We start from the raw sequence: 55,778 nt of genomic DNA, 5'->3' as shown, positions 1-55,778 counted from the left end.
TGCGGTCACCCAAGCAGGTCACTTGGAAGACTGGTTCGGGCCCATGTCCGACATTCGACAACCTTCATGTGAACCAGTCATAAAACACCTCGATCTGGCTTGTAGCGACCAAAGCTTGGAGCGGAAAGACCCGCCAAGGAGTTGCGACCTCCATGTCATTGAGGCGAACTAACAATTGATCTCGTACAGCCGGCTTCACCTCCTGCCGCCAGTTCAGTACCTGGCCCCAGGTTGAACTCCCGTTCAAGTGCAAAGGAAACCGTGCGGTCTGAACTGAAGCGCTATAGGCCGTTGGAAAGAGCCGCCTGTATGCCTGCAGGTTGTAGAGCCAGGAAACGCCGCGCACGGTTGTAACGCTGGGCTCAGTGCGCTGAACATGCGAAATCAGATCTTGCAGGTCGGCCCTCCTCGCACTGAAATTCTCAATAGCCAGCGGACTGGAATTGATTCCATCCGGCGCAACAAAGTGGATGCGCAAGGTACCGCATGCATCGGGCGGATCGTAAGAGAAACAGCCGAACGACCGTGTGACTTCGACGTAGGAAAGAGATCGTTGGAACCCGGCACATAAAGCGACTTGCTCGGCATGGTCATCGACCGCGCTTTTTACCCTGTCCAGAAAGAGATCCCACCTACTCGCGCCAGTGTCCCCCCACAGATTCAGCCTGCGTCGCAAGTTGGTACAGCGGTCAATGGCGACGTCGAACGGCACTGCTGCTTTCACCGCGTAGCACTTGGCAAATTTCAATTGAAGGGAGAAATAGTCCTCAAGCATGGATATGACGTTAGCACCGTCTTGCTAACTTCCGTTGCCGTGTGGCAGAGACTGCAGGGAGGTGAACGGCATTGCGGGGGGCTGTGCGTGAGACATGGCGCGGTCCTGCGGTGGGAGTGGCGTTGGGTGATGGGTAGGGAGGGCTATAGCGCATCCAGCCGCGTGCGCAGGTCAGCGGCATGGTCGCGCAGCGCATCGAGTTGCGGACCCTGCATTTTGGAGTTGCCTGTACACCATGCCCAGCCGGAAGCTCTGGCTCAACGTGGCATCGGCCGGGCTTGCTGCTGTCGCACGCCACCCAGCGCAGCGGGCCGGTGTTGATGAAGGCGCCCTCCCACGGCATGGCCACGGGGGCAGCGTAGCGCAGCATCACGGCCCAGCTGCCACGCATGCGCGCGCTGGCGGCCACGGCAGCGCCAGCGGGCGCTACGGGGGGGCGAGCAACGGTACGGCCTGCGGGGCAGGCACCGCCAACATCACAGCGTCGTAACGCTCGTGGAGTGGGCCGTGCTCTGCGGAGGTGATGGTCCAGCCGCTGTACGGTGGTTTGCCACTGCGCCTGCGCACGGTCGCCCAGGCTCTGCACCAGCCACGCGGCGGGCGACGTCATGCGCGGTGTACCCACAAACCGCTCCAGCGGAGTGTGCGGCATGGTCCATATGCTGCCGTCAAAACTGGCCAGGCGGGCATCCCACACTGCGGCCACGCCCGCCCGCTGCCAGTGGGCCACCTCCGCACGAAAGGCGGGATCGCGGGCGGTGACATATTGCGCGCCGTGGTCGCACTGGCAGGCACCGTGCTCGTCTTCAGCGCGACGGGTGCTCATGCGGCCGGAAGGCCCACGGCTTTTGTCAAACACATGCACCATGTGGCCTGCCTGCAGCAGCGCCTGCGCACACGACAGACCTGTCAGGCCTGCGCTAATGACGGCAATGGTTTGTGGCGCAGGGAGTTTCATGATTTTGGGTCGGTGCGTCCGTGGGTCACCCAGATCAGCGCCTGGGTGTCGATGCCCAGGACGTTGGCACGGGCGATGAGCTGCTCGCGCACGGCGGGGGCCAGTTGTTTGGTGCGCGACAAGATCCAGCAGTAGCTGAGGTCGGGCCCCGCCACCAGCGCCCATTGGTAGTCCGCATCCAGCGCGGCCACGTGGTAGCTGCCGTAGAACGGACCAAAGAACGACACCTTGAGCGACGCGGTGTTCGCATCGCCGGTGAACTTCGCCTTGCCTTCCGCCTGGCGCCAGCCATTCTTGCCGGTGTCAAAGCCCCGGTTGAGCACACGCACGCTGTCGTCCCCCTGACGCTGGTAGGTGGCGCTCACGTCCGTCATGCCGCGTTCAAACGAATGGTCGAGCCGGGCGACTTCGTACCAGCAGCCTTCGTAGCGGGCCAGGTCGAACGGGGTGAAGGGTGTGATGCCGGGGGGTGGGCTGGCGGATGAGCAGCCAGTGAGGGCCAACACCATGGCAACCATCACCAGCAACACGGACCGGTGGGCTCAGGGGAACAATCGGGGCATAAATTACCAATCAGTCGCAAAACAAACCAAATGGCAACTCGAAGGGATTTCCGTGCGGTGTCGGATGGCCTCTGGCACGTCTGGCCCATACCGTGCCCCGTAAACTTGCACCATGGCTCTTCAAATCACTGTGTATTCCAAGTCCGCCTGCCCGCAATGCGAGTCGGCCAAGATGCTCCTCAAGTCGCGCTCGCTGCCGTATGAGGAAATCAAGATCGATGACGAGGCCGAGCGCCTGGCCTTTTATGCCAAGTGCGGGCCCTCAGTGCGGCAGATGCCGCAGATCTTTATCAATGACCAGCGCGTAGGTGGACTGGCCGGGTTGCAGGCAGCGTTGGCGCAAATCGCCCCGCAGAGCCCAGCTTAACGGCCTGAACTACCGGTACTGCGCGGCGGTGATGAACTCGCTGAAGGTCTCACACCACACGATCACGGTGTTGAACTTCGTAAGGTCCACGCCCTGCGGCACCGGGACGATGAAGTTGTTGAACGTCTTCACATCCCCCACGCGCAGCATCTGGGGCTTGAGGCGCTTGAATTCGGCCTCGGTCTCGACAAACTCGGGCGACAGGTAGAGCTTGTAGTCCGGCCCCGGGGCCAGCTTGCCCAGCAGGCTGACGGCCTGCGGGCCGAGGGACACGGCGCCCTCGCCCCAGTGCAGGGCGTCGCTGTCTTTCAGGTCACGGCGGAAGGTGGCCGTCCATGGGGCGGTGGGCAGGCTGGATTGGATCTCCTGCTGCGTGGGCGCATCCGGCGCTATCAAGATCGGCAGCACATACACACCCAGCGCAAACCCTCAAAGCCAGGGCAAGCAGGTGCGAGGCGATGAGCAGCAGGGGTTTCATGGCGAGGGGTTGCGTGGTGTGGGCCCAATGTACCGCGCAGCGCCCTCGCCTTCAACGCTGCGCGACTCCCCGCTCCATCCGTTCAGGATGCGCGTGCCAGAAACCCGTCTACCAGCGCGTAATGCGCCGGCACATTGAGCGCGGGTGCATGGCCGCAGCCGGGCACCTCCACCACCTGCGCCAGCCCGCGCGCGCCGGGGCCCCGCGTGAGCATCTCGGCGGTGGTCTCGCGCAGCACCAGGTCGGATCCCGCACCGCGCAGGCACAGCACGGGGATCTCCAGCGCGTCGTAGTGGTCCCAGATCAGATAGTCGTTGGTGTGGTGCGTGAACTGCTGCACCATGGCCGGGTCGTAGTGCGGCGTCACGCGGCCGTCGGGCAGGCGCCGGGTCGAGGTCTCGGTCAGGCGACTCCACTGCGCATCGCTGAGCCAGCCGTAGGGCTGGTACACCTGCCGGAAGAAGGCTTCCAACTCCATCACGGTGTCAAACGAGGGCGGGTGGCCCGCATAGGCCTTGATGCGCTCGAGCGCGGCATCCGCCAGGCGGGGCGCGTTGTCGTTGAGCAGCAGGCTGGCGATGCGCTCCTTGAGCTGCGGCTGGAACAGGCCCGATGCGCACACCGTGCCGATCGCCCCACCCATCGACGTGCCCACCCAGTGCGCCTTCTCGATGCCCAGCTGGTCGAACAGGCCGGCCGCGATGCGCGCGTAGAACGACAGGCGGTACTCGTCCTGCGGTGCCCGCGCCCACTGGCTCAGGCCCCGGCCGATGGTGTCGGGGCAGATCACGCGGTAGCGCGGGGCGAGGTGCGCGGCGAGTTCGTCCATGTCGCGCCCGGTGCGCGCCAGGCCGTGCCATGCCACCACCACGGGGGCATCGCGCGCGCCCCACTCCATGTAGTGGATTTCATAGCCGGCGCAGGTGGCGTAGCGCGAGATGGGGGACATGGTGGCAACCTTTGGGAACAACAGATGGAAAACAGGTGGCGGCCGGCTACTTCATGAGGCGGCCATTGCTGCCAATGACGGTGACCTCGACATAGCGCGAGCCGATGCGGTTGGTGGGCGAATAGCCCAGCGTGATGCCGCCCAGGTCATAGCTCTGCATCGACTCCAGCGCCTTGACGACCTTGGTGCGCGTGGGCAGGGGCCCGGCGCGGCGCAGGGCTTCGACCAGTACCTTGGCGCCCAGGAACTGCTCGAAGCTGGTGTAGTTGACCTCGGCATCGGGTGCGTATTTCTTGAGCAGCGACTGGTACTCGCGCACCACCGGCAGCTGAGGCCGGTAGGGGTACGGCACCACCTGGCTGATGCCCAGGCCGTGGGCGTTTTTCAGGCCCGCCAGCTTGACCAGTTCGGTCGGGTCCACCACGGAGATGTTGTACAGCTGCGCGCCGCCGCCCTGCTCGCGGTAGCGCTGGATGAACGCGGCCGCGGGCTTGTTGACGGCGATCATGATGACGGCATGCACGTCGGCCGCCTTGATGGCCTTCACGGCATCGTCCACCTTGTCGGTGTTGCGTTCATAGCCGGCCGCCACCACGAGCTTGAGGTTGCGCTTGGCCAGCGCCGCCTCCACGCCCGCCAGGCCCGCCTTGCCAAAACCGTCGTCCTGGTACATCACGGCCACGCGGTTCATGCCCAGCGTGGTGAGCTGCTGGACCATGTGTTCAGTCTCGTCCGCATACCCGGCGCGCACATGGAAGATCCACGGGTTGAAAGGGTTGCGCAGGGATTCGCCCCCCGTGTAGGGCGCCACCAGCGCGGCGCCGCCCTGCTCCAGCACGCCGTCGGCCAGCAGCTGGGTGATGTTGGCCGTGCCCGCGAAACCGTACAGCGCCACCACCTCGGGCCTGGCCAGCATCTCGCGGGTCAGCTTCACGGTGTCGTCCACCTTGTAGGCATCGTCCACCACCGCCTGGCGGATGGAGGCGCCATGCACGCCGCCCTGGGCGTTGATCCAGTCGAAGTAGATCTTGCCGCCCAGCACCATCTGCGCGCCGGTGCTGGCCAGCACGCCCGACAAGGGCGCCACCTGACCCAACACGATCTCGGCGGCACGCGCGGGCGCGGTGCCGCCAGCGGCACCAAGGGCCAGCACAACGGGTACCGCCAGCGCCGACGCCATGCGGCGGCCCCAGGTCTTCATCACAGCGTTCATACATCCATCCTTTGCGCCAGAAACACATGGCCCCGGCGCCACGCCCACCGCGGGCGCGGCACACGGGGTGATTCCCTCTTTCGCCAGCCGGGGGCCCGCGTCAGTCGGGGATGGAGATGGCGCCTGCCGCAATGGCAATGGCATTGGCCGCAGCGGGCACGGTGGCCAGTGGCGGCACATTGGCGGCGGTGATGGCCGGCGCGCTGCCGGGTGTGCCGCCCCGGGGCACGGTGCGCACCACCTGGCTGGCGGGCAAGGCCTTGCCATTGGCCAGGTGCTCGTACACGGCATCGAGCGCGTGGTTCAGGTACACGTGCAGCGGTACGTAGCGCGTGTCGTAGCCCGGCAGCACCGTGGGCAGGCCGATGAAGCTGTCGAAATGCTGGGCGTTGGCCACTTCCACATAGCTGAGCCGGCTGGCTGCGCCCTCGATCTTCTTGTTCAACGCGGCATAGGGGCGCGAGGTGTGGCTCACGGGCAGCAGCGCATCGGCCCGGCCGTGCACGATGACGGCGGGCTTGCCCCGCAGGTTGCCGTTGCGGCGGGTTTCATCCACGCCGGCCTGCAGCTTCCTGGCCGCTGCGTCGGTGCCGGTGACCAGGTTGCGCAGGCACAGCGCGCCCGCCGTGTTCCAGTCGGCCACGCCCGCGTCCGAGAACGACAGGAAGTCGCGCGCCGGGCCCAGCTTGCCCAGGTTGTTCACGAGGTTGATGCCACCGGAAGGCGGCACGCCGTTGCCGGTGGCGAACATGCCCGGCAACGCTGCGGCCGCCAGGGGCACCACCGCGCCCGTGGTCGCCGTGGCCGCGTAGCTGAAGCCGCACAGGTGGTCCTTCACGCTGCTGCGCGACAGGCTGTTGGCAAAGGTCACCGCCACGGCCGGGGCCACTTCGAACGCGGCCAGCGAGGCATGCAGGTCGTTCGACTCGGGCTCCCAGCCATAGGCGCGCAGCTTTTGCAGCGCCTCTTCGGCCTGCGCTGCGGTGGTGGAGGCCGACAGCAGCCCCGCCGTCTTGAGCGCCGCGCAGCGGTTGGGCGCGATGGGCAGCGCCGCGCTGGCAAACCCGGCCGCGAACGCCGCGGCGAAGGGGCTGGCGCTGACCGACGGCGCCAGCGATGCACAGGCCTGGTACAGGTTGGCGTAGGTGGTGAAGTCCACCAGCGTCTTGCCCGTGACCGCCACCTCGGTGCTGCCACGGCGCACCGTGACGCCAGGGTTGGCGGGCAGCTCCAGCGCGGGCTCGGACACGGCCACGCCGCTGATCAGGCCCTGCGTGTCCTGCTCGGCGGCGGCGATCGCCGCGCCGCCACCGTTGGAAATGCTGGACGCAATCACGATGGTGTTGCGGGGCGTGAGCGTCTTCAGGCGCTGGCCGGCCGCGTTGGTCTCGCCGTGGCGCTGGTTGAGGACGTAGTAGCCGAACTCCACCGCCTGCAGCGTCGTGGTGCCCCAGTCCTTCTCGGCGTTCTGGCCTGAATGGGCATGCTTGAAGGCGAAGCGGTCGGGGGTGGCCTTGTTGAAGGCCGCGAGCTCCGATGCCGTGAGCCCGGCATTGAAGGCCGCATCCTTGCCCGCCGCGGTGGCGGTGGTCCGGGTGCCGTCGATGAGCGGCACGGTGTCGTTCTGCAGGTCGTGCGGCGCACCGCCCGTGCCCTTGTCCGAATACGCTACGGCGCAGCCGCGCTTGAGGCCCCACTCGCCCGTGGAGATGCCGCCATACACGCCGCGCGAGCCCGACGTGGTCGCGGTGATCATGCAGGGCTTCCTGGGATCGAAGCTGGCAGGCACCTGCACCATCAGGGTGACGTTCTTGCGGCCCGTGCCGTCGTCGGCGAACGCGATGTACTCGGTGCCCGCCACCTTGCCCTCGCCCGCCGTGACCTTGCCCTGCGCGTCCACGTTGGGGCCGTACAGCAGGCCGTAGCCGCCCGCGGCGGTCATGTCGAGCATGGCGCGGTAGTTGGTGTGGATGGCCGTGCGGCGCAACTCGGCGGCGGTGGGCTTGAGCGGGTCGGCATAGGCGGGCGGCAGCGCCGCCGCCATGCCGGTGGCGCCGAGGCCCGCGGTCAACAGGTCGTTGCTGCTGCCGTCATAGGCAGTCTCGGCAATGGCGCCCAGGTATGCGGGCTTTGCATTGAGGGGGACGTGCTCGCCATCCCCACCGCCACAGGCGGCGAGAACGGCGGCTGCCACCGCGGCGGGAACGAACGGACGAAACCCTGTCTTCATGCTCATCATGTGCTTGTCTCCTGGTATTTTTCTTCGCGTTGCTTCTTGCACAGCTGACCCACGCCCCTTCCGCACCAGCCCGCGTGCGGGAAGGGGCCGCCTACCCCGCCTTGCGCGCAGCTGCCGCGCGCAGGCGCCCCACCACACCGGTAGGGAAGTAATACACCGACAGAACGAACAGCACGCCCAGCCACAGCAGCCAGCGGTCCGGCGAGAGCAGCGCAGACAGCCAGGGCAGGCCCGAGGTGGCCTCGTGCCCCAGGCGCAGCAGGTCCTGCAGGTAGCTTTGCGCCACCAGGAAGAGCACGGCGCCGATGGCCGATCCGTAGATGGTGCCCATGCCGCCGATCACCACGATGAGCAGGCAGTCCATCATGATTTCGAAGCTGAGCGAGGTGTCGGGTCCGTTGTAGCGCAGCCAGAGCGCGAGCATCGCGCCCGCCATGGTGGCGAACAGCGCCGACAGCACGCTCGACGTGGTGCGGTACACCACCACGCGGTAGCCGATGGCCTCGGCGCGGAACTCGTTCTCGCGGATGGCCTGCAGCACGCGGCCGAACGGTGAATTGACGATGCGCAGCAGCGCCAGCACCAGCGCCAGCGCCGCGACGAACAGCAGGTAGTAGCAGATCAGGCGGCCGTCGATGGCCACGCCCAGGAAGGGCTCTTCAAAGGGCTCGAAACTGGGCGACAGGATCTCGGGCACCTTGAAGGTCAGGCCGTCTTCGCCGCCGGTGATGTCCGACAGCTGCGAGGCCAGCGTCTGGAACGCCGCGGCAACGGCCAGCGTGATCATCGCGAAGAAGATGGCGCGCACGCGCAGCGAGAACAAGCCCACTGCCAGCGACAGCAGCAGCGACAGCAGCAGCGCGCCGCCAATGCCCACGCCCAGCGCCGTCCAGGTCGGCCCCAGGCGGGTGGTGGCCACCGCGATGCCGTAGGCCCCGATGCCGAAGAACATGGTGTGCGCGAAGCTCACGATGCCGGTGTAGCCCAGCAGCAGATCGAAGCTGGCCACCAGCACCACGAAGATCAGCACCTTGGCTGCCACCGACAGCGCCTTGACGCCCGGGAACAGGAAGGGTGCAAACGCCAGCCCGATGAGGATGGCCACCAGGATCACCGCGAGCACCTTGCTGCGCGGGTAGTCGTTGGAAAGAAGTCGGTTCAGCATGTCTTGGGACTCCTCTTCAACGGTTCGCGACCGGGTACACACCCTGCGGGCGCCACAGCAGAATGGCCACCATCAGCGCGATGTTGGAGAACAGCGCCACCTTGGGCACCAGGAAGCCGGTGTAGTTGGCCATGAGCCCCACCAGCAGCGCGCCGATGAGGGCGCCGCCCGTGGACCCGAGGCCGCCGATGATGATCACGATGAAGATCAGCACGTTGACCTGCGCGCCCATCTGCGGCACCACGTTCTGCTGGTACAGGCCCCACATCACGCCACCCAGGCCCGCCAGGGCCGAACCCACGACGAACACGCCGATGAACAGGCGGCGGATGCGGTAGCCCAGGCTCTCGACCATCTCGCGGTCCTGCACGCCGGCGCGGATGAGCAGGCCGACCTTGGTGCGCGACAGCGTCCAGGCCAGCACGGCGAACACCAGCAGCCCCACGGCCACGGCCACCAGGCGGTATTTCTCGATGGCTGCATCGCCAATGAGCAGCGAGCCACGCATGCCCTCGGGCAGCGGCAGCGGGATCTGCGCGGGGCCCCAGATGACCTTGATGAGTTCTTCACCAATGATCATGCCGCCCATGGTGATGAGGATCTGCTTGAGGTGCTGGCCGTACACGGGCCGCACGATGAAACGCTCGAACGCCAGGCCCACCGCGCCCGCCACGGCCATGGCCACCAGCATGGCGGGCAGCACGGCCAGCAGGTTGCGCCACAGCTCGGCGCTTTGCGTCCAGTCGCCCATGGTGCCCAGCACGCTGGTGGCCACGAAGGCGCCCAGCGCGATGAACACGCCGTGGCCAAAGTTGAGCACGTCCATGAGGCCGAACACCAGCGTGAGGCCCGAGGCGATGATGAACACGATCATGCCCATGGCCAGCCCCGCCACCGTGAGCGTGAGCCAGGTGCTGGGCGAGCCGATGAAGGGCAGCACCAGCAGTGCCAGCGCGGGCACCAGGGCCAGGGGCTTCCAGTCGAAGTCGCGGGTAATGCTCATGCCCGGTCTCCTTGCGCGGCAAGCGCCACGCGCTTGAATGCTATATTTTTAATAGCTTTTGGCGCTTTGCCATCCAGCGCCAGCGGCCAAAATAGCTTGAAATTTTTTGTGAAATTCATAGTGCCAACCCCAGCAGCGACCGCTGCAGTGCCTCGTCCTGCGCCAGCGCGGCCATGCTGCCCGCATGCACCACCTGGCCGTTGTCCATCACGGCCACGGTGTCGCCGAGCCGCTTCGCGAAGTTGATGTTCTGCTCCACCAGCAGGATGGTCACGCCGCTCTTCTTGAGCTGGTCGAACGCATCGATCATGTTGTTGATGATGGCGGGGGCGAGGCCCTTGCTGGGCTCGTCCACGATGAGCAGGTCGCGCGGCTCGACGATGGCGCGGCTCACGGCCACCATCTGCTTTTGCCCGCCGCTGAGCTTGCCGGCCGGGTGGTTCCAGAATTTCTCCACGGCAGGGAAGAGCTTGAAGATCCATTCGAGCCGCGCCGTGTCCATCTGCGCTGCGTTCTTGGCGCCGCGCGCGGCCAGCAGCATGTTCTCCTTCACGGTCAGGTCCGCGAAGATGCCCATGTTCTCGGGCACGTAGGCGATGTTCATGCCCGCGATCTGCGGGGTGTTCAGCGCCGTGATGTCCTTGCCCCCGAAGTGGACCGAGCCCTGGGACGCATGCCACAGGCCCATGATGGTGCGCAGCGTGGTCGTCTTGCCCGCGCCGTTGCGGCCCAGCAGCATGGTGAGCTGGCCCTTGGGCACGGCCAGGTCGACGCCGTGCAGGATGTGGTACGCGCCGATGTGGGTGTGCACGCCCTTGAGTTCGAGCAGGTTGCCCGTGTTGTTCGTGGTGGTGGTCATGCAGCCGCCTCCTTCGTCACGCCCAGGTAGGCCTCTTGCACCACGGGCGAGGCGATCACTTCTGCCGGCGGGCCGTCGGCCACCAGCGTGCCGTTGGTCAGCACGATGATGCGGTCGGCCAGCTCGCGCACCACGTCCATCTTGTGCTCCACCAGCAGGATGATCTTGGTCTTGTCTTTTTTCAGCTCGCGGATCAGGTTCAGGATCACGGGCGCCTCGTCGTGGCTCATGCCGGCCGTGGGCTCGTCGAACATGTAGACCTGCGGCTCCAGCGCCATGAGCAGCGCCACTTCGAGCTTGCGCTGGTCGCCGTGCGGCAGGCTGGCCACGGGGGTGTCGCGGCGCTCGTGCATGGCCACCGTGTGCAGGATGGCCTGCGCCCGTTCGGTCAGCGCGCGGTGGTCGCTCCAGATGCTCCACAGGTTCAGGCCCCGGCGGTGCTTGCCCTCCTGCGTGGCCTGCACGGCCAGGCGCACGTTCTCCAGCACGCTGAGGTTCGGGAACAGGTTGGTGAGCTGAAACGCCCGGCCCAGGCCCGCATGCGTGCGCGCCGAGACCGACTGGCCCGTGAGGTCCTGCCCGCCCAGCGTGACGCTGCCCGCCGTGGCGCGCAGTTGCCCCGAGATGAGGTTGAAGTACGTGGTCTTGCCCGCACCGTTGGGGCCCACGATGGCGGTCAGCGTGCCGGGCTCGAAGGAGCAGGTCACGGCGTTGACCGCCACGTGGCCGCCGAAGCGGATGGTCAAGTCCTTGGTGGCCAAGGTGCTCATGGGTGATGTTTCACTTTCACGGTCGTCGTCATTTCATTCAAAGAGGCCGGCAACCCAGCCCTGCGGCGGGATGCCAAGACCTGCACTGCGTTTTCATCGCCAAACAGTCTCCGCAACTGGCGCGGGCGAAACCAGCAACCGCCGCGCAAGGGCCGCCCAAACTGCAAAGCGGCGTTTCTCCTGCGTGCGCTGGCCCCCCCTTCCCGAATGGCGCAGCCATCCGAGAGAAGGGGGAAGACGCGAAGCGGCTCAGGGGGTTGTACATGCTTCAGCAGGTACCGATCACGTAGTACCCGGGGCTGGTCTGCTTGAGCGTGGTGGTCACGAACACGTTCCACCAGCCCATGCCCTGGTTGGAGCCCAGGGCATACGCGAAGCCCGCATAGGCGTACGCCCGGCCCGCGAGGGTGTGCGTATAGTTGCTGGCCGTGGTGCAGGTGCCCGTGCCGCCACCCGGCGCCGCCAGCGTGGTGCCGGATGCCGCCGCGGACACGGCGCCTTCGGCGCCGTTGGCATCGGCGGCACGCACGGTCCAGCTGTAGGTGGTGGAAGCGGCCAGGCCGGTGTCGCTGTAGTTCGTGGCGGTCACGGGCAGCGCGTTGACCTTGTTGGCGTTGCGGTACACGTTGTAGCTGGCAGCGCCCGAGACGGCGTTCCAGGCAATCGCCATGCCGCTGGCGGTGGCGCCCGAGGTGCTCACGCCCGTGGGGGCAGGCAGGTCCACCGGCGGGTTGGTGGTGCCGCCGCTGGAGACCCGGTCCACCATGGCCTTGATGGCCGCCATCTGCGGGCCGGACTTCTTGGCGTAGTTGGCGTTGTCGTAGCCCCACCAGTCAAAGCAGCTGTTGGTGGCGGCCGTGCTGGTCTGTGGGTACAGCATCACCATGTTGTTGGTGTCGGCCCAGCGGTTGTACCCCGTGTTGCGCACGTACTGCTGCTGCACATCGCTGATGTTCTGCTTGCAGCCATGCAGCACCACGTGCAGCTTGCAGGTGGCGCTGCCGCCCGCCTGGCAGGCCTGCGGCACATAGGCCCAGCCCGTGGCGGCCATGCCGTGGTTGGAGATGAATTCGCTCTGGTTGAACTCGATGAAGTTGCCGGTGGGCAGCGCCGCGTTGTTGCGTGCATTGAGCGGGCCGTACAGGTGCTGCAGCATGGCACCGGCCAGGTCGAAGTTGCAGTTGCTGATGTAGGGCGCGGCCTTGGTGGTGCAACCGTTGCCGTAGTCGTCGGTGACCATGGCGTGCTCGGCAGCGATGTCCTTCTTGTAGACCACGTTGGCGGCCGGCACGAAGCTGTTGTAGTAGGTGCGCAGGGCATCCATCACGCCGGTCTTGACCGCACTGTCGAGCGTGCCCGAGAACAGGTAGACCTTCGAGTTCTGCAGGTTGGCCACGGGGTCGATGGCGCCTTGGCTGGCCCAGGTGTTGGTGGTGCTGACCAGCGTGCTGGTGGGAATGCCCGCCGGGCTGGCCATGCAGCGCCCCGTGGCATTGACGACCGAGCCCTCGGCGCAATTGAACGGCCCGCCCGCGACCACGCCCACGCCCTTGGCAAACGTGGCCGAATACGCCACGTGCAGCTGCACGGCCATGAAGCCGCCAGCCGACAGGCCCGACACGGTGGTCTGCGTCTTGTCGATCTTGAGCGCGGGCAGGTTGACGGCGGCCATCGCGCCGCCCGCTGCGCACATTGAAATTACAGCCCCTGCTGCAGCCGCCCGGATGAAATTGAAAGCCATGTTGTCTTGTCTCCAAATAATTTTGAGAAAAACCGACCCTGCCCCCGTGTGATCCGGGGGTTCATGCATCAATTCACTGGAAAAAGAGGGGCGGCCGCCCCTGCGGGATGAACCCCGAAGGAGCAGGATGGTTGTCCTGTCCGTCGGGCCTCGCTAACGCATCGAAAAAACCGGCCTATCGCTTGTTGCGGATCGGCACGTTCATTTCTTCAGGCTTGATCTCGCGCACCAGCTCGGGCACGCCCCAGGCGAAGGCCGGGTCCACCTTGATCTTGAAGTGGTACATGCTCTGCATGGCCTGGTGGTCTTCCTTGCGGAAGGTCATCTTGCCCTTGGGGGTCTCGAAGCTCATGCCCTCCATGGTCTTGATGAGCTTGTTGGTGTTGGTGTCGCCGTTCGTGGCCTTGAGGGCGGTGACCAGCGCCATGGCGGAGCTGAAGCCGCCGGCGGTGAAGAAGTCCGGCGGGGTCTTGAACTCCTTGTAGTGCGCGGCCACCATGGCTTCGTTCACGGGGTTCTTGGGGATGCCGAAGTAGTAGTACGTGGCGCCTTCCATGCCAGGGAAGTTCTTGTACGCGGCCATGGCGGGCAGGATGTTGCCGCCCGTGGCGATCTCGATGTTGTAGCGCTTCAAGTCCATGTCGGCGATCTTGAAGGGGTTGCCCGCGCCGGCCCAGATGATGAAGATGACCTTGCGGCCGGGCACGTCCTTGAGCTTGTCGATCAGGCGCTGGGCACCGGCAGTGAAGTCGGTGGTGGTCGTGGGCAGGTACTCCTCGTGCACGAGCTTGGCGTTCTTGAGCGCGTCCTTGAAGGCCTTCACGCCGTCGCGGCCGAAGGCATAGTCCTGCGCCAGCGTGGCCACCGTGACGCCGGCCTTGTCGACGGCCACGGCGTTGGAGATGGCATCCTGGCTGCTGTTGCGGCCGGTGCGGAAGATGTACTTGTTCCACTTGTCGCCGGTGATGGCGTCGGCCACGGCGGGCTCCACCAGCAGGATCTTCTTGTATTCCTCGGCCACGGGCAGCAGCGCCAGGGCCACGCCCGAGGACGTGGGGCCGACGGCGATGTCGGCCTTGTCGTCCGAATAGGCCGAGGCCAGCAGGCTCTTGCCCAGGTCAGGCTTGCCCTGGTCGTCCTTTTCAATCACGACGAGCTTCTTGCCATTGACGGTCATGCTGCCGCCGGTGGCGTAGTTCAGGCCCATCAGCAGGCCGGTCTGGGTCTGCTTGCCATAGGCCTCCAGCGGGCCGGTCTTGCTGTAGATGTGGGCGATGCGGATTTCCCCGGCCTGGCCGAAAGCGGGGGTGGAAAGCGTGGCGGCGGTGACGGCAGCGGTGGCCAGGGCGACCAGGGTGCGACGATGCATGGCGATGTCTCCTTGTTGTGATACCTGAACATTGCACAGTTCATGCCAGCATGCAAGTTGTTGATTTGTATGAAAACCCTGCTGACGCCTGCGGGACATAGTCTGATTTTTGAACAATTCAATTGTAGAAATATCAGACATGTGTCTGATATTTATTCAGGGTTTTCCAGACGTCCATACAGCGTGGCCCGCGAGATGCCCAGTTGCCGTGCGGTGGCGAGCTTGTTGCCGCCATGGGCTTTCAGGGTCGCCGCGATGGCGCGCCGCTCCAGCTCGGCCACCTGCTCGGCCAGCGGACGCAGGTAGCGGCTTTCGTCCTGGGCATCGGCCATGGAAGCCGTGTCCAGCACCGGCGCGGGAGCGGCCGGCTCCACGCCGGCCTCGCGCAGGACACGTTCGAGCTGGGCGGCGTCGATGGACGGCGAGTCGCTGCGCATCACGGCCTGCTCCAGCACGTTGCGCAGTTCGCGGATGTTGCCGCGCCAGGGCTGGCCCGCCAGCAGCGCCATGGCATCGGGCAGCAGCTCGGGCGGGGCCGTGCTGTTGCGCAGCGCCAGGTCTTCACCCAGCGCCTCCACCAGGGCCGGGATGTCGGTGCGCCGCACGCGCAGCGGCGGCACGCGCACGGGCAGCACGTGCAGGCGGTAGAACAGGTCCTCGCGGAACTTGCCCTCGCGCACCAGCGCGGCCAGGTCGCGCGAGGTGGCGGCCAGGATGCGCACGTTGAAGGGCACGAGCTTGTTGGAGCCCAGCGGCTCGATCTCGCCCTCTTGCAGGGCCCGCAGCAGCTTGGCCTGCAGGCTTTGCGGCATGTCGCCGATTTCGTCGAGGAAGAGCGTGCCGCCATCGGCCAGCTTGAACTTGCCGTCGCGCCCCTTGCGGTCGGCACCGGTGTAGGCCCCGGGGGCCACGCCAAAGAACTCGGCCTCCAGCAATGTGTCGGGCACGGCGGCAATGTTGACGCTCACGAACGGGCCGCTGGCGCGGCTCGATGCCGCATGAATGGCGTGGGCCAGCAACTCCTTGCCCGTGCCCGTCTCGCCCAGCAACAACACGGGGCTGCTGGACTGCGCCGCGCGGCGCGCCTGGCGCTTGACCTCGGCCGCCGCAGGGCTGGAGCCAATGAAGCTGGCAAAGGTGTACTTGGCGCGCCGCTCGCCGTCGCCCGCCACGGCCAGGGAGCGGCTGCGCTGGCTGGCCAGCTCGCGCCGCGCGTCGTCCAGGTCCCGCTGCAGCAGCGCGAACTTGCTGATCAGCGGCTGCAGCGTGGTCTCGGGGTGGTCGAACAGCACGATGCCGATGGCGCCGATCACGCGGTCGGTATCGTCGCGCAGCGGGATGCGGCTGACCACGAAGGTGCCGGCCTTGTTGGTGAGCAGGTCGATCAGCACGGGCTGGCCGGTCTCCAGCACGCGGCGCATCTGGGTGTTGGGGATCACCTCTTCCACCGTGCGGCCCACGAACTGGTCGACCGAAGAGAACCCCAGGTCGGGCAGAAAGCGCTGGTAGCCTTCGTTGACCCACACGATCCGCCCGCTGCGGTCCACCAGGAACATGCCCTGGCTGACGCTGGAAAACAGCTGGAACATGGACCGCGCCGCCAGTTCGAGAATGCCCTGGGCATCCAGCGGCAGTGCGGGGGCGTCGTCGGTGAGCAGGGGCATCCGCGGATGGTAGCGCGGCGCGGCCGCTACAGGCGCCACGGGCCCGGCGCAGCGCCTCGACCCCGCGCCGCCAAATACTATCAAATCAATAGCATCTTGCGCTTATTCCTTCAGCGCTAGCGGCCATTTTCATTCAAGATCAACGCCTCCTGCCCGGTGGTGGTGCCGTCCGCAGGGCGCTGCGCGCGCACCATGCGCAGGACCACCATGGGCTGGATGGCGGCCAGCGCCTCTGCCTCTCGCACGGCCAGGGGCTGGTCCACCAGGATGCAAGGCTTGCCCGTGCGGCGGCAGTGGTCCTGCACCCGCCAGTACTCGTCATGGCTGATGCAGCCGGTCTGGCAGATCACCAGGTCGGCCGCGGCCAGGTTGGCGTCGAGCGCCGAGCCCGCGGGCGCCCCGCGCAGGGCGCCGGCCGGGGCATGCACGCGGGCCGCCGCAGCGCCGCTGGCGGGCTCCACGGCACTGGCGGGAACCGCATCGGCCTGTGCCGCAAGCCGCCAGCGCAGGCATTCGCGCGACAAGCTCGCGATGCGCTCGGCGAGCACGCCGATGTGGAGCGCCATGGCCTTGCGGCGGGGCAGGCCGGGGTGCGCGGTCTTCATCCGCTCCAGTTCATCCCGCGCCATCGCCAGGCGCGTGTCCCGCACGATGACCTGGGCGCGCAGCCGCACCACCTGGCGCTGCAGTGCCTCGATCTGCGCGGCCTGGGCGGCCATGGCGGTGCTGCAGCGCTTCTGTGCATCGCCCAGTTGGCGGCAGAGCGCCAGAAACTCCTGCGGAAGTGATTGCATGCACCATCCTTGCAAATAAGAACTATTCGCATTTTATGGTACGATTCACGGCTTGTGAGCACGCAAGTCACCTTGGTGGGGAAGGCAACGGGGGCATGAAACCCTTGTGGTCTGGCTTGCGAAATCCGCCGTCTGCACCAGCCGGTGCCCGCATGAAAAAACCGCGCCATGTGGCGCGGTTTTCTTTTTTGCGAGCCTTTGTGTGTATCAGCGCTCCAGCGCCGCCAGCTTGCGTGCCGCCCAGCGCCGCAGCAGGCGCGGCACGATGAGCACGGACAGCACGATGACGATCAGCGTCAGCGAACCGGGGCGCTCCAGGAAGATCGTCCACTTGCCTTCGCCAATCGACACGGCGTTGCGCATCTGCGCCTCGGCCAGAGGCCCCAGGATCATGCCCACCACCACTGGAGCGGCCGGGAAGTCGAAGCGGCGCATCCCCACGCCCAAGAGGCCGATCGCATACAGCAGCACCAGATCGAACGCGCTCTGGCGCATGCCGTACACGCCCAGCGTGGAGAACACCAGGATGCCCGCGTACAGGTACGACTTGGGAATCTTGAGCAGCTTCACCCACAGGCCCACCAGCGGCAGGTTCAGGATGAGCAGCATCACGTTGCCGATGTACATGGAGGCGATCAGTGCCCACACCAGCGCGCCATTGGTGTCGAACAGCTGCGGGCCGGGCTGGATGCCGTAGTTCTGGAACGCACCCAGCAGGATGGCCGTGGTGTTGGACGTGGGAATGCCCAGCGTGAGCAGCGGGATCAGCGTGGCCGTGATGGCCGCGTTGTTGGCGGCCTCGGGGCCCGCCACGCCTTCGATGGCGCCGGTGGTGCCGAACTCTTCCTTGTGCTTGCTCAGCTTCTTTTCAGCGGCGTAGCTCAGGAAGGTCGGGATCTCGCTGCCGCCCGCGGGCACGGTGCCGAACGGAAAGCCGATGAAGGTGGCGCGGATCCATGCGGGCCACGAACGCCTCCACTCCTCCTTGGTCATGTGCGTGCTGGTCAGGCGGTTCTGGGTTTCGTCGGTCCTGCCTTCGTACATCACGTTGTACAAGGCCTCGCCCACGGCAAACAGGCCCACGGCGATCAGCACCACCTCGATCCCGTCCATCAGCTCGGGCACGCCACCGGTGTAGCGCGCCTGGCCCGAGATCTGGTCGATGCCGATGAGGCCCATGGCCAGGCCGACGAACAGCGCCACCATGCCGCGCAGCGTGCTCTTGCCCAGCACCGCGCTCACGGTGGTGAAGGCCAGCACCATCAGCATGAAGTACTCGGGCGGGCCCAGGCGCACGGCGTATTCAGCCACCAGGGGGGCAAAGAACGTGACCAGCACGGTGGCGATGGTGCCCGCCACGAACGAGCCGATGGCGGCGGTCGCCAGCGCCGCGCCCGCACGGCCGTTCTTGGCCATCTTGTTGCCCTCCATGGCGGTGACCATGGAGCCCGCCTCACCGGGCGTGTTCAGCAGGATGGACGTGGTGGAGCCGCCATACATGGCGCCGTAATAGATGCCCGCGAAGAAGATCATGGAGGCCGTGGCCTCGACCTTCACGGTGATGGGCAGCAGCATGGCCACCGCCACGGCTGGCCCGATGCCGGGCAGCACGCCCACGGCGGTGCCGATCATGCAGCCCACGAAGGCCCACATCAGGTTGATGGGAGTGGCAGCGGTGGCAAAACCCTGCATCAGGAGGTTCAACGTTTCCATGGCGTGCAGGCTTTACAGCCACCCCGTGTTGGTGAGGCCGGGCAGGTTGATGGCCAGCAATTGCGTAAACATCCAGAACACCGGCGCGGCCACGGCCACGCCAATGAGGGAATCCTTGATCCAGGCCCGCAGGCGCAGGTCCAGCTCGCCTTCCGAGCTCTTGAAGCCCCGCACCGACAGCACGAAGCACAGCGCGCAGCTCAGGATGAAGCCCAGCGTCGTGATGAGCAAGGCATTGAGCAGCAGCCCGGCCGACACCCAGATGAAACCCTTCCAGTGGGCGCGCTCGTCGCCCGAGCCCTCTTCCAGCTCACGAAAGCCCCCGGTCAGTGCATGCACCACGCAGAGCACGCCGCAGATCAGCAAGGCGATGCTGACCACCCAGGGAAAGAAATTGGGGCCCACGCCGCCGTAGCCCGCCTCCGAGCTGACCGTGCTGGCACCCCAGGCCAGAAACAGCGCAAGCACCACCAGGCCCGCCCCTATCAGGGTCTGCAAGGGCTTGGAGCGCGATGAATGTTGTTGTGTCATGTTTTTCCTTCACCGGGCGGGCAGCAAGGCCGCGCACCCCGCAGGGGCCGCGCAGCCGAGGCCTAACTTGCTGGCCTCAGATCATCCCCGACTTGGCCATGGTGGCGCGCATGCTGGCGAACTCGGCATCCACGAAGTTGGCGAACTCGTCGCCGGCCATCCATGCGGGGGTCCAGCCGTTCTTCTCCATCGCATCTTGCCAGGCCTTGTGCTTGAAGGTCTTGGACAGGGCCTCGATCAGCGCCTTGCGCTGCTCGGGGGTGATGCCAGGCGCGCCGTACACGCCGCGCCAGTTGCCGATTTCCACGTTGATGCCCTGCTCCTTGAGCGTGGCGACGTTCACGCCCTTCAGGCGCGAGCCCGAGGTGACGCCCACGGCGCGCATCTTGCCCGCGGTGATGTACTCGGCGAACTCGCTGTAGCCGCTGCCGCCGACCGTGACGTTGCCGCCCAGGATGGCGGCGGTGGCCTCACCACCCCCACGGAAGGCCACGTAGTTGATCTTGGCGGGGTCCACGCCCACTTCGCGGGCGATCATCGCTGCCGCGATGTGCTCGGTGGAACCACGCGAGCCACCGCCCCACTTCACGCTGCCAGGATCCTTCTTGAGCTGGTCCACCACGTCCTTCATGGACTTGAAAGGCGAATTGGCGGGCAGCACGAACACGTTGTATTCGCTGGTCAGGCGCGCGAGCGGGGTCACCTTGTCCAGGCCCACGGGCGGCTTGCCCGTGATGATGCCGCCCAGCATCACGGCGCCCATCACCATCAGGGCGTTCGGGTCGCCCTTGCTGGCGTTGACGAACTGGGCCAGGCCGATGGCGCCAGCGGCGCCGCCCTTGTTGTCATAAGACACCGACGACGCGACGCCTGCATCCTGCATGGCCTTGCCCAGCGCACGGCCCGTGGTGTCCCAGCCACCGCCAGGGTTGGCGGGAATCATCATCTTGATGGCGTGGGCGCTCTGGGCCGATACCGGCAGCACGCCGGCGGCGGCCATGGCAGCCAGTGATTTCAGAAACATATCGCGACGCATGGTGTCTCCTTGTAAGGTTTGCGAACCGTTCGATGATGCGCGCGCTGCCTGTCAAACGGCTGTCCTGCGACTCAGGGAAAACACCCATACGGCGCATGCGATGAGACGATGCTATGGTGCCGCGCATGCAATTGCTCCTCGTTGAAGACGACCCCACCATGCAGGCGACCCTGCACCGTGCACTGACCCGGCGCGGCATGGAGGTGACTGCGGTGGGCGACGGCAAATCCGCCCTGAGCCAGTGGGCGTCCCGCCAGCCCGACGCCGTCATTCTGGACCTTACCCTGCCCGGGCTCGACGGCCTGCAGGTGCTGCAGCAGGCGCGCGCCCGCGGCCTGCGAACGCCGGTGCTGATCCTCACCGCCCGAGGCACCGTGGGCGACCGGGTGATGGGGCTGAACGCAGGGGCGGACGATTACCTGCCCAAGCCCTTCGACCTGGACGAACTCGAGGCCCGGCTGCGTGCCCTGGTGCGCCGCAGCGCGGACCCCCTACCCGGCATGCAGCTGGCTCCCAGCACCGTGCAGATCGGTGCCATCCGCTATGACAAGAACAGCGGCGCGCTGTATCTCCAGGGCGAGGTGATGGAGCTGACGCCGCGCGAGCTGGCGCTCATGCACGCCCTGCTTGCCCAGCCAGGCCACGCCGTCACCAAGGAGCGGCTGTACGAGCTGGTGTTCCCCGGCCAGCTGGACGTGCAGTACGAGGCCATCGAGGTCGTGGTGTACCGCCTGCGCAAGAAACTGGCGGGCACCGGCCTGACCCTCATGACGCTGCGCGGGCTGGGCTACCTGCTGCGGACCGACGCATGACCGCAGCCCCCGCCGGCGGGCACCGCCACCCTTCGCTGCGCAGGCGCCTGCTGCTGGGCATCCTGCTGCCGGTGGCGCTGTTCATCGGCTTCAATACCTTCAGCCTGTACCAGCAGACGCTGGCATCGCTGCACACCGCCTACGACCGCACGCTGCTGGCGTCCGCCAAGACCATCAGCGAACAGCTCGACGTGAAAGGCTTTGACGACGCGGCCGAATTGCGCGCCACCGTGCCCTACTCGGCCCTGGAAGCCTTTGAGGCCGACAACCAGAGCCAGATGTTCTACCGCGTCTCCAACCTGCATGGCGAACTGGTCTCGGGATTTGCCGAACTGCCTGTCTGGCGTGGAAAGATCCCGGACCGCCCGCCCTACGCCGCGCTGGTGGACTTCTACGACGACCGCTTTCGCGACCGCGACGTGCGCGTGGCCGTGCTGCTGCAGCCCGTGGCCAGCTCCGAAGGCCGGGCCATGGCCGTGATCCAGGTGGCAGAGACGCTCGAAGTGCGTGAAACGCTGGCCCTGCAGATCCTGCGCAACACGTTGCTGCGCCAGGCCCTGCTGATTGCCGTGATCGCCCTCACCGTGGTGCTGGTGGTGCAGCGGGCCATCCATCCCGTGCGGCAGCTGAGCCTGCAGCTGCAGGACCGCCGGGAGGGCGACCTGAGCCCCATCGCCGCCCCCTCCACGCCGCGCGAACTGCAGCCGCTGATCGACGCCACCAACGAAGTGATGCAGCGCCTGCGCCACCTGCTGCGCCACCAGAAGCGCTTCGTGCGCGATGCCTCCCACCAGCTGCGCACCCCCCTGGCCGTGCTGAAGACCCAGGTGCAATCGGCCCTGCGGGGCGACGTGGAGCCCCGGCAGGCCCTGCACGAGATCAGCGATACGGTGGACCGCGCCACCCAGCTGGCCAACCAGATGCTGGCGCTGGCGAAGGTGGAGCAACTGCGCCAGCAGAGCGCACCGCCCACCACGCGGCTGGACGATGTGCTGCGCACCGTGGCGCTGGAGATATCACCACTGATCGCGCAGCGCGACCTGGACTTCGGCATACAGACCGTGCCCGCGCGGGTCCAGGCCCACGAGTGGATGCTGCGCGAACTGAGCCGCAACCTGCTGCACAACGCCGTGCGCCATGCGCCGCAGGGCAGCGAGCTGACGGTGGACCTGCGCACCGACAGCCACCATGTGGCGCTGACCCTCAGCGACCAGGGCCCCGGCATCGACGGCGAGCTGGCGGCCCGCCTCTTCCAGCCGTTCTCGGCGGGCGATGTGCGCGCCGGCAGCGGCCTGGGCCTGGCGATCTGCCGCGAGATCGTGGAGGCCATCGGGGGCAGCATCTCGCTGACCAACCGCGTGGTGGGCCACCGGGTGGCGGGCCTGGATGCCGTTGTACGCCTGCCACTGGCCGCGCCATCGGCTGACAGTGCAAACCACGCACACGCGTCACAATCCTCCGCATGAACACCTCGGAGACAATGCGGCTGGACAAGTGGCTCTGGTGCGCCCGCTTCTACAAGACGCGCAGCCTGGCCACCGAAGAGATCGGCAAGGGCCGCGTGACGGTCAACGGCCAGCTGGCCAAGCCTGCACGCGACCTGCGCTGCGGCGATACCGTGGCCTTGCGCCAGGGCCCCCTCGCCCGCACGGTTCTGGTGCGGGGCCTGAGCGGCGCGCGCGGACCCGCCCCCATTGCGCAGCAACTGTACGAGGAAACGGCGGACAGCATCACGGCGCGTGAACAGGCTGCCGAACAACGGCGGCTGGCCCCCGAGCCCGCCGCCACGCTGCAGGAGGGCCGACCCACCAAGCGCGACCGGCGCGATATCGAGCGCGTGGGCGCGCGCAGCTGGGGAGACCGCTGGAGCGCGTCGATCGACGAATAGTCCGTCCCCGAAACACCCGGCCAGGCTCCGTGTCGCCAGCCCTGGCTTGAAACACGCCAGGAACAGAAGGGTCCGCCCCCGGGGACTCAGCCCCTTTCGGCCCCGCGCGGACAGGATCGCCCCGTGCCTAGCTGGCAGGCAGCTCCAGGCCGATGGCCGTCACCCCGCCAGACGATGTGGCCACCGTCCGCCCGCCATGCATGCGGGCTATGGCGTCCGTGATGGCCAGGCCCAGGCCATGGTTCCTCTGGGCGTGGGCCCGCGAGGGATCCGCTCGGAAGAATCGGTCGAACAGCCGCGCCAGCACCTCGGGCGCCACGGTCTCCCCCTCGTTGACGACCATCACTCCGCCCCCGCCTCCCGGCAGGGGAGCGATGCGCACCTGCACCGCCGTACCCTGGCGGGCGTGGCGCACCGCATTGCCGATGAGATTGGACAGCGCTCGGTGCAGCAGCGGGACATCGAACTGCCCCGCCGCATCGCCCGAGATGTGCAATGCCAGCCCCGCGTCCGCCAAGGCGGCCTCGTGAAATTCCGCCACCTGCGCCACCACCCGGGCGAGGCTGGGGGTGGGCTCGCGGCGGGCGCCCGCGCCCCGGTCGGCCTGGGAAAGAAAAAGCATGTCGTTGACGATGCCCGTGAGGCGCTGCAATTCCTCCAGGTTGGAGGCCAGCACCTCGCCCAGCTCTCCCGCATTGCCCGCGCCGCCGCCAAGCAGCCCGCGCAACGCCAGCTCGTTGCTGGCCTGCAATGTCGCCAATGGCGTGCGCAGTTCATGGGCCACATCCGCGTTGAATCCCTCCACCTGGACGTAGGCCTTTTCCAGCCGGCCGAGCAGGCCGTTGAACTGCTCGACGAGCGGCTGCAACTCGGCGGGCTGCCCTTCCGTGCCGAGGCGCTGGTGCAGCGTGTCGGGCGAAAGCGCCCGCACCTGCGCCGAGAGGGCGCGCACGGGCGACAACCCCAGGTGGACCAGCGTGAAGCCGCCCAGCGACACCACCACCGCGCCCGCCAGCGCAGCGACCCACAGCGTGACGGCCATGCGGCGCAACAACTGCTCATCGGCCTGGATGTCCAGCGCCAGCCATACCCGCAGCACGCGGCCGGGCGCCTCTGGGCGCTGGGCCGCCACCTCGAAGCTGCGCTCGCGCCAGGCCAGCAGCGGCGGATCGCCCCGCGCAACACGGGGGTAGAGCACCTCCCCCTCCCCAGTCGATACCCGCAGCCGGAAGTTGTCGTGCCCGGCCAGGAAATCATCCAGCAGATGGACGTCGTTCCAGGGCTGCGGCATGGGGTGCATTCCCCCGCCCGACAAAAGATGCCGCACCACGGCTTCCTTCTGCTCCAGCTGGCTGTCCTGCCGTTCGCGAAATCCCGCCGCCGTGACCAGATACACCAGCAGGCACACAGCGCCCAGGCCCGCCAGGCTCTGCGCGGCAAGCCACCAGGACAGCCGCCGGCGCAGCGACCCGGGTGCACGCGTGCCCGTCATGCGCCGCGCGCTTCCATCACATACCCCATGCCACGGATGGTGTGCAGCAGGGGTTCGGGAAAGGGCACGTCCATCTTGCTGCGCAGCCGCCGGATGGCGACCTCGACCACATTGGTCTCGCTATCGAAGTTCATGTCCCATACCTGGGCGGCGATCTCGGTGCGCGAGAGCACTTCCCCCTGGCGGCGCAGGAAGAGCGTGAGCAACAGAAACTCCTTGGCCGTCAGGTCCAGGCGCTGGCCCGCGCGCGTGGCCTTGCGCCGCAACAGATCCACTTCCAGGTTCGCCAGTTGCAGCACCGTGGCGCACGCCGATCCTGGTTGCGCCACCCGGCTCCGCCGCACGATGACCTCGATGCGCGCCATGAGTTCGGAGAAAGCAAACGGCTTGACCAGATAGTCATCGGCGCCCGACTGCAGGCCCAGCACGCGGTCCTCCACCTTGGTACGGGCCGTGAGCATGAGCACAGGGGTCTGGCGGGTCTTGCGCAGCGCGGCAAGCAGGCTCAATCCGTCGATGCCGGGCAGCATCACGTCAAGTACCAGCAGCGCGTAGTCGCCCTCCAGGGCCATGTGCAGGCCATCGACCCCGTTGTGCGCCACGTCCACCACATATCCGGCCTCCGTGAGCCCCTTGCGCAGGTAGTGCGCAAGCTTGACTTCGTCTTCGATGAGCAGAACTTTCATGCCCGGATTGTCAAAGAACATGGCGGGGGCCGCGATTACAAATTCGTCAGGCAGCGGTGGGCACCCTGTCGGCATGGCGTTTTTACAGTATCCCCATGCACTGGCAAGCACCTGCGGCCAGGGCATGCAACCCCGGATCACTCCCCCTGAAAGGAAACACCCTCCATGTCCCGCAAAACCATCCTCAACGCACGCACCGCCTTGTTCGCGCCATTGGCAGCGCTCGCCATGGCGATGCCTGCCGTCGCCACCGCCTCATCCCTGTATCACCCGGCGGGCGGCGAGGTGGGCTACACCACGCACCCGGACCACCTGCAAGGGGGAAAGCAGCGCAGCGACGTCCTGCGGGACATCGAAGCCGCCCGCAAGGACGGCAGCCTCGCCCTGCTCGCGCGCGGCTATGCCCTGCCGCAAAGGAATACCGGCACGCCCAAGACACGCGAACAGGTGCAGCGGGAATTCCTGGAGATGCCCGCCGCGGAGAAGCAGCGCCTGCAGGAAATGCACGGGGGCTGATGCCCCCCACGGATGCAGCCCCGCCAGCAAGGGCCCGGGCCAGCACCCCACCCGCAGTCACCGGTCCCTCCGGTCTGTGAAAGCGCCGCCTCGACCCAGCCACCATTTCTGCAAGCGTGGATCGTGCGGGCCCGTCCGCATCAATCAACCAGCACGGGTGGCGCGCAAGGCCCGGCGGCGCTCGATCCATTCGAAACCGGCCATGCCCGCCAGCATGGCCCCCACAAACGCCATGGCCTTGGGCTCCCCGGCCCCGACCGACACGATGGCGGGCCCCGGACAGAACCCCGCCATCCCCCACCCCACGCCAAATAGCAGGCTGCCAGCCACCAGGCGCCTGTCGATGCCGCGCGATGCAGGCAAGTGCATGGCCCCGCCCAGGAAGGCCCTGGTGCGCCGGCGTGCCACGGCGAATGCGAGGGCACTCACCGCAACGGCCCCGCCCATCACAAAGGCCAGTGAGGGATCCCACAGTCCCGTCACATCCAGAAACCCCACGACCTTGCCCGGGTCGGTCATGCCCGAAACCACAAGGCCCAGGCCAAAGACCAGGCCGACGGCGAATTCAGCGATACGGTGGCGCATGGGCCGCTCCCAGAAAATTGAAAATGTTGACCCCAGCCATCCGCAACGCCGTCAGGACAGAACGTGCCGGATGACAAAAACACTGGCAAAACCCGTCCCCATGAAGGCCAGCGTGGCCACCAGTGATCTTGGCGACAGGCGCGCCAGGCCACACACGCCATGGCCGCTGGTGCAGCCCCCGCCGTAGCGGGTGCCAAGGCCCACCAGCAGGCCGGCCAGCACCACCATTGCCCAACTGGCATCGATCCGGGGGCCCTGGCTGGCGCCCACCACACCGCGGTAGAGCGCGGGCGCGGCCAGCAGGCCCAGCACCAAGGCAATACGCCACGCAATATCTCCGCTGCGCGGCCGCAGCAGCCCTCCGACAATGCCGCTGATGCCCAAGACCCGACCATTGAGCAGCACGAAGCCCGCGGCCGCGAGCCCCAGAAGAATGCCCCCGGCCAAGGCAGACCAGGGGGTGAAATGGTTCCAGTCGATCTGCATGCGCGGTACTCCTTGGGCGTAAAGGGAATCGGGTGGATTGTAAAACAATATATTTTTATACAAACTATAATTTTCTTTATTGATTTCGACGGGTACCCCCATGCAACCACAGGTCCACGCGTTCTTCGACCCCTCCACCCACACCGTGACCTATGTGGTGTTCGATCATCCCGGAGGCCACTGCGCCATCCTTGATTCCGTCCTTGACTATGACCCCAAATCGGGCCGCACCAGCACCGCGGCGGCGAGCGAGGTGATGGCCTTCGTGACGGCGCAGCAACTCACGGTCCAGTGGATTCTGGAAACCCATGCCCATGCAGACCACCTGTCGGCCGCGCACCACCTGCGGGAAGCGCTGGGCGGCAAGATCGCCATCGGCGCCGCCATCACCAAGGTGCAAAACACCTTCAAAGGCATCTTCAACCTGGAGCCCGGTTTCCGGGCCGATGGCAGCCAATTCGATCATCTGTTCGCCGACGGGGAGGCATTCGCCATTGGCACCCTGCAGGCCCGGGCCCTGTCGGTACCGGGCCACACACCCGCCTGCATGGCCTTCCAGGTAGGCAACGCGGTATTCGTCGGCGACACCTTGTTCATGCCCGACGTGGGCACGGCACGGTGCGACTTCCCGGGCGGCGACGCACACATGCTGTACCAGTCGGTGCGCAAGCTGCTGGGCCTGCCGCCCGAAACCCGGCTGTTCATGTGCCACGACTACCCGCCCGCAGGCCGCGAGCCCGCGTGGGAAACCACCGTCGCCGAGCAGCGGGAGCGAAACATCCACGTCCACGACGGCATCACCGAGGCTGGCTTCGTGGCCATGCGCACCCGCCGCGACGCGACACTGGACATGCCCGTGCTGATCCTGCCGGCAGTACAGATCAACATCCGCGCGGGGGAGGCTCCACCAGCTGAAGGCAACGGGATCTCCTACCTCAAGATTCCGCTCAATGCGCTGTGACGCCACGCCCGACTGACGCGGCCTTGTCCGACACCGCGGGAATGGCGTTCGTTTTACGATGCCCTCGTCGCTATCCTCTGGCGACACCCTCCCCTCTTGCCTTGAGCAAGTTCAAGCCCGCTTCGTGCGGGCTTTTTTTCGAACGTCCTTGCGCCCAGGCTCCCGGCGCGCGCCCGCTGATAGATCAAGCGGCGCTGGTCCTACAGGCGAAGGGATGGCGTCCGGAGCACCATGAAGCTGCCGGTGTGTCAGGCATCGGTAGATGAAGCGTTTGGGCCCGCCTCGTGCGGGCCCCTTTTTAAGCCAGCTACTTCCTCGCCGTGCCACCCGGGGCGGCCCCTCGAAACAGCCCATTTCCCCATACAGACTCCGCACCTTCTTTCGAGCCCAATACGGGTAACTTATCGAGAGGAAGATGGAGGGGTTGCGCCGTCCTGCCGGTACTCGACCCGGTGTTTCATGAACCGGTGGTAGGACATGCGCAGATGCAGCTGCATGACCTGCCGGGCCAGCTCACCATCCCTGGCGCGCACGGCAATCGCCAGATCGCGGTGGTGGTGGAGGCTTTGCACCAGTTCTTCGGGCGTGTAGATGTAGAACGAGCGCTTGATGATCGGCATGTCGATCATGGTCGCCAGCATGGTCTTGAGGCGCGGCGAGCCCGACGCCTCGATCAGCGCGTGGTGGAAATCCCGGTTGGCGGACTGCACCTCGGCGATGCCATCGTGGCCAGCGGCAATGCCGGCCTCCATGCGCTGGTTGCTGGCCTCCAGCTCATCGGCCAACCCCTCGCCGCCGCGCGTGGCCGCGAGGAACGAGGCATACGGCTCCAGCAGCATGCGCAACTGGAAGGTTTCCTCCACATCCCAGTCGCTCCACTCCGACACCCGGATGCCCTGGCCCGCGCCATCGGTCGCTAGGCCGTCTTCCACCAGGCGGTGCAGCGCATTGCGCACTGGTGTGCGGCTCAGCCCCAGGTCGCGGGCGATGGGCTCTTCCTTGAGCTGCTCACCCGGGCGGTAGTGCCCGCCGATGAGCCGCTGCCGCAGAACCTCGTACGCCTTGTCTTTCACGTTTTGCACTGTTTTTGCACCAGGGTGGATGGGATGGAGTGCGCTCATTCTAGGTGAGCCGTGCAGTCAATGCCGCCTCTGGAGGCGACTTCAGAAAAATACAAAATAAGTGCAAATTTACCTTGATCTACGGGAAACCCCTATGAAATATTCTAGTCACACTCAATAATATGGCATAAATGTTTTAAATTTGTACTTTCATGAAAATCGCAATCCTGGGTGGTGGAATGGTCGGCGCCTGCTACATGCAGGCCTTCCTGGAGCAGGGGCACAGCCTGGCGGGCCTGTGCGACCTGCAGCCAGGCGCAGCGGTGGCTGCCGCCGTGCAGGCCGCCGGTGCGCAGGTGCATACCGCGCCCGGAGCCTGGCTGGCCGGAGCCGACGTGGTGGTGAGCGCCGTGTTCGGCACCGTGGCGCGCAGCCTGTTCGAGGCCTGTCTGCCCCATCTGCAGGATGGGGCGCTGTATGTGGACATGACCACGGCCGACCCCGGCGAGATGCGCGAATGCGGCGAGCTGGCCCAACGCGGCGCACACGGCACGGCGGTCCACTTCGTGGACGTGGCCATCACAGGGGCCGTCAACCTGGGCGGCAAGAAGACGCCGCTGCTCGTGGCCGGCGGCCAGGCCGGTTTTGTACAGGAATTGTTCTCGCCCTTCGGTGGATCGGTCCGCGTGGTGGGCGATCAGCCGGGCGATGCCGCCTCGCTCAAGCTCTTGCGCAGCATCTACACCAAGGGAGTCGAGGCGCTCGCGGTGGAATGCCTGGTCACTGCCCAGCAGATGGGCCTGCGCGAGCAGTTGTATGCCGTGCTGCAGGATATCGACGAGACACCGCTGCGCACGCTGATGGAATCCATGGTGCGCACGCACATCCCGCACGCGGCGCGCCGCCGCAACGAGGTGGCCGAGGCGCGGCAGCAGATGGCCCGCCACGGCCTGGCGCCGGTCGTCTCGACCGCCGTCGAATCGTTGTTTGCCGCCACCGCACAGGCCCATGCGGCACAGCCTTTCACCGGCACCTCCACCGACGAAGCCATCGCCTGGCTGGGCCGCCACGTGCTCGCCAGCCACCCTTGATCAGCGCGCACCCCGCGCCCACCGACCGACATCACTACAGGAGACATTCGCAATGACCTTGACTCGACGCACCCTGGCCCTCGGCGGCCTGCTGGCCGTGGCGGCCGCCACGGCAACCATCGCCCCGGCCCATGCCCAGGGCAACTACCCGCAACGGCCCATCAAGTTCATCGTGCCCTTCCCGGCGGGCGGCGGCACCGACACCCTGACCCGGCTGGTCGGCACCAAGCTGACCGATGCCTACGGCTGGGCCATCGTGGTGGAGAACAAGCCCGGCGCCGGCGGCAACCTGGCGCTGGACCAGACGGCCAAGGCCCCCACCGACGGGCTGACCCTGGTGATGGCGCAGACCGACAACGTGGTGCTCAACCCGCTGCTGTACACCAAGCTCACCTACAACCCCGACAAGGACCTGCGCGCCGTGGCCCTGGTGGCCGCCGGCCCGGCCGTGCTGGTGGTGAACGCCGACTCGCCCTACAAGACCCTGGACGACATCATCCAGGCCGCGAAGAAGGACCCCGGGCGCCTGAGCTTTGCCACGCCGGGCACCGGCACCATCTCGCACATCATCAGCGAGGCCTGGCAGAAAAGCTCCAACGTGAAGTTCACGCACGTGCCGTTTCGCGGCATGGCCCAGGCCATGCCCGACCTGCTGGGCGGGCGCATCGACATGTACATGGGCTCCATCCCCACGCTGCTCTCGCACATCCAGTCGGGCAAGGTACGCGCCATCGGCGTGACCACCGCGCGCCGCTCCAAGCTGCTGCCCGACGTGCCCACCTACACCGAGTCCGGCATCAAGGGCGTGGAGCTGGCCAGCGTGTGGGGCGTGATGGCCCCGGCCGGCACGCCGGACGCCATCGTCAGGCAGCTCAACGAGGCCATCAACAAGGTGGTGAACGCACCCGATACCGCCAAGAAGATCGCGGACTCCGGCGCCGAGCTCATCACCGGCACGCCCGACGACATGGCCAGGCTCTATGCCAGCGACCGCGCGCGCCTGGCGCCCATCGTCAAGAGCTCGGGCACCACGCTCGACTGATCACTCCACCCATCACTTTTCCACCATCCCAGTGAGAACCACACCATGATCGGCTGCCAAATCTTGAAGCGCCAACGCGCCGTGAGCCTGGAACTGGCCCGGCAATTCCTCGACGTGCCCGTGGCCAACGTCAGCGACTGCATGTCGCGCATGGCGGCCGGCGGACCACGCCTGCGCCCCATGCACGACGGTACCGCCATGGCCGGCCCGGCCCTCACCATCAAGACCCGCCCTGGCGACAACCTGCTGATCCACAAGGCCTTGAAAATCGCGCAACCCGGCGACGTGATCGTGGTGGACGCGGGGGGCGACCTCACCAACGCACTCATCGGCGAGATCATGGTGGGCGAAGCCAAGCTCAAGGGCTTTGCGGGCATCGTCATCAACGGCGCCATCCGCGACAGCGCCGTGCTGCGAAAGGACAGCTTCCCCGTGTTCGCCGCCGGCGTCACGCACCGCGGCCCCTACAAGGATGGCCCCGGCGAGATCAACGTGCCCATCGCCATCGACGGCATGGTCATCGAACCCGGCGACCTGGTCATCGGCGACGACGATGGCCTGCTCTGCGTGCCCTACGGCCAGGCCGAGCAGTTGCTGGCCGCTGCGCACAAGAAGCAGGAGATCGAGGCCGTGATGGTGGCGGAGATTGCGCACGGCACCCAGGACAACGCCTGGATAGATGCTGCGCTCAAGCGGGCCAATTGCGCGACGGAAGAATAGGTCGGGCGTGTTTGCCCCATCCATGGCTCAGCAGCGCCCGGCAGACGGATTGCGCGCTGAGCATACCCAGGATGCCACCGCGCATTCCTTCCGGTTGCATGGCCGGGGCAGCCCACCGGTCAATCCTGGCGGGATTGAATTCGATGCCGGAGCATTCACCAGCGCGAGGGGCTGGCCGGGTGGGGCTCCGCATCGTGCGATGCAACGGCGTCGCGCATTTCCTTCAGACCACGTTCCGCGCATGAGCGCAGCTCCTGCAGCGGGATGGCAAAGGAGTGTTCGCCTGCAGCTTCCAGCGAGGCCAACGAATGCAGCGTCTGAGCCAGTTCACCAAGTCGATTGAGGCCAAAGCTCCCTGCCGTGCCCGCAAGATCGTGCGCTTCCTTGTGCAGCCGAGCCCGGTCGTTGTCCGTGGCGGCCTGCTCCAGGCGCCGCAGACGCTGGGTGCAGTCCTGTGCGAATTTCGCCGTCAAGGCGCTGAGCTCTGCGGGGGACAAGCCTGCGCGCATTTCCTCCAACGCGGCGGGATCAAAGTCCACGCCATATCTTTCCCTGGCCTGCAATGCAATCGTGGCAGGAACATGGCGCGCCCTGGCTTGCATGTCGCCCGGCAGAATCCAGCGGTGGAGCGTGTCCCAGAGATTGCTTTCCAGGACAGGCTTGATGAGATGGTCGTTCATGCCCGCCTGGCGGGACCGCTCGATGTCCCGGGCCGTGGCGTTGGCCGTCATGGCCACGATGGGCAGCGCAGCGAATCTCGGCTGTGCGCGCAGCTCGCGCGTGGCCGTAAGCCCGTCCATGATGGGCATCTGCATATCCATCAGCACAGCGGCGTAGGTGCCATCGGGGGCGGACTGCAGTTTGTCCAGTGCGGCCGCCCCGTCCTCGGCCAGGTCAACACGCATGCCCCCGGCTTCCAGCAGGCCGCGCGCCACAAGACGATTGAGTTCGTTGTCCTCCACGACCAGCACGCGCAGGCCGCTCAGTCCTGCGATATCGGGCGCTGCCTGAAGGATGTGCGCGGTGTGTTCCCCGGAGGCCGGCGTGGTCCTCTGAACCAGCGCGGTAAACCAGAAGGTGCTGCCGACCCCCGGCGTGCTCGCCACCCCCACGGCGCCGCCCATCAAGTCGGCCAGGCGGCGGGAGATCGCCAGCCCCAAGCCCGTGCCGCCGAAGCGGCGGGTGATGGAGGCATCGGCCTGGTGAAACGCCTGGAACAGCCCGGCCTCCTGGTCGGGCGAGAGGCCGATCCCCGTGTCCCGCACGGCGCAGCGCAGCAACAGGCCTTGGCTGTGTTCGTTCGCCAGCTGCAGGTGGATGGAGACAGTACCCCGTTCCGTAAACTTGATGGCATTGTTGACATAGTTGATGAGGATCTGCCCCATCCGGTGCGAATCGCCAAACACTGCCGTGGGCACGTCGCTGTCCACGTCAATCTGCAGCTCGAGCCCCTTTCCATCGGCCTTGTCGATGAACATGCCAGCGACATCACCAACCATCTGGCGCGGCTGAAAAAGCGCATGCTCCAGAACCATGTGGCCACCGTCGATCTTCGAGAAATCAAGAATGTCGTCGACGATGCCCAGCAGATGCCGGCCAGCCCGCTGCATCTTCTCGATCCGCTCGCGCTGCGGGCTGTCCAGCCGGTCTTTGAGCGCAAGCTGGGTCAATCCCAGGATGGCGTTCAGCGGCGTGCGGATCTCGTGGCTCATCATCGCCAGGAACTCGGCCCTTTCTTCCGCCGTGCGTTCGGCCTCCTCCTTGGCTTTCGATAGCGCATGGGCCTGCAACTGGGCCTGCGTCACATCCAGCCATACACCGTTGAACAAGGCGCCTCCGTCGGGGGTTCGCCGCGCTGTCGCCAGCGTCTCGAGCCAGACGGTCTGGCCACCCCGCTCCATTTGCACCGCGAAGTGAACCGGCTCCAATGTGCCCAGGCTGCTCATGAACCGGTCGCGCGCCGTATCACCCGCGTTTCCATACTCAACGCCGATCCACCCCTCGTCCCCCAGCAGTTCCTTTGCGGTGCGGCTGTGCAGATCCTCCGCCTTGTCGCTCACATACAGATAGCGGCGGGTGCCATCCGGCTGCACATGGAGCTGAAACACCGCGCCGGGAATCGCGCTGGTCAGGTCAACGAGTTGCTCCGACAGGCGCCTCGCCTCGGCGCTGGCGGCGACTTCGATGGCCAGGCGGTCTGCGCGTTGCATGCCGTCCTTGAAAACCTGCATCGCCTTCGCCATGGTGCCCACCTCGTCCCGGCGGTCGGTGCCCAGCACCGGGGTGTCGTATTGGCGCAAGGTGAGCTGATGCATGCCTTGCGTCAGACGCGCGATGGGTCTTGATATCTGATGAACCCCCACCCACCCGGAAAGCGCCATCACGGACAGCAGGCCCAGGCCCACGCCGAGCAACGTAGTCGCCACCGTGGTGCGCGTCGCTTCGCCCAGTTGCTGGCTCGCTTGCTGGAAGCCCGCGACAGATCTGCTGCGCAGCTGCGCCATGTCCCGCTGCAGGGACCGCAGCACCGGCTCGAACTCATCGTGGATGATCTGCAAGGCGCGGTCGCCGCGCCAGCGGGCGGCGGATTCAACGATGCGGTTGGCCTGTGCAAAGGACACGTCGGCCTGCTGGCCGATGGCCTGCAGGGCAGCTGCTTCATCCGGCATCAGCGACAGCACCGAAGCAACCTTGGCGTTGAACCCCCCATGCAACCGCTTGAGCGATTCGAGCTCCGCCAGCATCGTTGCTTCCTCCTGCGCGGTCAGGACGGCATACACGATGCGGTTGGATTCCGACAGCAATAGCGCAGCATCGCTCAGCTCCAGGGCACCTTGTGCCTCCTTTGCGATGAGGTGCGTGTATCGCTGGTCGATGCTGCGCATCTGGGTGGTGGCGTAAACCGTGATCGCCACGGAAATCAGGCCCATCAAGGCGACCAGGAAAACGATCTTTGCCGCCAGGCGCCAATGTGAAATGTGTCTTGCGAGGAACATGGTCAGAGGTACGGTGGATGGGCGACGGCTTATCGGCTGGCCTGTGCGATGGCGCCGCGAAGGGCTTTGACTGCGTCGGGCGTGTTCAACTCCCCCTTGAAGTGCCGGGACACGACCTCGTAGATGGCGGTCTTGACCGCCGGAGGGTTGGCGTTGCCCATTGCGATGGAGCCCATCATCGCCCGGCGCATGTTGGCGTTGCGCATGTCGGTGATGTTGCGGCGCCCGCAGCTGTTGAAGCGCTGGTTGGACACATCCACCCGCGCCGGCGCGGCACCAGTTCGCAGGTTCACGTCTTCCTGGAGCGCCGGGCCCATGACGACCGTGGCGAACGCGGCCTGGGCGGGTTGCCGGCCTTGAGGCTGGCGCAGAAAGACGAACTGATCGCTATTGAACAGGTAGACCCCCTGGGTATCGGGAAACCTCCAGCAGACGTATTCCCGCCCGGGCGCCAGGCCCATTGCCGTGAATTCGCCGTCCACCCAGGAGCCCTGCACCTGCAAGAGGGCTTCCCCCCGGCTGACCAATGTCGTTGCCTCGTCCCAGCGCCGTGTCGGAAAACGGGGCCCCAGGTAGCCCGCCAGCTGTTTCATGCGGTCAAAGATCAGCGTCAGCCGGGCCTCATCGAGCACGCCGGGGTCCAGGTCGATGAATGCTTTGCGGTAGAACTGCGCGCCCCCGACCCCCACGGCCACGGACTCGAACAGCAACGTATGCTCCCACGCTTCGTGGCCAATGGCCAGTGGCAACACGCCGCTGGCCTTGGCCTTGTCCAGCAGGGCAATGAGATCCGCCCAACCGTCTGGCGCCTGCGCTGCCCCAAGCTGCTGTGCCAGCGCCTTGTTGACCCACAGCCAGTTGGTGGAATGGGCGTTGAAAGGGGTCGCCACCCATGAACCGTTCCATTTGGACAAGCGTTGAATGTCCATGGGAACGACCTCGTCCCATTCTTCGCGCATTGCAATGTCGTCCAGGTTCTCCAGCAAGCCCTTGCGGGCCCAGGCATGGATTTCAAATCCGATCATCTGCGCGACCGTGGGAGCTTCGGGGCCCAGCCGGCGCTTGGCGAGCGCTTCGGTATAGCGGGCCGTCCCACTGCCGGCAGACGAGTGCTCGGCCCATCCCACGCCATTCAGCAGGGCATGGTCACGAACCGCATTCATGCTGGCACGCTCTCCGCCCGCGACCCACCAGTGCATGACCTTGACACCCCCTTGCGGTGCCTTCGGCGTTGCGCCCCATCCGGGCAGGGCGATGGCCGCGAGCCACAAGGCAAGGCAATGAAGCGAAAAGCGATGGGACATGGTCAGAGGGGAAGAAAAACGAGAGACCGCGGGAGGATGGGAGACCGTGGACATGCCGCCTATGGCGCAGGCAGGTGCAACCGGAAGACCAAGGCTGCGCCTGCGAATCTACGGGCCTGCAAGGCTGCAGCCACCCCAGCCCATCATCACCCGGATTGGTGAATCTTGTCGAGCCGGTAGCCGATCCCGTAGACGGCGGAAAGTGCATAGCCGCTGTCCGGGGTCAGGAGCAATTGGGTCCGAAGCCGTGAGGCGTGTGTGTCAAGCGTGCGGGTGTGGACATCCCTGGCGTCTGCCCATACCTTCTCGCGCAGATGGTCCCGCGACATCAAGCGCCCGAGGTTCTGAAAGAGGCACAACGCGAGTTCGTATTCCTTGTTCTTCAGCTCGATGCTTTTGCCGTCGAGCACGACCGTCCGCGTGCTGGGTTCAAACCGGTACCGACCGAAGTCCAGCACATCCGCCATGACGGTCGGGTGCGCCCTGCGTAGCAACGCTTGAATACGCGCCAGCAACTCACCCATGCGGACGGGCTTGGTCATGAAGTCATCGCCGCCAGAGGTCAGCCCCTCGATGACATCCTGCTCGCCGTTGCGCCGGGTGAGGAACAGGATCGGCATCGCATCGGGCCTGACCTTGCGGACGGCCTGGGCAACCTCCGGCCCGTCCATATCCGGCAGGTGCCAGTCCAGTATCAAGAGGTCAAACGTCTGATGGCGCAAATCCTTGAGGAGGGATTCGCTTGTCATGTACGCATGGCACACGTGCCCCGCACCTTGGGTCGCGGCGCGAAGGACATCTTGCAGAAGGGCATCGTCTTCTAGAACGGCGATACGCATGGCACCTGGAGCATTGAAACAATGGCCCAAGCTTACTGTGTTTGCCCTGACGGGGCATTGCCACCCGAACCAAGGACTCCTGAGGTAGCCTCAGGGGCAGAGTCCACTGAATTCGACAAAGGGCCACATGGCGAAAGTAAATATCCTGCATCTCCAGACGCTGTGCCAGATTGCACAGCTAGGCAGTTTCCAGGCCACTGCGGACCACATGTACACCACCCAGCCCACGGTTTCCGCGCGCATGCGGGAGCTGGAGGGAAGGCTGGGCTTTCCGGTGTTTCACAAGCGTGGCCGCAGGATGGACCTGACGACGCAAGGGCGGGAGCTGGTTCAGCAGATCAAGCCCCTCCTGGCCGCCATCGATGATGTCATTCATACGCTCGACGATGCCTCCCATGCCTCGGGGCTCATACGCCTGGGCATTGCCGGCCTGATCGGCCAGACCTGGTTTTCGCAGTTCATTACCGCTGCGCGGGCGGCCATGCCGCAACTGAATTTTGAGGTGGAGGTCGGGCAGACCTCGCTGAGCGTCAACAAGCTGGAGACGGGCCACCTGGACCTGGTGTTCATGGCCACGCCTTCCCTGACCTCCGACCGCTTTCATGTGGAGCCCATAGGCTCTGTCGACGTGATGCTGGTGGGCTCGCCGGCCCTTGTGGGGCGCGAGGGTGACCAATCCGCGACCCACTGGCTGGAACTGATGCGCTCGCAGCCCGTGTGGTCGCTGTCCAAAGAATCGCCCATGCATCCGATCCTGGCGAAACTCGTCAAGGAGAACAGCCTCCGCATCAAGATCGATATCTGCGGCGATGTATTGACACTGAAGGAGCTGCTCCGCTGCGGCACGGGCATCGGCTTGATGACCTATCCCCTGATTGAATCGGAATTGAAAAGCGGCGAACTCATTGCGCTGAAAGGCGCACCGGCTTTTCCCCGCATTTCCTTCAATGCCGCGTGGGGCATGGACCAGAGCCAGACCGTCATCCGCAAGCTGGTGGCCTTGGCCAGGACCATCTCCACGTTCCAATGAGACTGGGAGGCCGGGAGAGCCTTTGCCTCTACTCCGGTTTCACGCCCGCTTCGCTCAAGAGCTTTTGCCAGCGCGCCACTTCCTCGGCCAGCAGCTTCTCGGCGCCTTCCGTGCTGCGCTGCGCGGCGCTGGGGACCGCCAGGCCCATTTGCCTGTAACGCTCCAGCAGGTCCGCTTGGGCCAGCGTCTTGTTGATGGCCTCGTTGAGCGTATTGACCGTCGCCATGGGAACGCCCTTCTTGACCAGCAGCATGTTCCAGATGGTGTAGTTCAAATTCTTGTAGGAGGTCTCGCTGGCCGAGGGAACGTTCGGCAGCACGCCCACGCGCTGCGCGCTCAGCACGACCAGCCCCTTGATCTTGCCCGATGCAATCGAGCCGACCGCCGTGCTGCTGCTTTCCACGGTGTAGTCGATCTGCCCGGCCATCACATCGGACGTCGCCTGGGCCGCGCCACGATAGTGAACGGGCGGCACGTTGATGCCCAGGCCTGCGTTGAGCAGCACGCCCCCCAGGAAGGCGCCCGAGCCGACGCCCGCATCGCCGAAGTTCATTTTCGCGCCATGCGTCTTGGCATAGGCGGCGAACTCATCCAGGTTCGACGCCGGGAAATCGGCGCGCACCGAAAGCACCTGCGGAGCATCACCCACGGAGGCGAGCGGGGTGAAGTCCTTGAGAACGTCGTAAGGCAGATTTTTGTAGACCGAGGCATTCGCAGCCAGCGTTCCGACATTGCCCAGAAGGAGGGTGTAGCCATCGGCCGCGGCCCTGGCCACACGCGACTGGCCTATCGATCCCCCGGCACCGGGAACGTTCTCCACGACGATCGGCTGTTTCAGTTCCTGAGACAGGCCTTTGGCCAGCATTCTGGCCAAGACGTCTGTCGCCCCCCCTGCGGTATATGGAACGATCAAGCTGATGGGCCGCTCTGGATAAGGCCCGGCCTGCGCCCCCAGGCTCAACGCCAGCCCCAGGGGGCCCAGCACGACACGCACGATCTTCGAGATGCTGAAAGTCTTCTTCGTATTCATGGTTTGTCTCCAAAAAAATCAAGCAACGGTCGGTTTCATCTTTTGCCGCCAGCCGCCCCACGACAAAAGGCGGCCTCCTCGGAAGGCGGTGGCCACACGCGGTGGGCCAGCGTGGCTGGCCACTCTTCGAACGGCAAGCAAAGGCCATTGCGCTCAGCAAGGGCGCATGCAGGCTGGTGAAATTCGCGGCGTCCGCTGCGGGGCGCCGAGCCATCTCAGGCCGGGGTGTTCAGCGAAAACGTCACGACCTTTTCGTCGGTCATGTCGCGGATCGCATACTTCGGACCTTCGAAGCCGTAGCCGCTGTCCTTGACGCCGCCATAAGGCATGCCGTCATTGCGCGAGCTGGAGGTTTCGTTCACATGCAAGCCGCCCACGCGCAGATGGCGGGCCATGTAGAAAGCGGTGTTCACGTCATTGGTGAAGACGCCGGCGGCCAGGCCGTAGGGCGTGGCGTTGATGCTGTCGATGACCTCGGACACCGTCTGGAACGGCATCAGGGTGACGACCGGCGCGAAGATTTCCTGGTCCACCACCTTCATCCCGGGTCGCACGTCGGCCAGGATCGTCGGCTCCAGCACGGACCCTTCTCGCTGGCCGCCCGTGACCAGCCGTGCGCCCTGGGCCACCGCCTCGTGCACCCAGGCCTGCGCGCGCATGGCCTCTTTCTCGGCAATCATCGGCCCCACATCGGTCCCGGCCTGCCGCGGATCGCCGCTCTTGAGAGCGCGCGTGGCCTGTTCCAGCCGGACCGCGACTTCCTCGACCCGGGATTGCGCCACATACAGGCGCTGGATCGACGTGCACACCTGGCCCGCCTTGCGGAACGTGGCACGCAGAATGCGCGGCAAGGCCATGTCGAGATCGGCGTCGTCACAGATCACCGTGCAGGCGATGCTGCCCAGTTCGAGCTGCGTGCGCCGGCTGCCCGCCTTTTGCTGGATGATGCGGCCGACCCGCGTGCTGCCGGTGAAGGTGTAGAAGTCGATGCCCTGCTCGTCCAGCAGCCATTCCCCCGCCTCCGCGCCTTCTCCATGGACCAGGGAAATGAGTTCGGCGGGCCAGCCGGCCTCCAGCAGAACGTCGCAGATCAGGCTGGCAGTCAACGGGGTGTAGCCAGAAGGTTTCAGGATGACCGCATTGCCCGCGGCAATGGCCGGAGCGATTTTGTGCAGCAAGGCGTTGAACGGCGCATTGAAAGGCGTGATGGCGCACACGACGCCCACCGGCGTGCGCAGGGTAAAGGCAATGCGATCTTTCTGGCCGGGGTTGCCATCCATGGGGATCATCTCGCCGCAGATGCGCTTGGCCTCCTCGGCCGAGATTTCCAGCGTATCCAGGCCGCGGTCGATTTCACCGGACGATTCTGCCGCGGTGAACCCCGCCTCCAGCACCATGATGTCGATGAAGCGCTGTCTGCGGGCCTGGATGATCTCCGCCGCCTTGCGCAGGATGCGTGAACGCTTGTAGCCGTCCGGCGCCTGCTTCACATGGCGGCGCGCCACGGCCACGGCCTGCCGGATGTGCTCCCGGGAGGTCTGGTCCACCTGGGCGATCGTCTCGCCCGAGTAGCGGTCGCGCACGGCGAAGCTGGCGCCGCTGCCCACGCGTTGCCCCGCGATCAGGCTCAGCGTCGAAACGGATTCGAGAACTTGGGGAAGGGATGCTGACATTGCGTTGTCTCCAGTCATAGATGCTTTACTTCGCCAAAATCATGTCGGCCGCCTTTTCGCCAACCATCAGGCTGGCGGCCAGGGTGTTGGCGGACGGAACCTGGGGCATGACGGACGCATCCGCGACGCGCAGGTTTTCGCAGCCATGGACCCGCAGCGCGGCATCGACCACGGCCATGCGGTCCTCGCGCGGACCCATCTTGCAGGTGCCCACCATGTGATAGCCGGTGGTGCCCTTCTGCCGGGCATAGTCCAGCCACTCGTCGTCGGTGGCGATGTCCTTGCCAGGCTGCAGCTCCTTCACCAGGTAGGGCGCCATCGCCGAGGAGGCCATCAGTTGCCGGGCGAGCTTCAGCGCTTCGACCAGCGTGCGCTGGTCCAGCTCATGGCTGAGAAAGTTCGGCTGGAGCAGCGGCGCCTGCAGTGGGTCCCTGGACTGGATGTGCACATAGCCGCTGCTTTCAGGCCGCTGCTGCCTGGCGCCCGTGCTCATGCCCGGCATGTCGTCGAGCACGTAGTTGCTGCCCTCCTTGTAGCTGGCCGGCGTGAACAGGATCTGGATGTCGCCGCGCGCGGGGCTGAGTGGGGTTCGCCAGAAGACATGGACGAGCGAAGGGCTCAGCGCCAGGATGCTCGGCTTGCCCGCGAACCACCTGAGCACCTCCTTGCCCAGGCGCCATCCCCGGGACAACTCGTTGAGCGTCGTGGCGCCTTGCGCCCGCGCAATGCTGCGCACCGTATAGTGATCGCGAAAATTCGCGCCCACACCAGGCAGATGCTGCTTGACGGCGACGCCATGCGGGCGCAGCAGCTCGGAGTCTCCAAGGCCTGACAGTTGCAGGATCTTGGGCGAGTTCACGGCCCCCGCGCTGAGGATCACCTCCTTGTTGGCGTAGACCGTGTGCGACGCGCCATGCCGGATGTACTTCACGCCAACGGCGCGATGGCCCTGGAACAGGACTTCCGACACCACGGCGTTTGTCTTCAGTTGCACCCGACCGGTCTGCATTGCCGGCCGCAGGAAAGCATCGGAACAATTGACGCGCCGGTTCCTGTGGATGTAGCGCTGGAAATACCCCGCGCCCAGCTGCTCCCTGCCGTTGTAGTCGGGGTTGCAGGGAATACCGAATTCCTCGCATCCCTTGATGAAGGCATCGCACAGCGGCGAAGCCCAGTCGGGATTCGTGATGGGCAGTTCCCCGGCCGTGCCGCGAAACTCCGGATCGCAAGGCCCCAGCCGGCGCTCCGAACGCTTGAAGTAGGGCAGGACGTCGGCATAGCCCCAGCCGGCATTTCCCATTTTTTCCCAGTCATCGAAGTCCTCGCGCTGACCGCGCGAATACACCAGGCCATTGACCGAGCTGGAGCCCCCCACCACCCGCCCCTGCGGCATGGCAATTTTTCTGTTGTGCGTCGCGGCGGCAGGTTCGGTCTGGTAGTTCCAGGTGATCTTCCCGCCGTACAGGGTTTTGACGAAACCGACAGGAACGCGAATGAAGAAATCCTTGTCCTCGGAACCCGCCTCGATGACGCAAATGCTGTGATGGGTCCGCTCGCTCAGCCTTCTGGCGATGACTGAACCCGCCGGCCCTGAGCCGACGATGATGTAGTCCACGTACTCGTGCATTGTTGGTTCTCCGCCGTGCTTGCGGCGCGTTTGATCTAACTTGCACGTAGACTAAGCCCGCAGAAACATTCAAACAATCAATCTTTTTTTATATAAAAACATAGGCATTTTTTATATTTTTAATGGGCAGCCACTTCGACGACTGGAAAATCAAGAAGTAGCCTGTTGATATCCACACAAAGCTGAACGGGCGCGCACAGAGCCGAGCGCATCGGCCGCACGCCCGGCACCGGCCCGAATCCTGTGGACGGCACCAAGAGCCTGCGCGTACCGGCGGGAGACACGGCCCCCCTGATTCACGCTGCAGGAGGTCGAACCAGCGCTGGCAGACCTGTGCAAGTGCTGCAGCCCGGAGGGGGCGGCGCTTTTTGAGTTCGCGACCTTTGCGGGGCTGCGCGTCAGTGAGCCGACCGGGCGGCAGCCGTGATCGGGCGATCAGCGGGGCGGCCGCAAGGAGTTGGGAGAATCATCGGTGGTGTTCGCGCCCTGATGCCTGGCGCTCATCGCGGGAGCTGGCTCGTAGCCTTCAGGTAGTGGCGCGGGACTGCGCCAGGCGGCTCCCCAACGCGGACCGCGAACGCAACCCGGCTGTCCGTCAATGCGGCGCGAGGCCCCTCAGGACGAAGCACGGGCAACCGGGTGAAATGCCCGTTGCGGTGCCAGTTCCTTGGGCACAAAAGAGAAAAGCCCCAAGTGAATCAATCACTCAGGGCTTTTGCGTCTGGCGGAAACGGAGGGATTCGAACCCTCGATGAGGCTCTACACCCCATACTCCCTTAGCAGGGGAGCACCTTCGGCCACTCGGTCACGTTTCCAATCCCGCTATTATGCCCCATTTCCGGGGCGCTTCTGGCGGGTTAGACGGCTTGCTGGTCCAGCTCGAACGCCTTGTGCAGGCTGCGCACGGCCAGTTCGACGTACTCCTCGTCGATCACGACGGAGGTCTTGATTTCGGAGGTAGAGATCATCTGGATGTTGATGCCCTCCTCGCGCAGCGTGCGGAACATCTTGCTCGCCACGCCCACGTGGCTGCGCATGCCGCTGCCGACGATGCTCACCTTGCAGCAGCTGGTGTCGCCCACGACCTCCTGCGCGCCCAGCACGGGCACCACTTTCTCCTTGAGCAGCTCGACGGTGCGCGCGCAATCGTTGCGGTGCACGGTGAAGCTGAAGGTGGTCTTGCCGTCCTTACCCACGTTCTGGATGATCACGTCGACCTCGATGTTGGCATCGGCCACGGCGCCCAGGATCTGGTGGGCGATGCCCGGCTTGTCGGGCACGCCCAGCACGGAGATCTTGGCTTCGTCGCGGTTGAATGTGATGCCGGATACGACGGCTTGTTCCATTTTTTGTCTTTTTCAAAAGTGATCCGCGTGCGGACCTGGCTTCTTCGTTGACGTCGATGCACCAGGGCGTGAAGCTGGACAGCCCGCGCATGGACATCACTTTTGTTGTATTTGCCCGCGAGCTCCACCGAGCGGATCTTCGGCAACTTGCTGCCCAGGCTGACCATCTCGCGCTTTTCCTTGAAGCTCACCGCCGCAGACTTCGGATTTCGGGCCTCAGACACCACGCTGAAGGACACTGCCTCGGCGCGCCGCCGTGGTTCGTGCGATCAGGGGGCCAACACCTCTGGACTGTACCAATCGAGTTCCGGCCCGGACCGGACGGCAAAACCGTGCCCGACCTTGATGTGGATGCGGTGGCCCCCTGTGGTGCACGACTGCACCTGGTCGAGCAGTTCATTCAATTGCGCCGCGGCCGCCGTGGTGTGGTGCTCGACGCGCAGCCAGTGGCGCAGCACATTGGCCTGCCGCGCGCGGCTCAGGCCCTGCAAGGCCCGGATGCGCGGCGGTGCGCCCACGATGGCCAGGTCCTGCAGTGCAAGTTCTTCCAGCAGTTCGTCCGCCTGCGCCGCATGCAGGGCGGACCGCGCAAAGGTGTCGCGAAACGCAGGGAATGCGGCCTCCAGCACGGGCAAGATCCTCGCGCGGATGCGGTTGCGCGTGAAGCGCTCATCGGCATTGGTCGGGTCTTCCACCCACCCCTGCCCCTGTGCCCGCAGCCACTGGCGCACATCAGCCCCGGCCACCCGCAGCAGGGGGCGGTACCAGTCAATGCCCGCGCGGCGCCAGCGGGCGGGCATCGCCGCCAGCCCGGCCACACCGGCTCCGCGCGACAGGGCCAGCACGAGCGTTTCGACCTGGTCATCCGCGTGCTGCGCGATTGCTATTGATTTAATAGCATTATGCGCTTGACTGACAAGCGCTACCGCCTCAAATGCCTTGTACCTTGCCTGCCGTGCAGCGTCTTCCGGGCTTTGCCCCGGCGCGTGGCGGGCGTCCGGGCGCTGCACCGCCAGCGGCACATCCAGGGCTTGGCACAGGTCTTCGCAGTGCCGCGCAAAACCGTCAGCCGCTGGCTGCAAGCCATGGTGCACGTGGATCGCCCGCACCTGGCCAGGCCAGCGCCGGGCGCATGCCAGCAGCAGCGCCGTGGAATCCGCACCGCCGCTGAATCCGACCGCCAGGGGCAGCGCGGGCTCGAAAGCCTGCATGGCCGCGTCGAAGGACAAGGTCATGTCCATGCCTCCCCGTGGCGCCGGGGCAAGGGCCAGGAACCCGTGGCGGCGTCAACAACAACAAGGGCAACAAGGGGGCGGCGGCACATGGCGGCCGATTATCGGCGCCTCCCGGCCACGGCAACGGCGGAGAACCCTGTCCAGAAGCACCAACGGCCCCGCAGGGCCGTTGGTGTTGGGCAGGAAAGCGTCCCCGGAACCGTCAGCGGCTCTCCGCCTTGGTGTCGCTGAACCGGCCGTAGCTTTGCAGGCGGTCATAGCGGCGGTCCAGCAGGTCCTTCGTCTTCAGGTCCGCCACCTGGCGGAACGCATCGCCCAGCGCGCGCTTGAGGAAGGCCGCCATCTGCTTGTGGTCGCGGTGGGCGCCGCCCACGGGCTCGCTGACGATCTTGTCCACCAGGCCCAGCGCTTTCAGGCGGTGGGCGGTGATGCCCAGGGCATCGGCGGCTTCCTGCGCTTTTTCGCTGGTTTTCCAGAGGATGGAGGCGCAGCCTTCGGGGCTGATCACGGAGTAGATGGCGTACTGCAGCATCACCACCTGATCGGCCACGCTGATCGCCAGCGCGCCGCCGGAGCCGCCCTCGCCGATGATGGTGGTGATGATGGGCACTTCGAGTTGCGCCATCTCGAAGATGTTGCGGCCGATGGCCTCGGACTGACCGCGTTCCTCGGCATCGATGCCGGGGTAGGCGCCGGGGGTGTCCACGAAGGTGAACACGGGCAGCTTGAATTTCTCGGCCGTCTTCATGAGGCGCAGGGCCTTGCGGTAGCCCTCGGGCTTGCTCATGCCGAAGTTGCGCATCGCGCGCTCCTTGGTGTCGCGCCCCTTCTGGTGGCCCAGCACCATGCAGGCATGGCCGTTGAAGCGTGCCAGCCCCCCCACGATGGACAGGTCGTCCGCGTAGTGGCGGTCGCCGTGCAGTTCCACGAAGTCGGTGAAGATGTCGCGCACGTAGTCGAGCGTGTAGGGGCGCTCGGGGTGGCGGGCGATCTTGGTGATCTGCCAGGGCGACAGCTCGCTGTAGATGTCCTTGGTGAGCTGCTGGCTTTTCTTGCTCAGCTGGTCGATCTCTTCCGAGATATCGACGGCACTCTCGGTCTGCACGTAGCGCAGTTCTTCGATTTTGGATTCGAGTTCGGCAATCGGCTGCTCGAAATCCAGAAAGGTCTTTTTCGCCAACGTTGTTCTCCTTGGGGCGCGCCGGGGTGCGGGCGCCACGAATGGCACGCACTGTAACCGACGCGTTACGAGTTTGGTATGACGCTTGTCCAACAAATAAAAAGTCCGCTGTCCCGGGCGCTGCGCACCACCCACAACCCACGAAACGGGCGCGCCCCACGAGGAGGGCCGCCGCGCTGGCGGCGCTCCCGGGCACGCGGCGCAAGGGGACCCAGGGGCATCTCGCTCAGTACGCCACGGGAAGCGGATCCAGCGATCGCCAAATATACCAAGTCGCCACGCTGCACCAGGGCTTCCAGGCCTCTGCCACTTCGCGGGCATCGCTGCGGCTGACCGGATCGCCCGAAAAGTAATTCTGGCTGATGCCGGTGATCAGCCCCACGTCGTCCAGCGGCAGCACGTTGGGGCGCATCATGTAGAAGATGAGGAACATCTCGGCCGTCCAGCGACCGATGCCGCGGATGGCCACCAGTTCGGCAATGATGGCCTCGTCATCCATCGCGGCCCAGTCCTTCACGTGCAGCTTGCCGCCCTCGAAGTGCATCGCCAGGTCCACCAGGTAGTCGACCTTGCGCGCAGACAGGCCCGCGGCCCGCATGTCGTCGATCTTGAGCTTGAGCACGCTGGCGGGCTTCATGCTGCGGGGCATCGCGGCAAAGCGCTCCCACACGGTCTGCGCGGCCTTCACCGAGATCTGCTGGCCCACGATGGAGCGCGCGAGCGTGGTGAACGCATCGCCGCGTGTCTGCAGCGCCGCGTCGCCAAACTGGGGAATCAGGCGCTTCATCACCCGGTCCTTCTTGACCAGGTGCTTGCAGGCCTCCGCCCAGTAGTCGGGCGTGGCCAGCGCCGGCTCGGCCACGAGCACTTCGGATGCTATCTTTTTAGAAGCTGCCACCGGGCGTCCCATCTGCCCAGCAGGCGTTTTCCATGACAAACACAACGATCACTGCGCGGCTTCCCAGGTGGTGCCAGCGGCGGAGTCCTTGAGCACGATGCCCTGGGCCAGCAATGCACTGCGGATGCGGTCGGCCTCGGCGAAATCCTTGCCCGCCTTGGCAGCGGCGCGCGCGGCGATCCGGGCCTGGATTTCGGCTTCGTCCATACCGCCCGCCCCGGCCTGCAGGAAGGCCTTGGGGTCGCCCTGCAGCACCCCCAGGCAACCACCCAGCGCCTTGAGCAGCCCCGCCAGTTCGACAGATCGGGTCTTGTTGACCTCGCCGGCCAGGTCGAACAGCACGGCCATGGCTTCGGGGGTGCCGAAGTCCTCGTCCATCGCGGCCTTGAAGCGGGCGGCATGCGGCGCCGCCCAGTCAATAGCCGCCACCTCGGCGGGCGCCACGAGGTTCAGGGCGGTGTAAAGGCGCTTCAAGGCCTGGCGCGCGTCGTCCAGGTGGGCATCGCTGTAGTTCAGGGCGCTGCGGTAGTGGGCCCGCACGATGAAAAACCGCACCGTCTCGGCGTCGTACTTCGCCAGCACGTCGCGGATAGTGAAGAAGTTGCCCAGCGACTTGCTCATCTTCTCGTTGTCCACGCGCACGAAGCCGTTGTGCACCCAGAAGCGCGCCAGGGGCTTGCCATTGGCGCCTTCGCTCTGGGCGATCTCGTTCTCGTGGTGCGGGAACTGCAGGTCCATGCCGCCGCCGTGGATGTCGAAGGTCTCGCCCAGCGTGGCGCCGCACATGGCCGAGCACTCGATGTGCCAGCCGGGGCGGCCCGAGCCGAATTCGCTGTCCCACTTGGCCTCGGGTGGCTCCTCGGGCTTGGAGGCTTTCCACAACACGAAATCGAGCGGGTCTTCCTTGCCATCGAGCACGGCCACGCGCTCACCCGCGCGCAATTCGTCGAGCGACTTGCCCGAGAGCTTGCCGTAGCCGTCGAACTTGCGCACGGAGTAGTTCACGTCGCCATTGCCGGCGCGGTAGGCCAGGCCCTTGCCTTCCAGCGTGCCGATCAGCGAAAGCATCTGGGGCACGTATTCGGTGGCGCGCGGCTCCAGCGACGGGGGCTCGATGCCCAGCGCCGCGATGTCGGTGTGCATGGCGGCGATCATCTCGTCCGTGAGGGCACGGATGGTGATGCCCCGCTCCAGCGCGCGCTTGATGATCTTGTCGTCAATGTCCGTGATGTTGCGCACATAGGTGACGCGGTAGCCACTGCTTTTCAGCCAGCGCTGCACGACATCGAACGCCATCATCATGCGGGCGTGGCCGATGTGGCACAGGTCATAGATGGTCATGCCGCACACGTACATGCGCACATGGCCAGGTTCGAGCGGGGAAAACTCCTCCAATGCACGCGACAGCGTGTTGTAGATGCGCAAACTCATGGGATTTCAGTCACGGGGGATGGGGTGGTTGGGTGAAAAAGGTTCACCCGGCAGCAGGGGGCAAAGGCCCCTGGAGGGAGTTGGCCCAGCAAGGGGGCCTCCAGCGAAATCACCCGCGGCAACAGCGCACCGTCATGACAACCCCCTCAGCTACAATCCGCCGCAGTATAAGCCCCCGCCCGGGACAGACGCTGCCCAACACCCTTGAATCCCCCATGAAGCAAGTCCGACGCACCCTCCCCCACCTGCTGCGCCTGCTGGCACTGACCGCGCTGCTGGGCACCGGTGCGGCCCATGCGAACGACTATGCGGAAATCACCCAGCTGATCAAGGCCGGCAAGCCGGCCGAAGCCCTGGTGAAGGCCGACCAGCGCCTTGCCGCCGCCCCGCGCGACCCACAGCTGCGCTTCTTGCGCGGCGTGGCGCAGGCGGACTCGGGCAAGCCCGGCGATGCGATCACCACGTTCACCAAGCTCACGGAAGAGTATCCCGAGCTGCCCGAGCCCTACAACAATCTGGCGGTGCTGTATGCCAGCCAGAACCAGCTGGACAAGGCCCGCACGGCGCTCGAAATGGCGATCCGCACCAACCCGAGCTACGCCACCGCCCATGAGAACCTGGGCGACATCTATGCCAAGCTGGCCAGCCAGGCCTACAACAAGGCGCTGCAGCTGGATGCGGCCAACGCCAGCTCCGTCAAGCCCAAGCTGGCGCTGATCCGCGAGCTGTTCACCGCGGAAGCCGCAGCCGGCAAGCCCGCTCGCCCCGGGGCCGCGGCCCCCGCGCCGGCGCCAGCCGTGGCGGCCACGCAGCGGCCCGCCGCAACGGCACCCGCCGCCGCAGCGCCCGTGGCAGCCCCTTCACCGGCGCCTGCCGCGCCAGCCCCCGCACCCGCACCCGCTGCCGCGGCATCCCCCGCTCCGGCCATTGCCGCGTCGCCCGCCGCCGCTGCCGGCGATGCGTCCCTGCAGGCCGCCGTTACCGCGGCCGTGCAGGCCTGGGCCGCCGCCTGGTCCGCCAAGGACATGGCCGCCTACCTCGGCGCCTACGACAAGTCATTCGATCCTCCCGGCCGCCAGACCCGTGCCGCTTGGGAAAAGGAGCGTGAAGCGCGCATCGTCGGAAAATCCAGGATCAGCGTGCAGATCTCCGACATCTCGGTCGCGGTCAACGGCGACAAGGCCACGGCCCGTTTCCGCCAGGCCTACACGGCCGATGCGCTCAATGTCGCCAGCCGCAAGACGCTGGACATGGTGAACCACAACGGCCGCTGGACCATCGTTCGCGAATCCACCGGCGGCTGACCGTGACGAAGCGCGGCGCAGCCGGCCCTGCGATGGCGGCGGCGCGCGCTTTTTCTGCCTCCCTGCCCTGACCTGAAACGATTTCGCACATGCTTGTGGCGTTGTCCGCACGAAGCCGCCCGGCCGTGGCGGGCGCCCTTTGCCTGGCGGCGCTCCTGCACGCAGCCCCGGTGCTGCCCCAGAGCGCCAAGTCCCGGGGCGCGGCGGCCGTCACCTCGGTCCGGCCCATGCAAGCCGCGGGCTCCACGGCACCCGCCCTGCGCGACGGCCAGGCGGAGGCGCGCCTCATGGGGGTGTACCAGCTCATCGCCGAGGGCCGCCACCGCGAGGCGCTGGCGCAGGCCGAGGCCCTGGCGCGCGACTATCCCAACTTCCAGCTGGCGCAACTGGTGGTGGGCGACCTGTTGATGGCGCGCACGCGGCCGATCCGCCGCCTGGGCGATGTGCCCGAGCCCGACTCGGCCCGCAGCATCCAGACGGCTGCCACGCTGGAAGAGCTGCGCAACGAATCGCGCCAGCGCGTGGATGCCCAGCGCAGCCGCCCCCCGGCGCACAGCATCCCGGCGCAGTTCCTGGAGCTCTCGCCCCGCTCCCGCCATGCCATCGCGGTGGATGCCTCGCGTTCGCGCCTGTACCTGTTCGAGAACACCCCCAAGGGCCTGCAGCTGGTCGCCGACTACTACGCTTCTGTCGGCAAGCTGGGCATCGAGAAGAACCTGGAAGGCGACCAGCGCACCCCGCTGGGCGTCTACTTCATCACCAGCCGGCTGGACCCCGCCACGCTCAAGGACTTCTACGGCGCGGGCGCGCTGCCCATCAACTACCCCAACCCCCTGGACCAGAGCCGGGGCAAGACCGGTGGCGGCATCTGGCTGCACGGCACGCCGCCCGACCAGTTTGCCCGCGCGCCCCTGGCCACCGATGGCTGCCTGGTGCTGGCCAATCCCGACCTCGAACGCATCCTGCGCACGGTGGAGCCCCGCTCCACGCCCGTGGTCATCGCGCGCCAGCTGCAGTGGGTGGCGCCGCACACGGTACAGGCGGACCGCAAATCCTTCGACGCGGTGCTCAACGCCTGGCGCAGCGCCAAGACCGAGGGCGACATGAGCCGCCTGATGGGTTTCTACGCGCCGGACTTCCAGAGCTACCGCAAGAAACCGCTGCAAGAGTGGTCCCAGGTGCTCCAGGCCGAGACCCGCGCATTGCGGGGCAGGGAACTACACCTCAAGGACAAGTCTTACCTGCGCTGGACAGATTCCGCCGACACCATGGTGGTAACGTTCGGCGAAGTCGCCGCAGGCGCCCGCACGGGCCCCGTCAAGCGCCAGTACTGGGCGCGGCGGGGCCAACAATGGCAGATATTTTTTGAAGGAGTGATTGGATGATTTCCAGAAGAAATTCGACCCTGGCGCTTGCCAGCATTGCGCTGACAGCTATCTTTTCTGCAGCACCCGTGCAGGCGCAAGATGCCCCCAAGGTCAAGCTGTCCACCTCGATGGGCGACATCGTGGTGCAGCTCGATCCCGCCAAGGCACCCAAGACGGTCGAGAACTTCCTGGCCTACGTGCAGGACAAGTACTACGACGGCACCGTGTTCCACCGCGTGATCGACGGCTTCATGATCCAGGGCGGCGGCTACACGGCCGACCTGATTCCCAAGCCCACCAAGGCCCCGATTCCGCTGGAAGCCGGCAACGGCCTCAAGAACGACAACTACACCATCGCCATGGCGCGCTCGGGCAACCCCAACTCGGCCACGTCGCAGTTCTTCATCAACGTGAAGGACAACGCGATGCTCAATGCTCCCAGCCCCGACGGCCATGGCTATGCCGTGTTCGGCAAGGTGGTGAGCGGCACCGAGGTGGTCGACAAGATCAAGGCCGTGGCCACCGGCAACAAGGGCCCGCACCAGAACGTGCCCACCGCTCCCGTCACCATCAACTCCGCCACCCTGGTGAAGTAACCCATTTTTGATTGACTGATTGAAAGAACTCTTGCCATGAGCAACCCCCAAGTCGAACTGCACATCGCCGGCTACGGCGTCATCACCCTCGAACTCGACGCCGCCAAGGCGCCCAAGTCGGTCGAGAACTTCCTGGCCTACGTGAACAAGGGCCACTACAACAACACCATCTTCCACCGTGTGATCCCCGGCTTCATGGTGCAAGGCGGCGGCTTCGAGCCCGGCATGACACAAAAGGGCACCGACGCGCCCATCGAGAACGAAGCCAACAACGGCCTGAAGAACGCCAACTACACCGTGGCCATGGCCCGCACCAGCGACCCGCACTCGGCCACCGCCCAGTTCTTCATCAACGTGGCCGACAACGGCTTCCTGAACCACACCGCCCCCTCGGCCCAGGGCTGGGGCTATGCCGTGTTCGGCAAGGTGGTTGGCGGCGCCGACGTGGTCGACAAGATCAAGGCCGTGAAGACGGGCCGCAAGGGCTTCCACGACGATGTGCCGAAGGAAGACGTGATCATCGAGAAGGCTGTCGCACTCTGATCTCGCGTTGATCTGACCTCCGTCTCCGTGACGACGACCGTGCCCCGGTTCGAGGAGCTTGCCGCTCCCGCGCACTGGCGCACGGTCGATTTCATTTCCGACCTGCACCTGCAGGCCAGCGAGCCTGCCACCGTGGCCGCCTGGCAGGACTACCTGGCCGGCACCGAAGCGGATGCCCTCTTCATCCTGGGCGATCTGTTCGAGGTCTGGGTGGGGGACGACGCCATCGGCGAAACCGGCAGCTTCGAGGCCCAGGGCTGCACGGCCCTGCGCGCGGCGTCGCAGCGCCTGCCCGTGTACTTCATGCACGGCAACCGCGACTTCCTGGCGGGCCCTGCGTTCCTTGCGCAGTGTGGCATCACCGGCCTGGCGGACCCGACGGTCCTGGTGTTTGACGGCCAGCGCTTCGTGCTGAGCCATGGCGACCTGCTGTGCCTGGACGATGTGGACTACCAGCGCTTTCGCGTGCAGGCCCGCAGTGCCGGGTGGCAGCAGCAGTTTCTGGCGCAGCCCCTGGCGACGCGCCGCGCGCAGGCACGCGGCATCCGCCAGGAGAGCGAGGCGCGCAAACAATCGGGCGCCATCTATGCCGACGTGGACGGCCCGGCTGCCATCGCCTGGCTGCAGGCGGCCCAGGCACATACGCTCATTCACGGCCACACCCACCGTCCCGCCGACCACGCACTGGCCCCCGGTTTGCGGCGTGTGGTGCTCAGCGACTGGGACGCGGCCGCATTGCCGCCCCGCGCGGAAATACTGCGTTTGTCCCGCGCGGGCTTGGAACGGCTGCCCCTGGCCCCCAAGTACCAGCGATCCTGAACTGCGCGGGGCTTCACCTCCCGCCGCCTGATCGCCATGCCCCCTCTCCTCCACCGGCTCTGGAGCCGTGTCCGCGCCACCGTGTCCCCCGTGCCCGACATCTCGGCCACGCTGTGGCTCCAGACCCTGCAGCGCTACCCGTTCCTGGCGACGCTCTCGCTGCACGACCAGTCCAAGCTGCGCGCGCTCAGCGCCCTCTTCCTGCACCACAAGGAATTCCACGGCGCGCACGGCCTGGTGGTGACCGATGCCATGGCCATCGACATCGCGGCCCAGGCCTGCCTGCCCCTGCTGCACTGGGGCGACCCGGCCCGGGCGCTGGACTGGTACGACGATTTCGTGGGCATCGTGCTGCACCCCGGCGAGGCCGTGGCGCGCCGCAAGACGGTGGACGAAGCCGGTGTGGTGCATGAACACACGCAGGTGCTGCTGGGCGAGGCCATGGACCGCGGCCCCATCATGCTCAGCTGGGCACACGCCTCCAACGGGCGTGAGAACACTGAGCGCGGCCACAACGTGGTGGTGCACGAGTTCGTTCACAAGCTCGACATGCGCAGCGGCGAGCCCAATGGCTGCCCGCCATTGCCCGCAGGCTTCATGGGCACGCGCACAGGGCGCGCGGCCTACGAAGCCTGGTGGGCCGCCTGGGAGCCCGCGTACGAACAGTTCCGAGAACGCGTGATCCTGGCCGAGCGCTTCGGCGCGGAACGCCCCTGGCTGGACGCCTACGGGGCCACATCGCAGTCCGAATTCTTTGCCGTGGCCTGCGAGGCCTACTTTGTGAATCGGGACCGGTTCGCGCAGGAGTTTCCGGGGCTGATGCCGGTGCTGGACGCGTTTTTCAAGCGGCCCGCTGTGGCAAGTGCATGACCGTTCCCCGCGTCATGCGCCCCACCGCCGCCAGTGAAGAAAGCGCCACAAAATGGCGTTGGCCAGGTGGCGGCGCCGTCCACACACCCTACCCCGCCAATGCAAACCGGGCTGCGCGCGCCACCGCCGCCGCGTCCACCCCAAAAAACGCCCGCAGCGCCGCCCGCGTATCGCTGCGCCCAAAACCGTCCGTTCCCAATGTCATGAATCGGCGCCCTCCAGGCACGAACGCGCGCACGGTCTCCGGCACGGCGCGCACATAGTCGGTGGCGGCAATCACCGGGCCGCGTGTACCCGCCAGTTGCTGCGTCAGCCACGCCACGCCGGGCCGCGCCTCCCCCTCCAGCGCACGCTGTTCGCAGGCCACGCCGTCGCGGGCCAGCTCGCTCCAGCTGGTCACGCTGAGCACGGTCACGTCCACGCCCTCGCCTGCCAGCAGTTCGGCAGCCTTGACCACCTCGGTCAGGATGGCGCCGGAGCCCATCAGGGTGACGCTTTTGGATGAAATTGGCCCTTCACGGCCGTCCATCAAGCGCGGATAGCTCCTGAAAACATAGCAACCTCGCAGCACACCTTCTGCCGCATCGGCAGGCAGGTCGGGCTGGGCGTAGTTCTCGTTCATCAGCGTCACGTAGTAGAAGACGTCGCGCTGCTCGGTCACCATCTCGCGCATGCCGGCGTCGATGATCACGGCCATCTCGCCCGCGTATGCCGGGTCGTAGGCCTTGCAGTTGGGGATGGTGGCGGCCACCAGGTGGCTGGAGCCGTCCTGGTGCTGCAGGCCCTCGCCGCCCAGCGTGGTGCGGCCCGAGGTGGCGCCCAGCAGGAAGCCGCGCGCACGCTGGTCTGCGGCGGCCCAGATGGCGTCGCCCACGCGCTGGAAGCCGAACATCGAGTAGTAGATGTAGAACGGCAGCATGGCCAGGCCGTGCACGCTGTAGCTGGTGGCCGCGGCCGTCCAGCTGGCGATGGCGCCGGCCTCGCTGATGCCTTCTTCCAGAATCTGGCCGTCCAGCGCCTCGCGGTAGCTCAGCACCGAGCCGATGTCCTCGGGCGCATAGCGCTGGCCCACGCTGCTGTAGATGCCGACCTGCTTGAACAGGTTGGCCATGCCGAAGGTGCGCGCCTCGTCGGCCACGATGGGCACGATGCGCGGGCCCAGCGTGGCGTCCTTGAGCAAGCTGCCCAGCATGCGCACGAAGGCCATGGTGGTGCTCATCTCCTTGGCCTGCGGCTGCAGCGCGAACTGCGCGTAGCCTTCGATGGCGGGCACGGGCAGCGCGTCGCAGGTGGTGTCGCGGCGCGGCAGGTAGCCGCCCAGGTTCTGGCGGTGGCCGCGCAGGTAGCGCATCTCGGGGCTGTCTTCGGCGGGCTTGAAGAACGCGAGGCTGGTGGCCTGCTCGTCGGACAGGGGCAGGTTGAAGCGGTTGCGGAACTCGATGAGGTCGGTCTCGTCCAGCTTCTTCTGGCTGTGTGTGGTCATCTTGCCCTGGCCGGCCGTGCCCATGCCGTAGCCCTTCTTGGTGTGCGCCAGGATCACGGTGGGCTGGCCCTTGTGGGCGCTGGCTGCAGCGTAGGCGGCGTGGATCTTCACCAGGTCGTGCCCGCCGCGCTTCAGGCGGTCGATCTGCTCGTCCGTCATGCCCTGGGCCAGGGCCGCGAGCTCGGGGTTCTGGCCGAAGAAGTTGTCGCGGTTGAAGCGCCCGTCCTTGGCGGCAAAGGTCTGCATCTGGCCGTCCACCGTGCCTTCGAGCGTGCGCACCAGTGCACCCGTCAGGTCGCGGGCGAACAGGCCGTCCCAGTCGCTGCCCCAGACGAGCTTGACCACGTTCCAGCCCGCACCGGCAAACAGGCGCTCCAGCTCGTCGATGATGCGGCCGTTGCCGCGCACCGGGCCGTCCAGGCGCTGCAGGTTGCAGTTGACCACCCAAACCAGGTTGTCCAGGCCCTCGCGCGCGGCCAGGGTCAGCGCGCTCATGCTCTCGGGCTCGTCCATCTCGCCGTCGCCGAACACACCCCAGACCTTGCGGTTGGTGCAATCGAGCAGGTTCCGATGCGTGAGGTAGCGCATGAAGCGCGCGTGGTAGATGCTGCTGATGGGACCGATCCCCATCGACCCCGTGGGGAACTGCCAGAAGTCCGGCATCAGCCAGGGGTGCGGGT

At 66.1% G+C, this 55,778-nt stretch carries 51 protein-coding genes, 1 tRNA gene and 1 pseudogene (1 of these 53 only partly in view); 16 read left to right on the top strand and 37 right to left on the bottom strand.

Annotation, left to right across the window (positions count from 1 at the left end; translation table 11 throughout):
- Positions 1-64: 64 nt before the first annotated feature.
- The 3 genes from AC07OD_RS01315 to AC07OD_RS01305 all read right to left on the bottom strand — a co-directional run bounded on the left by AC07OD_RS01315 (position 65) and on the right by AC07OD_RS01305 (position 2,251).
- Positions 65-775, bottom strand: coding sequence for a hypothetical protein (locus AC07OD_RS01315; RefSeq protein WP_494594711.1), 711 nt, complete (start codon positions 773-775; stop codon positions 65-67).
- Positions 776-785: 10 nt separating this feature from the next.
- Positions 786-1,643, bottom strand: coding sequence for an NAD(P)/FAD-dependent oxidoreductase (locus AC07OD_RS01310; RefSeq protein ID WP_494594709.1), 858 nt, complete (start codon positions 1,641-1,643; stop codon positions 786-788).
- An 86-nt stretch (positions 1,644-1,729) separates the two neighbouring features.
- Positions 1,730-2,251 (bottom strand): lipocalin family protein, encoded by a 522-nt coding sequence (locus tag AC07OD_RS01305; RefSeq protein WP_494595118.1) that lies wholly within the window; start codon positions 2,249-2,251, stop codon positions 1,730-1,732.
- Between the two features lie 157 nt (positions 2,252-2,408).
- Here AC07OD_RS01305 and AC07OD_RS01300 point away from each other — a divergent pair, with 157 nt between their 5' ends.
- Positions 2,409-2,663, top strand: coding sequence for a glutaredoxin family protein (locus tag AC07OD_RS01300; RefSeq protein WP_218294064.1), 255 nt, complete (start codon positions 2,409-2,411; stop codon positions 2,661-2,663).
- Between the two features lie 9 nt (positions 2,664-2,672).
- On the opposite strand, the gene AC07OD_RS01295 is transcribed toward AC07OD_RS01300, so the two are convergent.
- The 16 genes from AC07OD_RS01295 to AC07OD_RS01220 all read right to left on the bottom strand — a co-directional run bounded on the left by AC07OD_RS01295 (position 2,673) and on the right by AC07OD_RS01220 (position 20,187).
- On the bottom strand, positions 2,673-3,071 hold the full coding sequence (locus AC07OD_RS01295) for a DM13 domain-containing protein (protein WP_494594707.1): 399 nt from the start codon (positions 3,069-3,071) through the stop codon (positions 2,673-2,675).
- Between the two features lie 152 nt (positions 3,072-3,223).
- On the bottom strand, positions 3,224-4,090 hold the full coding sequence (locus AC07OD_RS01290; protein WP_494594705.1) for an alpha/beta fold hydrolase: 867 nt from the start codon (positions 4,088-4,090) through the stop codon (positions 3,224-3,226).
- 46 nt (positions 4,091-4,136) lie between these two features.
- Positions 4,137-5,303 carry an ABC transporter substrate-binding protein gene (locus AC07OD_RS01285; protein WP_494594703.1) on the bottom strand — a complete coding sequence of 389 codons (1,167 nt, stop codon included), beginning with the start codon at positions 5,301-5,303 and terminating at the stop codon, positions 4,137-4,139.
- A 100-nt stretch (positions 5,304-5,403) separates the two neighbouring features.
- Positions 5,404-7,533, bottom strand: a complete 2,130-nt coding sequence (locus AC07OD_RS01280; protein WP_370627836.1) for a D-(-)-3-hydroxybutyrate oligomer hydrolase — start codon at positions 7,531-7,533, stop codon at positions 5,404-5,406.
- Positions 7,534-7,633: 100 nt separating this feature from the next.
- The gene (locus tag AC07OD_RS01275; protein WP_218294059.1) at positions 7,634-8,707 is read right to left on the bottom strand and encodes a branched-chain amino acid ABC transporter permease; all 1,074 of its coding nucleotides are present in this window, start codon (positions 8,705-8,707) and stop codon (positions 7,634-7,636) included.
- A 16-nt stretch (positions 8,708-8,723) separates the two neighbouring features.
- On the bottom strand, positions 8,724-9,710 hold the full coding sequence (locus AC07OD_RS01270) for a branched-chain amino acid ABC transporter permease (protein ID WP_218294058.1): 987 nt from the start codon (positions 9,708-9,710) through the stop codon (positions 8,724-8,726).
- Complete coding sequence (locus AC07OD_RS01265) at positions 9,707-9,829, bottom strand: hypothetical protein (protein WP_494594700.1); 123 nt, start codon at positions 9,827-9,829, stop codon at positions 9,707-9,709. Before AC07OD_RS01265 ends, AC07OD_RS01270 begins: the two co-directional genes overlap by 4 nt.
- The gene (locus AC07OD_RS01260; RefSeq protein WP_494594698.1) at positions 9,826-10,569 is read right to left on the bottom strand and encodes an ABC transporter ATP-binding protein; all 744 of its coding nucleotides are present in this window, start codon (positions 10,567-10,569) and stop codon (positions 9,826-9,828) included. Before AC07OD_RS01260 ends, AC07OD_RS01265 begins: the two co-directional genes overlap by 4 nt.
- Complete coding sequence (locus AC07OD_RS01255; RefSeq protein ID WP_218340752.1) at positions 10,566-11,339, bottom strand: ABC transporter ATP-binding protein; 774 nt, start codon at positions 11,337-11,339, stop codon at positions 10,566-10,568. Before AC07OD_RS01255 ends, AC07OD_RS01260 begins: the two co-directional genes overlap by 4 nt.
- Positions 11,340-11,607: 268 nt before the next feature.
- Complete coding sequence (locus AC07OD_RS01250) at positions 11,608-13,080, bottom strand: extracellular catalytic domain type 2 short-chain-length polyhydroxyalkanoate depolymerase (RefSeq protein WP_494594696.1); 1,473 nt, start codon at positions 13,078-13,080, stop codon at positions 11,608-11,610.
- 175 nt (positions 13,081-13,255) lie between these two features.
- On the bottom strand, positions 13,256-14,449 hold the full coding sequence (locus AC07OD_RS01245; protein WP_218294054.1) for a substrate-binding domain-containing protein: 1,194 nt from the start codon (positions 14,447-14,449) through the stop codon (positions 13,256-13,258).
- A gap of 152 nt (positions 14,450-14,601) precedes the next feature.
- The gene (locus AC07OD_RS01240; protein WP_494594694.1) at positions 14,602-16,113 is read right to left on the bottom strand and encodes a sigma-54 interaction domain-containing protein; all 1,512 of its coding nucleotides are present in this window, start codon (positions 16,111-16,113) and stop codon (positions 14,602-14,604) included.
- 116 nt (positions 16,114-16,229) lie between these two features.
- On the bottom strand, positions 16,230-16,907 hold the full coding sequence (locus AC07OD_RS01235; protein WP_494594693.1) for a DUF2325 domain-containing protein: 678 nt from the start codon (positions 16,905-16,907) through the stop codon (positions 16,230-16,232).
- Positions 16,908-17,114: 207 nt separating this feature from the next.
- On the bottom strand, positions 17,115-18,620 hold the full coding sequence (locus AC07OD_RS01230) for a tripartite tricarboxylate transporter permease (protein WP_494594692.1): 1,506 nt from the start codon (positions 18,618-18,620) through the stop codon (positions 17,115-17,117).
- Positions 18,621-18,632: 12 nt separating this feature from the next.
- Positions 18,633-19,151 (bottom strand): tripartite tricarboxylate transporter TctB family protein, encoded by a 519-nt coding sequence (locus AC07OD_RS01225; RefSeq protein WP_218294050.1) that lies wholly within the window; start codon positions 19,149-19,151, stop codon positions 18,633-18,635.
- 76 nt (positions 19,152-19,227) lie between these two features.
- Positions 19,228-20,187: a Bug family tripartite tricarboxylate transporter substrate binding protein gene (locus AC07OD_RS01220; protein WP_218294049.1), complete on the bottom strand. Its 960-nt coding sequence runs from the start codon at positions 20,185-20,187 to the stop codon at positions 19,228-19,230.
- A 125-nt stretch (positions 20,188-20,312) separates the two neighbouring features.
- Between AC07OD_RS01220 and AC07OD_RS01215 the strand changes: the two genes are divergently transcribed.
- Genes AC07OD_RS01215 through AC07OD_RS01205 form a run of 3 tightly spaced genes read left to right on the top strand, consistent with a single transcriptional unit; the run spans position 20,313 to position 22,887 of the window.
- The gene (locus tag AC07OD_RS01215) at positions 20,313-20,999 is read left to right on the top strand and encodes a response regulator (RefSeq protein ID WP_492246079.1); all 687 of its coding nucleotides are present in this window, start codon (positions 20,313-20,315) and stop codon (positions 20,997-20,999) included.
- Positions 20,996-22,465, top strand: coding sequence for a sensor histidine kinase (locus AC07OD_RS01210; RefSeq protein ID WP_218294047.1), 1,470 nt, complete (start codon positions 20,996-20,998; stop codon positions 22,463-22,465). The genes AC07OD_RS01215 and AC07OD_RS01210 overlap by 4 nt, the downstream gene beginning before the upstream one ends.
- The gene (locus AC07OD_RS01205; protein ID WP_218294046.1) at positions 22,462-22,887 is read left to right on the top strand and encodes an RNA-binding S4 domain-containing protein; all 426 of its coding nucleotides are present in this window, start codon (positions 22,462-22,464) and stop codon (positions 22,885-22,887) included. The genes AC07OD_RS01210 and AC07OD_RS01205 overlap by 4 nt, the downstream gene beginning before the upstream one ends.
- A 127-nt stretch (positions 22,888-23,014) precedes the next feature.
- Here the strand turns inward: AC07OD_RS01205 and AC07OD_RS01200 are convergent, their stop codons facing one another.
- Both AC07OD_RS01200 and AC07OD_RS01195 read right to left on the bottom strand, forming a co-directional pair.
- Positions 23,015-24,379 carry a heavy metal sensor histidine kinase gene (locus tag AC07OD_RS01200; protein WP_492246080.1) on the bottom strand — a complete coding sequence of 455 codons (1,365 nt, stop codon included), beginning with the start codon at positions 24,377-24,379 and terminating at the stop codon, positions 23,015-23,017.
- Positions 24,376-25,065, bottom strand: a complete 690-nt coding sequence (locus AC07OD_RS01195) for a heavy metal response regulator transcription factor (protein WP_369642113.1) — start codon at positions 25,063-25,065, stop codon at positions 24,376-24,378. The genes AC07OD_RS01200 and AC07OD_RS01195 overlap by 4 nt, the downstream gene beginning before the upstream one ends.
- Positions 25,066-25,230: 165 nt before the next feature.
- Here AC07OD_RS01195 and AC07OD_RS01190 point away from each other — a divergent pair, with 165 nt between their 5' ends.
- Positions 25,231-25,581 (top strand): DUF4148 domain-containing protein, encoded by a 351-nt coding sequence (locus AC07OD_RS01190; protein WP_492246081.1) that lies wholly within the window; start codon positions 25,231-25,233, stop codon positions 25,579-25,581.
- 144 nt (positions 25,582-25,725) lie between these two features.
- Here the strand turns inward: AC07OD_RS01190 and AC07OD_RS01185 are convergent, their stop codons facing one another.
- Both AC07OD_RS01185 and AC07OD_RS01180 read right to left on the bottom strand, forming a co-directional pair.
- Complete coding sequence (locus tag AC07OD_RS01185) at positions 25,726-26,166, bottom strand: DUF6691 family protein (protein WP_494594690.1); 441 nt, start codon at positions 26,164-26,166, stop codon at positions 25,726-25,728.
- A gap of 51 nt (positions 26,167-26,217) precedes the next feature.
- Positions 26,218-26,652: a YeeE/YedE family protein gene (locus tag AC07OD_RS01180; RefSeq protein WP_218294041.1), complete on the bottom strand. Its 435-nt coding sequence runs from the start codon at positions 26,650-26,652 to the stop codon at positions 26,218-26,220.
- Between the two features lie 100 nt (positions 26,653-26,752).
- Between AC07OD_RS01180 and AC07OD_RS01175 the strand changes: the two genes are divergently transcribed.
- Positions 26,753-27,613 carry an MBL fold metallo-hydrolase gene (locus tag AC07OD_RS01175; RefSeq protein WP_494594688.1) on the top strand — a complete coding sequence of 287 codons (861 nt, stop codon included), beginning with the start codon at positions 26,753-26,755 and terminating at the stop codon, positions 27,611-27,613.
- A gap of 401 nt (positions 27,614-28,014) precedes the next feature.
- Here AC07OD_RS01175 and AC07OD_RS01170 read toward each other — a convergent pair whose 3' ends face one another.
- Positions 28,015-28,695: a GntR family transcriptional regulator gene (locus AC07OD_RS01170; RefSeq protein WP_218294039.1), complete on the bottom strand. Its 681-nt coding sequence runs from the start codon at positions 28,693-28,695 to the stop codon at positions 28,015-28,017.
- 191 nt (positions 28,696-28,886) lie between these two features.
- Here AC07OD_RS01170 and AC07OD_RS01165 point away from each other — a divergent pair, with 191 nt between their 5' ends.
- The 3 genes from AC07OD_RS01165 to AC07OD_RS01155 are packed head-to-tail and all read left to right on the top strand — an operon-like array spanning position 28,887 to position 31,527.
- Complete coding sequence (locus tag AC07OD_RS01165) at positions 28,887-29,765, top strand: NAD(P)-dependent oxidoreductase (RefSeq protein ID WP_494594686.1); 879 nt, start codon at positions 28,887-28,889, stop codon at positions 29,763-29,765.
- A 52-nt stretch (positions 29,766-29,817) separates the two neighbouring features.
- Positions 29,818-30,807: a Bug family tripartite tricarboxylate transporter substrate binding protein gene (locus AC07OD_RS01160; protein WP_494594684.1), complete on the top strand. Its 990-nt coding sequence runs from the start codon at positions 29,818-29,820 to the stop codon at positions 30,805-30,807.
- 45 nt (positions 30,808-30,852) lie between these two features.
- The gene (locus AC07OD_RS01155; protein ID WP_494594682.1) at positions 30,853-31,527 is read left to right on the top strand and encodes an RraA family protein; all 675 of its coding nucleotides are present in this window, start codon (positions 30,853-30,855) and stop codon (positions 31,525-31,527) included.
- Positions 31,528-31,682: 155 nt separating this feature from the next.
- Here the strand turns inward: AC07OD_RS01155 and AC07OD_RS01150 are convergent, their stop codons facing one another.
- The 3 genes from AC07OD_RS01150 to AC07OD_RS01140 all read right to left on the bottom strand — a co-directional run bounded on the left by AC07OD_RS01150 (position 31,683) and on the right by AC07OD_RS01140 (position 36,666).
- On the bottom strand, positions 31,683-34,457 hold the full coding sequence (locus AC07OD_RS01150; protein ID WP_494595115.1) for a hybrid sensor histidine kinase/response regulator: 2,775 nt from the start codon (positions 34,455-34,457) through the stop codon (positions 31,683-31,685).
- Positions 34,458-34,552: 95 nt separating this feature from the next.
- Positions 34,553-35,827, bottom strand: coding sequence for an ABC transporter substrate-binding protein (locus AC07OD_RS01145; RefSeq protein ID WP_494594680.1), 1,275 nt, complete (start codon positions 35,825-35,827; stop codon positions 34,553-34,555).
- Positions 35,828-35,973: 146 nt separating this feature from the next.
- Complete coding sequence (locus AC07OD_RS01140) at positions 35,974-36,666, bottom strand: response regulator transcription factor (protein ID WP_218340745.1); 693 nt, start codon at positions 36,664-36,666, stop codon at positions 35,974-35,976.
- 127 nt (positions 36,667-36,793) lie between these two features.
- Between AC07OD_RS01140 and AC07OD_RS01135 the strand changes: the two genes are divergently transcribed.
- Positions 36,794-37,696 (top strand): LysR family transcriptional regulator, encoded by a 903-nt coding sequence (locus AC07OD_RS01135; RefSeq protein WP_218294032.1) that lies wholly within the window; start codon positions 36,794-36,796, stop codon positions 37,694-37,696.
- A gap of 28 nt (positions 37,697-37,724) precedes the next feature.
- On the opposite strand, the gene AC07OD_RS01130 is transcribed toward AC07OD_RS01135, so the two are convergent.
- From AC07OD_RS01130 to cysS, 9 genes and pseudogenes are all read right to left on the bottom strand, one after another.
- Entirely contained in the window at positions 37,725-38,726 is a 1,002-nt protein-coding gene (locus tag AC07OD_RS01130; RefSeq protein ID WP_218294031.1) for a Bug family tripartite tricarboxylate transporter substrate binding protein, read from the bottom strand.
- A gap of 215 nt (positions 38,727-38,941) precedes the next feature.
- Positions 38,942-40,399 (bottom strand): aldehyde dehydrogenase family protein, encoded by a 1,458-nt coding sequence (locus tag AC07OD_RS01125; protein ID WP_494594678.1) that lies wholly within the window; start codon positions 40,397-40,399, stop codon positions 38,942-38,944.
- 25 nt (positions 40,400-40,424) lie between these two features.
- Positions 40,425-42,026, bottom strand: a complete 1,602-nt coding sequence (locus AC07OD_RS01120) for a GMC family oxidoreductase (RefSeq protein ID WP_218294029.1) — start codon at positions 42,024-42,026, stop codon at positions 40,425-40,427.
- Positions 42,027-42,748: 722 nt separating this feature from the next.
- A tRNA-Ser gene (locus AC07OD_RS01115) sits at positions 42,749-42,841 on the bottom strand.
- A gap of 42 nt (positions 42,842-42,883) precedes the next feature.
- Positions 42,884-43,599 (bottom strand): annotated as a pseudogene (locus AC07OD_RS01110) (ACT domain-containing protein); the annotation flags it as partial.
- A 42-nt stretch (positions 43,600-43,641) separates the two neighbouring features.
- Positions 43,642-44,607: a tRNA lysidine(34) synthetase TilS gene (gene tilS, locus AC07OD_RS01105; RefSeq protein ID WP_492806139.1), complete on the bottom strand. Its 966-nt coding sequence runs from the start codon at positions 44,605-44,607 to the stop codon at positions 43,642-43,644.
- Positions 44,608-44,809: 202 nt separating this feature from the next.
- Entirely contained in the window at positions 44,810-45,787 is a 978-nt protein-coding gene (locus AC07OD_RS01100) for an acetyl-CoA carboxylase carboxyltransferase subunit alpha (RefSeq protein ID WP_218294027.1), read from the bottom strand.
- Between the two features lie 226 nt (positions 45,788-46,013).
- Entirely contained in the window at positions 46,014-46,685 is a 672-nt protein-coding gene (locus AC07OD_RS01095) for a DNA-3-methyladenine glycosylase family protein (protein ID WP_218340742.1), read from the bottom strand.
- Positions 46,686-46,733: 48 nt separating this feature from the next.
- Complete coding sequence (gene cysS, locus AC07OD_RS01090; RefSeq protein ID WP_494594674.1) at positions 46,734-48,116, bottom strand: cysteine--tRNA ligase; 1,383 nt, start codon at positions 48,114-48,116, stop codon at positions 46,734-46,736.
- Positions 48,117-48,331: 215 nt separating this feature from the next.
- On the opposite strand from cysS, the gene AC07OD_RS01085 reads away from it, so the two are divergent.
- The 6 genes from AC07OD_RS01085 (at position 48,332) to AC07OD_RS01060 (ending at position 53,615) form a co-directional block, all read left to right on the top strand.
- Entirely contained in the window at positions 48,332-49,420 is a 1,089-nt protein-coding gene (locus AC07OD_RS01085; RefSeq protein WP_494594672.1) for a L,D-transpeptidase Cds6 family protein, read from the top strand.
- An 89-nt stretch (positions 49,421-49,509) separates the two neighbouring features.
- Positions 49,510-50,805, top strand: coding sequence for a L,D-transpeptidase family protein (locus tag AC07OD_RS01080; protein ID WP_494594671.1), 1,296 nt, complete (start codon positions 49,510-49,512; stop codon positions 50,803-50,805).
- Positions 50,802-51,383, top strand: a complete 582-nt coding sequence (locus AC07OD_RS01075) for a peptidylprolyl isomerase (protein WP_494594669.1) — start codon at positions 50,802-50,804, stop codon at positions 51,381-51,383. Before AC07OD_RS01080 ends, AC07OD_RS01075 begins: the two co-directional genes overlap by 4 nt.
- A gap of 36 nt (positions 51,384-51,419) precedes the next feature.
- Entirely contained in the window at positions 51,420-51,926 is a 507-nt protein-coding gene (locus AC07OD_RS01070; RefSeq protein ID WP_218294021.1) for a peptidylprolyl isomerase, read from the top strand.
- Between the two features lie 27 nt (positions 51,927-51,953).
- Entirely contained in the window at positions 51,954-52,745 is a 792-nt protein-coding gene (locus AC07OD_RS01065; protein ID WP_494594668.1) for a UDP-2,3-diacylglucosamine diphosphatase, read from the top strand.
- A 36-nt stretch (positions 52,746-52,781) separates the two neighbouring features.
- Positions 52,782-53,615 carry a M90 family metallopeptidase gene (locus AC07OD_RS01060; protein ID WP_494594666.1) on the top strand — a complete coding sequence of 278 codons (834 nt, stop codon included), beginning with the start codon at positions 52,782-52,784 and terminating at the stop codon, positions 53,613-53,615.
- Positions 53,616-53,703: 88 nt separating this feature from the next.
- Here the strand turns inward: AC07OD_RS01060 and mdeB are convergent, their stop codons facing one another.
- A protein-coding gene (mdeB, locus tag AC07OD_RS01055) for an alpha-ketoglutarate dehydrogenase (protein ID WP_494594664.1) crosses the window boundary here: on the bottom strand, positions 53,704-55,778 show its 3' portion. 595 nt of this gene lie beyond the right edge of the window; the window shows 2,075 of its 2,670 coding nt (coding positions 596-2,670); its start codon lies beyond the right edge, outside the window — the gene reads right to left on this strand; the stop codon is at positions 53,704-53,706.

Source organism: Acidovorax sp. GW821-FHT10E03, assembly GCF_059415205.1.
The sequence above is the reverse complement of the archived record's forward strand: the minus strand, read 5'-3'. Positions and strand labels throughout refer to the sequence as shown.

What these genes read in the sequence shown, in the direction of transcription:
- AC07OD_RS01060 (WP_494594666.1), top strand. Translation starts at nt 52,782, where the DNA reads ATGCCCCCTCTCCTCCACCGGCTCTGGAGCCGTGTCCGCGCCACCGTG.
- AC07OD_RS01265 (WP_494594700.1), bottom strand. Translation starts at nt 9,829, where the DNA reads ATGAATTTCACAAAAAATTTCAAGCTATTTTGGCCGCTGGCGCTGGAT.
- AC07OD_RS01245 (WP_218294054.1), bottom strand. Translation starts at nt 14,449, where the DNA reads ATGCATCGTCGCACCCTGGTCGCCCTGGCCACCGCTGCCGTCACCGCC.
- AC07OD_RS01200 (WP_492246080.1), bottom strand. Translation starts at nt 24,379, where the DNA reads ATGACGGGCACGCGTGCACCCGGGTCGCTGCGCCGGCGGCTGTCCTGG.
- AC07OD_RS01240 (WP_494594694.1), bottom strand. Translation starts at nt 16,113, where the DNA reads ATGCCCCTGCTCACCGACGACGCCCCCGCACTGCCGCTGGATGCCCAG.
- AC07OD_RS01070 (WP_218294021.1), top strand. Translation starts at nt 51,420, where the DNA reads ATGAGCAACCCCCAAGTCGAACTGCACATCGCCGGCTACGGCGTCATC.
- AC07OD_RS01185 (WP_494594690.1), bottom strand. Translation starts at nt 26,166, where the DNA reads ATGCGCCACCGTATCGCTGAATTCGCCGTCGGCCTGGTCTTTGGCCTG.
- AC07OD_RS01150 (WP_494595115.1), bottom strand. Translation starts at nt 34,457, where the DNA reads ATGGGCCTGATTTCCGTGGCGATCACGGTTTACGCCACCACCCAGATG.
- AC07OD_RS01290 (WP_494594705.1), bottom strand. Translation starts at nt 4,090, where the DNA reads ATGTCCCCCATCTCGCGCTACGCCACCTGCGCCGGCTATGAAATCCAC.
- AC07OD_RS01080 (WP_494594671.1), top strand. Translation starts at nt 49,510, where the DNA reads ATGCTTGTGGCGTTGTCCGCACGAAGCCGCCCGGCCGTGGCGGGCGCC.
- AC07OD_RS01255 (WP_218340752.1), bottom strand. Translation starts at nt 11,339, where the DNA reads ATGAGCACCTTGGCCACCAAGGACTTGACCATCCGCTTCGGCGGCCAC.
- AC07OD_RS01225 (WP_218294050.1), bottom strand. Translation starts at nt 19,151, where the DNA reads ATGACACAACAACATTCATCGCGCTCCAAGCCCTTGCAGACCCTGATA.
- AC07OD_RS01085 (WP_494594672.1), top strand. Translation starts at nt 48,332, where the DNA reads ATGAAGCAAGTCCGACGCACCCTCCCCCACCTGCTGCGCCTGCTGGCA.
- AC07OD_RS01190 (WP_492246081.1), top strand. Translation starts at nt 25,231, where the DNA reads ATGTCCCGCAAAACCATCCTCAACGCACGCACCGCCTTGTTCGCGCCA.
- AC07OD_RS01160 (WP_494594684.1), top strand. Translation starts at nt 29,818, where the DNA reads ATGACCTTGACTCGACGCACCCTGGCCCTCGGCGGCCTGCTGGCCGTG.
- AC07OD_RS01155 (WP_494594682.1), top strand. Translation starts at nt 30,853, where the DNA reads ATGATCGGCTGCCAAATCTTGAAGCGCCAACGCGCCGTGAGCCTGGAA.
- AC07OD_RS01140 (WP_218340745.1), bottom strand. Translation starts at nt 36,666, where the DNA reads ATGCGTATCGCCGTTCTAGAAGACGATGCCCTTCTGCAAGATGTCCTT.
- AC07OD_RS01175 (WP_494594688.1), top strand. Translation starts at nt 26,753, where the DNA reads ATGCAACCACAGGTCCACGCGTTCTTCGACCCCTCCACCCACACCGTG.
- AC07OD_RS01205 (WP_218294046.1), top strand. Translation starts at nt 22,462, where the DNA reads ATGAACACCTCGGAGACAATGCGGCTGGACAAGTGGCTCTGGTGCGCC.
- AC07OD_RS01280 (WP_370627836.1), bottom strand. Translation starts at nt 7,533, where the DNA reads ATGAAGACAGGGTTTCGTCCGTTCGTTCCCGCCGCGGTGGCAGCCGCC.
- AC07OD_RS01260 (WP_494594698.1), bottom strand. Translation starts at nt 10,569, where the DNA reads ATGACCACCACCACGAACAACACGGGCAACCTGCTCGAACTCAAGGGC.
- AC07OD_RS01235 (WP_494594693.1), bottom strand. Translation starts at nt 16,907, where the DNA reads ATGCAATCACTTCCGCAGGAGTTTCTGGCGCTCTGCCGCCAACTGGGC.
- AC07OD_RS01250 (WP_494594696.1), bottom strand. Translation starts at nt 13,080, where the DNA reads ATGGCTTTCAATTTCATCCGGGCGGCTGCAGCAGGGGCTGTAATTTCA.
- AC07OD_RS01195 (WP_369642113.1), bottom strand. Translation starts at nt 25,065, where the DNA reads ATGAAAGTTCTGCTCATCGAAGACGAAGTCAAGCTTGCGCACTACCTG.
- cysS (WP_494594674.1), bottom strand. Translation starts at nt 48,116, where the DNA reads ATGAGTTTGCGCATCTACAACACGCTGTCGCGTGCATTGGAGGAGTTT.
- AC07OD_RS01135 (WP_218294032.1), top strand. Translation starts at nt 36,794, where the DNA reads ATGGCGAAAGTAAATATCCTGCATCTCCAGACGCTGTGCCAGATTGCA.
- AC07OD_RS01180 (WP_218294041.1), bottom strand. Translation starts at nt 26,652, where the DNA reads ATGCAGATCGACTGGAACCATTTCACCCCCTGGTCTGCCTTGGCCGGG.
- AC07OD_RS01210 (WP_218294047.1), top strand. Translation starts at nt 20,996, where the DNA reads ATGACCGCAGCCCCCGCCGGCGGGCACCGCCACCCTTCGCTGCGCAGG.
- AC07OD_RS01275 (WP_218294059.1), bottom strand. Translation starts at nt 8,707, where the DNA reads ATGCTGAACCGACTTCTTTCCAACGACTACCCGCGCAGCAAGGTGCTC.
- AC07OD_RS01310 (WP_494594709.1), bottom strand. Translation starts at nt 1,643, where the DNA reads ATGGTGCATGTGTTTGACAAAAGCCGTGGGCCTTCCGGCCGCATGAGC.
- AC07OD_RS01220 (WP_218294049.1), bottom strand. Translation starts at nt 20,187, where the DNA reads ATGCGTCGCGATATGTTTCTGAAATCACTGGCTGCCATGGCCGCCGCC.
- AC07OD_RS01075 (WP_494594669.1), top strand. Translation starts at nt 50,802, where the DNA reads ATGATTTCCAGAAGAAATTCGACCCTGGCGCTTGCCAGCATTGCGCTG.
- AC07OD_RS01130 (WP_218294031.1), bottom strand. Translation starts at nt 38,726, where the DNA reads ATGAATACGAAGAAGACTTTCAGCATCTCGAAGATCGTGCGTGTCGTG.
- AC07OD_RS01305 (WP_494595118.1), bottom strand. Translation starts at nt 2,251, where the DNA reads ATGGTTGCCATGGTGTTGGCCCTCACTGGCTGCTCATCCGCCAGCCCA.
- tilS (WP_492806139.1), bottom strand. Translation starts at nt 44,607, where the DNA reads ATGACCTTGTCCTTCGACGCGGCCATGCAGGCTTTCGAGCCCGCGCTG.
- AC07OD_RS01215 (WP_492246079.1), top strand. Translation starts at nt 20,313, where the DNA reads ATGCAATTGCTCCTCGTTGAAGACGACCCCACCATGCAGGCGACCCTG.
- AC07OD_RS01270 (WP_218294058.1), bottom strand. Translation starts at nt 9,710, where the DNA reads ATGAGCATTACCCGCGACTTCGACTGGAAGCCCCTGGCCCTGGTGCCC.
- AC07OD_RS01145 (WP_494594680.1), bottom strand. Translation starts at nt 35,827, where the DNA reads ATGTCCCATCGCTTTTCGCTTCATTGCCTTGCCTTGTGGCTCGCGGCC.
- AC07OD_RS01230 (WP_494594692.1), bottom strand. Translation starts at nt 18,620, where the DNA reads ATGGAAACGTTGAACCTCCTGATGCAGGGTTTTGCCACCGCTGCCACT.
- AC07OD_RS01120 (WP_218294029.1), bottom strand. Translation starts at nt 42,026, where the DNA reads ATGCACGAGTACGTGGACTACATCATCGTCGGCTCAGGGCCGGCGGGT.
- AC07OD_RS01285 (WP_494594703.1), bottom strand. Translation starts at nt 5,303, where the DNA reads ATGAACGCTGTGATGAAGACCTGGGGCCGCCGCATGGCGTCGGCGCTG.
- AC07OD_RS01300 (WP_218294064.1), top strand. Translation starts at nt 2,409, where the DNA reads ATGGCTCTTCAAATCACTGTGTATTCCAAGTCCGCCTGCCCGCAATGC.
- AC07OD_RS01315 (WP_494594711.1), bottom strand. Translation starts at nt 775, where the DNA reads ATGCTTGAGGACTATTTCTCCCTTCAATTGAAATTTGCCAAGTGCTAC.
- AC07OD_RS01165 (WP_494594686.1), top strand. Translation starts at nt 28,887, where the DNA reads ATGAAAATCGCAATCCTGGGTGGTGGAATGGTCGGCGCCTGCTACATG.
- AC07OD_RS01125 (WP_494594678.1), bottom strand. Translation starts at nt 40,399, where the DNA reads ATGTCAGCATCCCTTCCCCAAGTTCTCGAATCCGTTTCGACGCTGAGC.